We start from the raw sequence: 57,671 nt of genomic DNA, 5'->3' as shown, positions 1-57,671 counted from the left end.
ACGACTTCCATAAGTTTCTCGTCGTCGCAGACCTTATAGACGCCGAAACCTTCGCCCATATCGGAATTAACATCGATCTTCATGGTTCCCTCTCCTTGTTTTTCAGGATTATCGTTTTGCGAGCGTGCCGAGTGCGGCGGTAATCAGCGGCAGGGTCTTGCGGATATCCGCGAAATAGGCGTCGATCGCCTGTTCGACTTCCAGCGCTTCGCGCACCGTTGCCTGCACGAAGCGGATGCGGCTGCCGATGCGCGCCTGTCCGAGCCGCCACAGATCGCTGTCGATGATGCCGGCCATCTTGGGATAACCGCCGGCCGTGTTTGCGTCGCTCATCTGGATGATTGGCTCGCCGCTTGGCGGCACCTGGACCACGCCGGGAATGACGCCATAAGAACGCAGCTCCACCGGGGCGGAAAGTGTCATCGGTGTGCCGGCAAGCCGATAGCCGGTGCGGTCGCTCTGCGAGGTGATTTTCCAGGCTTCCGACCAGAAACGGTCTGCGCCTTCGCCGAAAAGATCGTGTTCGGCGGCCGGAATGGCTCTCAGCAGCAATTCGCCATTGTCGGACACCGGAAACATGTCCGGCATCGCATCGGCAAGCGGCATGACGCCAAGACCGTTTGAGGGCAGCGGCGGGGTCTCGGATGGCAGAACGGCAAGCCTGTCGCCGGTGGCGAGATGGCGTCCTTCATGGCCGCCGAAAGAGCCGCGAAGCGAGGTGCTGCGCGATCCCATGACGACCGGAACGTCGATGCCGCCCTGAAGGCAGAGATAGGCACGCGCACTTTTCAATGGGGTCGAAAGCTCGAGGATTTGACCCTTCTCGGCCCGCACACACCAGTAGGGTGGCAGGTCCGCACCATCAAGCCGTGCCGAGCAATCTGCGCCGGTCACGGCGAAGGTCAGTGCCTCTTCGAACTCGATGCGGAAAGGGAAGGTCTGGATTTCAATCGCGGCGGCGTCTTCGCCGTTGCCGACGAGGATATTGCCGACCCTGAGCGCGATGGGATCCATCGCGCCCGTGGCGGTGATGCCGATATTGCGGTAACCCGCGCGGCCAAGATCCTGGACGGTGTTCAGCGGTCCGCAGGCAAGAATATGGATCATAGTTCGATCCTTTCAGGAAGGAAACGAACCCGGTCGCCGGGCGCAAGCACCGCCGGCTGCTCGGCCGTGGCGTCGAACATGGTGATTTCGGTGAAACCCAGCGAATTCCAGCCATTAGGCCCGGTCAGGACCGAGATGCCAGACTGCATACCGCCGATCGTCACCATGCCTTTCAGCATGCGCAGCGACGGGACTTTCTTGCGTGGCATGAAAATGCGTGGATCGAGACCGCCGAGATAACCAAAGCCCGGCGCGCTGCCGACGGCGAAAACCGTATAGGTCTGCTCGAAGTGCAGGCGCACGACTTCCTTGTCCGGCAGACCCGAATAATCGCAGATCGCGGCAAGGTCGATGGCGTGCTCGCCGCCATAGGTCGTCGGCACCTCGATGGTCTTGCCCAGAAGATCGAGTTCGGTGGTGCGTTGCCAGATGTCGAGAAGCTCGTCCTGCAAACGCCCGGCATCTTCAGGCGTACCACGCAGCACGATCAGGAGGTTGGTCATGCCGGGTATCAGTTCCAGCACATCGGGGCGGTCCTTCAGCGCGCGTGTCAGCGCCCAGATGCGCCGCTGTGCAGGCAGGTCCAGCTCGCCGGGCGCTTCGATCAGAAAGGTCTTGTTGCCGATCATCGAGATTTTCGGCAGGCCCAGATGGGCGGGGGAAAGGTGGGGCGTTTTCAGCGGGAGGTTGCTCATTGACGTCACCATCATGCTTCGGTCTTGAGAAGGGTGGAGCCATATCCGACAAGCGCACCGGCTTCTGCCACCACTTCGGTGACGGTGCCGGCTTTGTCGGCGATCACCGGAACGATCACGGGTCCGACTGTCACGAATGCAACGATTTCGCCCTTCACTACGGATTTTCCTGTCTGGATCGGGCTGTCGGGGCGCTGCGGATGCGCTGGGGTGAAGATGCCGGCAATCGGTGCGCGGGCAAGGATGTCTCCGGTCTTTGCCGGCGCCTTGGCCGTCTCGGCGGGGCGCGGTGCGGCAGGAGCCTGGCCCCCTGCCATGGCGACGATCTTCAGTGACCCATCCGGCGTCTCTATTTCGATGGCGGATACGTTGTTGCGCTCAAGGTAAGCGGCAAGATCGGCAATGATGCCAGGCTCGCTGTAGCGGGATATCGAAACAGACTGTCGCTTCATTTTGAACTCCGCGCTGCAAGCCAGTGTTCGAGGTAATGGATGTCAGTGCCGCCTTCGGAGAAGGCCGGGTCTTCCAATATTTCCCGATGCAGCGGCAGGTTGGTGGAGACGCCTTCTATGCGCATTTCGCCAAGCGCGCGGCGCATGCGCATGATCGCCTGCTCGCGCGTCGGCGCATGGACGATGAGCTTGGCGATCAGGGAATCGTAATGGGCGGAAACCCGATAGCCCGCTGTTACATGGGTATCGACCCGCACGCCGGGGCCGCCCGGCAAGTGGAGAGCCGTGATCAGACCGGGGCAGGGAATGAAACTGTAGGGATCTTCGGCATTGATACGGCACTCGATCGAGTGTCCCTCGCAGACGATGTCCTCCTGCGAAATTTCCAGCGGATAGCCGAGAGCGACGAGAAGCTGCTGGCGCACCAGATCCACGCCCGAGGTCATTTCCGTGACCGGATGTTCGACCTGCAGACGGGTGTTCATCTCGATAAAGTAGAATTCGCCGTTTTCATAAAGAAACTCGAAGGTGCCGACGCCGCGATAACCGATCTGGCGGCACGCTTCAACGCAGCGATTGCCGACAAAGGCCGCAACATCAGGCGGGATGCCGATGGCCGGACCTTCCTCGACGACTTTCTGGTGCCGGCGCTGCATCGAGCAATCGCGCAGGCCAACCCAGACGCCGCCGCCCTGACCATCGCAGAGAACCTGAATTTCGACATGGCGAGGATGTTCGAGGAATTTTTCGATATAGAGTTCCGGCGTTCCGAAGGCGCGGCTTGCCTCTTCGCGCGTAACGAGAACGGCGTCGTGAAGGGTGGAGGCATCATGAACGACGCGCATGCCACGTCCACCGCCGCCGCCGGCTGCCTTGACGATGACGGGATAGCCGATCTCAGTGGCGATTTTCGAAACCTCCGCCATGTCATCCGGCAGGGCGGAATCGGGGCCGGGAACGCAGGGCACGCCGGCCTCCATCATCGCCCGTTTTGCCGCGATCTTGTCGCCCATGGTGCGGATGGCGTCGGCACGTGGGCCGATGAAAACCGCACCCGCTTCCTCAACCGCTTCCGAAAACGATGCCCTTTCGGAGAGAAAACCATAACCGGGATGAACAGCGCCTGCGCCCGTCAGCTTCATGGCAAGCAGGATAGCCGGCACGTTGAGATAGCTCTGGCCGGGAGAAGCCGGGCCGATGCAGATGGCGGTATCGGCCGCCTTCAGATAATCCGCATCCTTGTCCGCTTCCGAATAGACCATGATGGTCTTCAGGCCGAGTTCACGGCAGGCGCGCTGCACGCGGAGTGCGATTTCGCCGCGATTGGCGATGAGGACGCTGTCGAATGCCCTTTGCCCGGCTCCTTCCTTTGGAAGTGTTGCATCCATCATTCGAACTCCAGCACTGGCTGTCCAAGTTCGACGTCTTCGCCGTCATTGGCGATGAATCTGGCGATCCTGCCGCTTCGTTCGGCTCTCACGGTGTTGAACACTTTCATCGCTTCGATGATGAAGAGTTCCTGCCCTTCCCTAACCTCGTCTCCGGCTTCAGCGAAGGGTGCCGAGCCCGGGCTCGGAGCGCGATGGAAAAGACCGAATGAGGGTGCCGCGACGATGCCGGAGGGCGCCGGTGCCGCTGTGGCGGATGCAGGTGCCTGTTCTTCGGCGCGGGGTGCCTCGGTGGATGCCGCTTCCGCCACCGGAACGGTGCGGGGCTGCGATGATGTCGCGTGCTGTGAAACGGCATTGTTTTCGCGAATGATCCGGACCGTGGTTCCCTCCTGGCTCACGGTCAATTCGGACACTCGCGAAGAGCCGACAAACTCGATCAGTTTCTTGATCTTTTCCAGATCCATATTGGTTTCCAACGTCTTTTTTGTCCCCACGGCGGCGGGCAAGCGGAGCGGAATCCGCACCCTGTCCATCAGCAACAGCTACCATGGAGGCGGGATTGATGGGGTCAGACGAAGTTTCTATGGACACGGGTTTGAGGTTTGATATCCCGCCGCCGCGTGGTGAAACGGTTCGAAGACGTCCGAAGGAACGAACCATGGATTCCCGCAAAGGCATTCTCCTCAAAATCTCCGCAGCGCTCGCTCTGGTGCTGATGGGCGCCTGCATCAGCGGTCTCAGGGGTGAAATACCCATCGGGCAGGTCGTTTTTTTCAGGTCGGCGGTGGCCATGCTACCGCTCTGTCTGTGGATGGCCGTGCAGGGAGGATTTCGGAAACAGGTGGCGACCAGCCACATTGGCGGGCATCTGGTGAGGAGTTTTTCCGGAACCGGCGGCATGGTCTTCAGCTATCTGGCGCTGGCTTACATTCCGCTCGCTGATGCGACGGCCATCAGCTATGCCACGCCGCTTTTTACCGTCATTCTGGCGGTCTTTCTTCTGAAGGAGGTCGTGAGGATTTATCGCTGGACGGCGGTGGTCTTCGGGCTGTGCGGCATCGTGCTTATCCTGTCGCCGCATTTTTCCTTCGATGTTTCGGATGTCGCCTCCGGGTCGGGTGTTGCCATGCTCGGTGGTCTGTTCGGTCTGGCAGCGGCTTTTTTCTCCGCCATATCGATGATCCAGATCCGGCATCTGACGCAGACGGAAAATACCGGTGCGATCATTTTCTATTTCACACTGCTCACAACGGTCATCGGTTTTGCCAGTATCGGCATGGGCTGGACAATGCCGACCGCGTGGCAATGGACCCTGCTGATCGGTACCGGTCTCATTGGTGGGATCGCGCAGATACTGGTGACGCTGAGCCTGCGTTATGCCGAGGCTTCGCTGCTGGCTCCGTTCGATTACACGACGATGATCTGGGCGCTATTGATTGGTTATGCCTTCATGGATCAGGTGCCCGCACTGACGACCATTCTCGGAGCCTCGATCGTGGTTGCCGCCGGCTTGTTCACGTTGTGGCGGGAAAGGCGGCTGCACAAAAAGCGCGTCACGGAACAGCTTACGCTGTCGGCTCCCTGACGGCCTGTTTCGTCAGCCGGTTTTCGCGCCACATGGCGAACAGCCCGGCGGCGATGACCGTCAAAGCGCCAATGATGGTCGCACCTGTCGGCACTTCGGCCATGAAGAGATAACCGAGGGCGATCGCCCAGATCATCGTCGTGTAATCGAACGGCGCCAGCAGGGAGGCCTGGGCATGGCGCAGGCTGAGCGTCATGGTGATCTGGCCGATGCCGCCGGCAAGCCCGCCGCCGGCGAGCAGCAGAAACTGGTTGAAATCCGGCATCTTCCATCCAAATCCAAGCGTGGCGAAGCCGGCGACGACACCCGTCAGCGTATAGATGAGCACGATGCGCGACGGCTTTTCGATGCTGTTCAGGTGGCGGACGGCGATGGAGGAAAAGGCCGCGCAAAGCGCGCCGGTCAGCGCCAGCGCCGTTCCGATCATCGCAATGCTGTCGATCTGCGCGGGGCCTGACACGGCGTCAAACACCAGGTTGGGCGAGAGCGTTATGAAGACGCCGATGAAGCCCGTCAGTACGGCGGACCAGCGATATATCCGCACTTTTTCGCGCAAAAGCAGCGCGGCCAGCATGATGGTGAAAAGCGGTGTCGTGTAGCTCAGCACCGTGACATTCACCAGCGGCAGATAGGCGAGCGCCAGAAAACCGAAGAACATGCCGCCCAATCCAGCCGAGCTGCCCGCAAGCAGGCGGCCGATATTTTTCGCGGCCGGCACGGTTATTCGCTCGGAGGAGGCGATGAACCAGAGACAGAGGGGAATGAGGGCAAAAAATCCCCGGCAGAAGACGACTTCGCCGACCGGAATCGCCCCCTCCAAACCCTTCACGCAGGCGGACATGACTGTGAATGCCAGCATGGCCGCCAGCTTGAGCAAAATACCGGTCTTAGGATCCATCCCGCTCCCCATCGCAGCAAAGACCGTGTCATGGGGAAGAGGCGGAGAAAAGCGATGGTCGCTGGCCATAAGAATCTTGTCTTACCCCATCATGCGCAGTCGGGTCCTTTGAAAACCGGTGGAACCACTTGACGGTGCTTTTGCTCTAGGCCCCGGCGGCGATTTGGTGTCATGATCGCATCTCGAACCGGTGGGAGGTTTAAGCCGACATGTTGGATTTGCGCAGGCTGCGATATCTGGTCGCGATTGCTGATTGCGGCTCCATGTCGGCGGCGGCGCGGCAATTGGGGATCGCCCAGCCGGCGCTCAGTCACCACATCACGGAACTGGAGCGGCTGGTGGGTTTCCCCGTGCTGCACAGGCTGGCGCGCGGCGTGAAGGCGACGGAGAAGGGTGAAATACTCCTTATTCATGCCCGGGAGATTACCGAGAAGGTCCGGCAGGCGGAGGCGGAAATCCGGGCCATGGCCTATCTGGATGAGCGGGTGATCCGGCTGAGCCTTATTCCTTCCTGGGCCACGGCCTTTGCACCGAACATCATCAGTGAGGTTGCCGCTTCTATGCCAAAGGTTTCGCTGCGGCTGATAGAGGCGCGCAATGACGAATCTCTGCGCCTCATTCGTCTCGGCAAGGTGGATATGGCTGTTGCGCTGGTCGGCGCGGAGGACAAGGCCGATGATCTTATCATCAAGGAGAGCCTTTTTGCGGTGTCTTCCCGACCCATCGGTCGGTCGATGCCGCTCGAGGCTGTGGCGGGGCTCAACCTTATCCTGCCGCCGAAGGACAACCCGCTGCGCGTATCGATCGACGAGGCCGCCGCCCGCGCCGGCATCACGCTGAACGTGACCATGGAGATCGACGGGCAGGATACAATCAAACGCGCCGTCAGCGCCGGTATTGGCGCGACGATTCTGTCATGGAATTCGGTGCAGCAGGAACAGGAGGCCGGTCAGCTTCAGGCCGCTCATATTACCGATCCCGTCATTTATCGCTCCATCCATTTGCTGAGGAACAGGGAGGTGGACGAGCGGACGTTCAGGCTGTTCCGAGACCTGTTGCGGGCCGTCGCAAGACGCGAGTCGGCATTCAACCCATAAACGATTTGTATGGGTAAGTTGAAAACTCGGTATTTGTATTGTTGATGGCTTCTTCCTAGCCTCCCCGGTGAAAGTATATCGGGGAGGAAAAGATATGCGTTTGAAGACATCTCTGTTCGGCATGTTGGCGGCTGCGGGAGTTCTGGCTGCCGGAGGGGCGGCGGCGGAATATCCGGAGCGGCCGGTGACGCTCGTCATCGGTTATCCGGCCGGCGGCGGCACCGATATACAGTCGCGGGCGCTGGTGCCCTATCTCGAAAAATATCTCGGCACATCGGTCGTGGTGGAAAACCGCGAAGGTGCTGGCGGGCTGATCGGCGCGACCTATATCGCCAATGCGAAACCTGACGGATACACGATCGGGGCGTTGAATTTCCCCTCCATGTATTCGCCGATCGTGCAGGGCAATGCCAGCTATAAGCAGGACGCCTTCACGCCGCTCGCCAACCAGATCGGCGGCGATCTGGCGTTGACGGTCAACAAGGTATCGCCGATCAAGACAGCCAAGGAATTCGTTGAAGCGGCCAAGGCGAACCCGGTCGTCGTTGGCGTGACGGGTATCGGTCATCCAAGCCAGATCACCGCCCTGCTGTTCGAGGAAGCGGCGGGCGTGAAGCTCAATTTCGTCCCCTTTAATGGGGGCGGACCGGCACGGCTCGCCATGCTCGGTAACCACGTCACACTCGGTTTCATGAACTTGAACGAGGTTTTTGCAGACAATCGTTCGGGTGCACTTCGTGTTCTGGCGACATCAGGCACTGAGCGTTCGCCGCTCTCGCCAGATGTGCCGACCTTCAAGGAAGCTGGTTACGACGTTCAGTTCAGCCTTCTTGCAGGTTTTGGTGCACCGAAAGGCCTGCCGGCGGATGTCGAGGCCAAGCTGGTCGATGCATTCCAGAAGGCGCTGAAGGACCCGGATTATCTTGCCGAGGCCAAAAAGCGCGAACTGACCATGCTGCCCCTGACCCAGGCGGAATTTGCCGAGGCACTCAAGAAGGGCAACGCCAATCTGGCCGAGCTCTGGAAAAGCAAGCCCTGGACGAAATAAGCGGCGCTTCTCTCACCACTAACCGAAATGACGCTTGGGCCTGTGCGTGGCCCGGGCATGACCCACTGTTGAAAGGAATCCGGCCAATGGCCCATGTCATCCGCAATTTCCAGCGCCCCTCAAGGGCTGATATTGAGGCGATCAGCAAATTCAGCCCCGCAACCATTCACGAGGCGCAGGGCAAGCTTGGCGCTCTCGATTATCGCATCAAGCCGATCAAGCCCGGCCTGAAAATCTGCGGCCCGGCAATCACGGCAAAATGCCATATCGGCGATAATCTGATGATTTTCGAAGCCATTAATCTCGCAAAGCCCGGCGACGTGCTGGTCATCGATGGCGGTGACAATCCAAATCAGGGCGGCTTTGGCGATGTGCTGGCCGCCGCCTGTATCGGCAAGGGCATTGTCGGCTTCGTGGTCAGCGCCGCGGTGCGTGACGGCAAGGGGCTGCGCGAAATCGGTTTTCCGGTTTTCTCGCTCGGGCTTTGCATGAAGGGCACGTCCAAGGACACGCTCGGCACCATCAACCATCCGGTCGTGGTGGGCGGTGAACTGATCAGCCCCGGCGATATCGTCTGCGGCGACGATGACGGCGTTGTCGTCGTGCGTGAGAAGGATATCGCGAAACTCGTCAAGGCCTGCCAGGAGCGCGACGACCACGAGAACCACATGATGGAACTGCACCGTCAGGGCAAGATGGATATCGAGGATCGTTACGACATGATGCGCTCGAAGGGGTGCGTCTGGGCGGATTGAGCCGGATATTCGATATTTGGATACGCCGTGTCGGGAGGCACGGCGTATTCCTCAATGAGGAGGGGAGAAAAACATGGCCGAACACAAAAATAGCTCGAAACTGACGGCGAATATTCTGTCCGGGGTCTTCTTTCTGGTGGCCGCCGCCGGGCTTTATTACGGCGCGCGGCCGCTGAGCATGGGCACCAATTTCCAGCCCGGGCCGGGCTACATGCCAACGGTCATCGCGGCATTGATGTTCGCGCTCGGTATCGCACTGCTCTTGCAGGATCTGTTGGGAAAGACACCGTCCGAAGCCTGGGCGGCTCCGAAGATGCGTCCGTTTCTGGCAGTGGCCGGCATTGCCGCTTTTGCGCTGCTGATCGAGCCATTGGGCTTCATCGCTGCCGCTTTTGTGCTGATCCTGCTCGCCTGCATCGCCTATGGCAGAATCCGGCCGGTTGAGGTGCTGCTGCTTTCCGCGGTGCTCATCCTCGCCTGCATCCTCATTTTCGTCGTCGGCCTCGGACAGAGGATACCCCTGCTGCCATGACCGATCTTCTTGCCAATATCGCCCTCGGTTTCGGTGTTGCTGTCACGCCGGTCAACCTTTTCTATTGTCTGCTGGGCGTCACGCTCGGCACGATGATCGGCATCCTGCCGGGCATCGGCCCTTCCGCGACCGTCGCGCTGCTTTTGCCCATCACCTATACGATGCCGGACACGGCGGCGTTGATCATGCTTGCGGGCATTTTCTATGGTGCACAATATGGCGGTTCGACTACGGCGATCCTCGTCAATCTGCCGGGCGAATCCTCATCCGTCGTCACCTGCATCGATGGTTATGCGATGGCCCGGCAGGGCAGGGCGGGGGTGGCGCTGGCCACTGCGGCGCTCGGGTCGTTTTTTGCCGGCACGGTGGCGACCATTCTGATCGTCGTGGTCGCAAAGCCACTCTCCGCCATTGCGCTTGCCTTCGGGCCGGCTGACTATTTCAGTCTGGTGATCTTCGGGCTTCTGTTTGCCGTGTTCCTGTCCAGCGGATCGCCGGTCAAGGCGGTCGGCATGGTCGCCTTCGGCATTGCGCTGAGCCTCGTCGGCATCGATCCGACATCGGGTGAGCAGCGTTTCACCTTTGGCATGGCGGAACTGTTCGACGGCATCGATTTCGTCGTGCTGGCCATCGGGCTGCTAGGTGTCAGCGAAATCCTTTTTAACCTGCAGCAGGGTGTGGAGCGTGATGCAGGAACGACAAAGACCGGATCGCTGATGCCGACCCGACAGGATTTCAAACAGGCATTTCCGGCCGTCCTGCGCGGCACGGCGCTCGGCTCCTTCCTCGGCGTATTGCCCGGCGGCGGTGCGATCATGAGTTCTTTCGCCAGCTACGCGCTGGAGCGCAAGATCGCAAAGGATCCATCCCGGTTCGGCAAGGGTGCGATCGAAGGGCTGGCGGGGCCGGAAAGCGCCAATAATGCCGGCGCGCAGACCTCTTTCATTCCGCTCCTGACGCTTGGCATTCCCGCCAACGGCCTGATGGCGCTGATGGTCGGGGCGATGATGATCCAGGGCATCACCCCGGGACCGGAGGTCATGCAGTCGCGGCCCGATCTCTTCTGGGGGCTGATCGCCAGCATGTGGGTGGGCAATCTGCTGCTCCTGGTACTGAACCTGCCGCTGATCGGCATCTGGGTTCGGCTTCTCGGCATTCCATACCGCTTCTTGTGCCCCGCCATTCTGATGTTTTGCGCCATCGGGGCCTATGGGCTTTCCTACAGCGTTGTGGACGTTCTGTTCTGCGCGGTCTTCGGCATCGTCGGCTTCTTTCTGCGCAAGATCGGCTGCGAGCCGGCGCCTCTGGTTTTGGGCTTCGTTCTCGGTCCGCTTCTGGAACAGAACATGCGCCTCGGGCTGCTGATTTCGCAGGGCAGTTTCTCAACATTCGTCACCCATCCGATCAGCGCCACGCTGCTCGCTTTGTCCGGCATGGTCGTCATCATGATGGCGATGCCGGCGATCATGCGCCGCCGCGAGGTGGTGTTTCAGGGTGATGACGACTGACAATCAATCGAGCCGGTGCCGCCGGCCAAGCAAAGGTGAAATAATGCATATTCTGATAATCGGCGCGGCCGGAATGATCGGCCGCAAATTGACGCAACGCCTTGCTTCCGACAGAACGCTTGATGGTGCGAAGATTACCGAAATGACGCTGACGGATGTTTTCGAACCGGCCGCGCCGAAAGGCTTCGGCGGTGCACTGACCATCGAGCGCAGTGATCTGTCGAATGCCGGCGTGGCCGAAAAGCTGGTCGCAAAACGGCCGGATGTGATCTTCAACCTCGCCGCCGTGGTTTCGGGCGAGGCGGAAGCAGATTTCGAGAAAGGTTATCGCATCAATCTCGATGGCGGGCGCTCGCTGTTCGAAGCCATTCGTCTGGAGCACGAAAAGGACGGATATCGGCCGCGCATGGTCTTCTGCTCATCGCTTGCCGTGTTCGGTTCGCCATTCCCCAAGGTGATCGGCGACGAGTTCCTGACGGCGCCATTGACCAGCTATGGCACGCAGAAGGCGATCGTGGAGCTGTTGCTTTCGGACTATAGTCGCCGCGGTTTCTTTGATGGCGTCAGCATCCGTCTCCCCACCATCTGCATCCGCCCCGGCAAACCGAATGCGGCCGCCTCCGGCTTCTTCTCCAATATCCTGCGCGAACCGCTGGTGGGTCAGGAAGCGGTGCTGCCAGTTGCCGATACCGTGCGTCACTGGTTCGCCAGCCCGCGCTCGGCGGTCGCCTTCCTGCTGCGCGCCGCGACGGTGGATCTCTCCGGGCTTGGCGTTCGCCGCAATCTCATCATGCCGGGGCTGTCGGCCACGGTTGCGGATGAAATCGAGGCGCTGCGCGCCTTTGCCGGGGAAAAGGCCGTGGCGCTTATCAAGCGCGTTCCCGACGAGCGGATCATCCGGATCGTCGACGGCTGGGCCGAGGATTACGATCCGCAACTCGCGCTGTCGCTCGGCTTCAGGGCGGAAGCCTCCTTCGCCGAAATCATTCAGGCGCATGTGGAAGATGAGCTGGAGGGGAAAGCAGCATGAGTGATGGAAAGATCGCGCTCGTCACGGGTGGAGGAACAGGGGTCGGCAAGGCGATTGCCAAAGCGCTCCTGGAAGATGGTTACAAGGTTGCGATAACGGGCCGGCGGCGGGAGGTTCTCGACACTGCCGCCGCCGAATGGAGCGAACATAAAGACTGTGTTCTGGCCGTCGCGGCTGATATTTCCGCTCCGGCCGATGTCGAGCGGCTGTTTGCGGAAATCATCGGGCGTTTCGGTCGCCTCGATCTTCTGGTCAATAATGCCGGCATGTCCGCACCGGCGGTGCATATCGAAGATGTGCCGTTCGAAACCTGGAATGCCGTGGTCGGGGCTAACCTCACAGGGGCTTTTCTCTGCACCCAGGCGGCGTTTCGCCAGATGAAGGCGCAGTCGTCGCAGGGTGGCCGCATCATCAATAATGGCTCGATTTCCGCCACCACGCCGCGGCCGCGGTCTGCGCCATATACCGCGACCAAACATGCGATCACCGGACTTACAAAATCGGCCGCGCTGGATGGCCGGCGGTTCAACATCGCCTGCGGACAGATCGATATCGGCAATGCCAGCACCGAAATGACGCGCGCCATGGCAACCGGCGTGCTGCAGGCGGATGGCAGCACCGCCATCGAACCGACCATCGATGCCGGCATCGTTGCCAAGGCCGTGGTGCATATGGCCTCGCTGCCGCTCGAGGCGAACGTGCTGACCATGACGGTGATGGCGAGCGGCATGCCTTTCGTCGGTCGCGGGTAAGGAGCGCGCATGAAGCCCGATCTTCTGCAAACCTATCCGCTTCAGCCGCAGATCGAAGCCGAACTGCAAAAGCGCTTCAGGGTCCATCGCTGGCACGAAATATCCGACAAGCAGGCGTTTCTCCAGGCGGAGGCGGCGTCGATAAAGGCTGTCGTCACCGGCGGCCATATCGGGGTTGCTCCTGAACTCGCTGCCGGTCTGCCCGCTCTCGAAATCGTTGCCATCAATGGCGTCGGCTTCGACAAGGTCGATCTCGACCAGGCCCGCGCGCGCGGTTTCAGGGTGACGAACACGCCTGACGTGCTGACCGAGGATGTGGCCGATCTTGCCGTCGGTCTCTCCGTCATGCTGCTGCGCCAGCTTGTGCGCGCCGATCATCATGTCCGCTCCGGGGAGTGGAAAAGAGGCGAAATGCCGCTGGGTAACAAGGCCTCGCGGCGGCGTTACGGCATTTACGGGCTTGGCCGCATAGGCCGCGCCATTGCGGTGCGGCTGGAAGCTTTCGATGCGGAGATTTCCTATTTCAGCCGGCAGAAACAGGACGTGGTCTATGAGTATCATTCGACGGCCATGTCGCTCGCGAGGGACTGCGACGTCCTGATTGTCGCGGCGGCGGCAACGCCGGAGACAAAACACGCGATCAACCGCGAGGTGCTGGAGGCGCTGGGACCGGACGGTGTTCTCGTCAACGTCGCCAGAGGGTCTCTGGTGGATGAAAAGGCGCTGGTTGATGTTCTTGTGGCAGGCGGGCTGAAGGGTGCAGCGCTCGATGTCTTCGAGAATGAACCGCATGTTCCCGAGGCGCTGATCGGCATGCGCAATGTCGTTCTCGCTCCGCATATCGGCGCTGCGACGCATGAGACGCGGCTTGAGATGGGCGCTCTGGTTCTCGCCAATCTGGATGCACATTTCGCGGGACGGGACCTGCCGACCGCAGTGGTCTAGAATGTGCTGGTGGCTGGCATCGGCAACGTACGCCCCATCGGCCGGGTTGCAGCATCGCCGAATGTGGCGCATTCGCCATCCATACAAGTTGCTTATTACTCCAAAAAAAATCGGTCTTAGGCAAGCGATGAAAGCTTCACTACTGTTTGCTCAACGATAGGGGACAAACATGCCATTCTCAGACTACAAGACCGCACTCGTAACCGGCGCATCTTCCGGAATTGGCGCCGCTGTCGTCGAGCGACTTTGCCGTGAAGGGCTGGAAGTGCATGCGGTTGCCAGAAGTGTGGACGCTCTCAACCAGCTGGCGAAGCGCACGGGCTGTTTCGCACATGCCATAGATGTGACAGACCGGGCGGCGCTCGCGAAGCTCACCAGTGAGGTGGCGTTCGATGTTCTCGTGAACAATGCCGGTGTCGACCGCCCGAAGAAATTTCTGGAAGCGGATGAGAGTGATATCGATCTCCTGATCGACGTCAACCTGCGCGCCGTGCTGCATCTCTGCCGCATGGTGGTGCCAGGCATGGTGGCGCGCGATCGCGGCCATGTCATCAACATCTCCTCCATTGCCGGCAATTATAATTTCGGTGGCAATTCCACCTATCACGCCAGCAAGGCAGGCGTGGCGATGCTGTCCAACCAGCTGCGCATCGATGCTTTCGGTAAACGCGTGCGGGTGACGGAAATCTGCCCTGGCCGCGTCGCAACCGACATCTTCAACCATGTTCATGGCGATGATCCGAGCATTCGCGAACGTTTCATCGATGGTTTCGAGCTGCCGCAGGCCTCCGATATCGCCGATGCGATCGCGTTTGCCATCGCTGCGCCCGTGGCCATGAATATTGGCCACATGGAAATTACCCCGACGCTTCAGGTCATGGGCGGTCTGCAGACGGCCAAGCCCCAAACGGTTGAAAATCGACCGACTGAAAATAAGGCTGCGGCGGGTGGAGCCGGAGGAAGAGTCGCGTGAGCGGTTTTGACCTCTGGGCAATTCTGAACAATGCGGACTACGTCTCGATGTTTTTGCATGGCATCCAGATGACGTTCATCATCTATGCCGGCTCATGGCTGCTTGCCATGTCGCTCGCCATCGTGCTGCTTGCCATCCGCCTGTCGCCTTTCCGCTTCGGTGATCCGCTGGTGGCGGCCTATGTGTCCTATCACCGCAACGTGCCGACGCTGGTGCAGCTGATGCTGTGGTATTTCGGCGTGTTCACGCTGCTGCCGAGCGGACTGGCCAGCTGGCTTTCGAGCCATAATGCCGAAGCGATCTTCGCCATTATCGGTCTCGGTCTTTGTCAGGCTGCATATTTCAGCGAGGATCTGCGCTCCGGCGTTCGTTCGATCAATCCCGGCCAGATGGAGGCCGCACGTGCGCTCGGGCATAGCTATGTCTCGGCCATGCGTTTCGTCATCATGCCGCAGGGCGTTCGCAATGCGCTGCCGCCGCTGATCAATCACAGCACGTCCCTCTTCAAGAACAGCAGTCTCGGCGTTCTGATCGGTGCACCGGAACTGACCCATGCCGTCAAGGAAGTCGAGAATCTGAGTTTCCGGACATTTGAGGTCTATCTGGTCGCCACCGTGCTTTATCTGTTCTTCTCGCTGCTGATCATGGGTCTTGGAGCCTATATCTCCATGCGCGCCGATCCTCTCCGGAGGGCACGGGCATGATTCACGACATGATCGCAATCATCCAGGATTACTGGCTGCTGCTCCTCATCGGCCAATATCCCAACGGGCCGCTCGGCGGGCTTGCCAACACGCTTATCCTGTCGGCGCTCAGCATCGCGCTCGCCTTTCCCGTCAGCATCCTGATGGCGCTGGCACGGCTGTCGAAATGGCGGCTCCTGCGCTGGCCGGTCACTGCCGTGGTCTATTTCACTCGCGGCGTGCCGCTGCTGATGCTCATTCTCTGGAGCTATTTTCTCGTTCCGCTCTGGACCGGCGCCGACGTGCCGAGCTTTGTCACCATGCTGACCACGCTCGTCATCTATCAGGGCGCTTTCATGAGCGAAGTCGTGCGCGCCGGCATCGTATCGCTGGGCACGGGGCAGATGGATGCGGCGCGGGCGCTCGGCCACGGTTATTTCAGCGCGATGCGTTACATCATCCTGCCGCAGGCGCTCTACAACATGATCCCGAGCCTGATCTCGACCTTCGTGTCCACCATCAAGGACACGACCCTCGGCTACGTCATCAATGTGCCTGACCTGACCTTTGCGGCGAACCAGGTGAACAACCAGCTCCTGACCCAGCCCTTCCAGGTCTTCCTCATTCTGGCGCTGGTCTATTACATCATCTGCTGGTCGCTCACCCAAGTCGCCAATCTTCTCGAGCGCCGCATCGCCCGCCGGCGCGCCGGCCCGCGCGGCAAGCTTGCCGTTGACACCGCACCGGCCCCCGCCAATATCGTTACGGAGCAGCTATGACCGCGCCAGTTTCCGCCACTCAGGACTACACCATCACGCTTTCGCAAGTCTGCAAAAGCTATGGCGATTATCAGGTGCTCAAGGATGTCAACGAAAACGTCACCCGTGGCGAGGTCGTGGTCATCTGTGGGCCGTCGGGTTCCGGCAAGTCCACCCTTATCCGCACGATCAACCGTCTGGAGGAGATCAGCAGCGGCTCGATCATGCTGGATGGCAGGAACATCCATGCCCAGATGCGCGCCAAGGAGCTGAATGGGCTGCGCAGCCGGGTGGGCTTCGTCTTCCAGAGCTTCAACCTCTTCCCGCATCTTTCGGTGGTGGAAAATGTCTCCATGTCGCCGATCCGGGTGAAGGGTGTTTCCCCGGCGGTTGCGCATGAAAAGGCGCTGAAGCTTCTCGATCGCGTCGGCCTTGCCGACAAGGCCGGTTCCTATCCCGCCCAGCTTTCCGGCGGCCAGCAGCAGCGCGTCGCCATTGCGCGGGCGCTCGCCATGGAGCCGCCGGTCATGCTGTTCGACGAGCCGACCTCAGCGCTCGATCCGGAAATGGTCGGTGAGGTGCTCGCCGTCATGAAGAGCCTCGCTGCCGAAGGCATGACCATGCTCTGCGTCACCCATGAAATGGGCTTTGCCCGTGAAGTGGCCGACCGCATCTGGTTCATCGATGCCGGGCGCATTCTCGAAACCGCGAAACCGGACGAGTTTTTCAAAAATCCGCAACATCCGCGTGCCCAGCGGTTTCTTGCCGATCTGAGACACTAGGACCCAACCTCTATAATAACAGGGAGAACTGAAATGAACTGGAAGTGCATTACTCTTACCGCCATATTGGCGACCTCGGCTGCGGTCATTCCGGCCAAGGCGGATCAACTCGATACGATCATTGCAAACAAGACGCTGCGTTGCGCGACATTCGCCGACGTCCCGCCTTTCGCCTCGCCGGACCCGAAGACGCGTGAAATGGCAGGCTTCGACGTCGATTTGTGCGGCGCTATCGCCAAGGAACTGGGCGTCAAGGCCGAGATCAAGCCGGTGTCGGTCGAAGCGCGCGTTCCAGAAGTCAAGCTCGGCCGCGTCGATCTCTCGGTGGCGAACCTTGCCTATACCCAGAGCCGCGCGGAACAGATCCAGTTCAGCGATCCCTATTATCTGGCTAAGGAAATGCTGATCGTTCCGGTCGACGACCCCGGCACCAAGAAGTCCGATTTCGTCGGCCAGCGCATCGCTTCCAGCAAGGGCTCGACGTCGGAACTCTCCGTCAAGCTCAACAAGTCCGAGCCGCTGACGTTCCAGGATACGGCGTCCGCCTATCTCGCCGTGCAGCAGGGCAAGGCGCGCGGCATCGTTGGCAACACCATGACGATGACCAAGTTCGTCAACGAATCCAAGACCAAGGGCAAGCAGATGCGCATGATCGAAGAGCCGATGCTCTTCCAGCCGATCGGCATTGGCATGGCCAAGGACAATCCGGCGCTGACGGCCAAGATCAACGAGATTCTCCGCAAGCTCGATGCGGATGGCGAGATCAACCGTATCTGGGACAAGTGGCTCGGCCCGAACACCGAATACAAGATGACGCGCACCGACAAGGTCGTGCCTCTGTCCGAACTGAAGTTCGATCCGATCCCCTGAGCCTCGGCTCAGCCTCGGCCATCATTCCATCCATTCAACACCATCATCGGTCGGCGAGACGTTCTCGCCGACGGTTTCAACGTGGGAGGTTTTCATGATCCACATTAAAGATATCGCGCAGCGTCCGGCCAAGGCGGATGTCGAAGCCCTAGCCAAATTCTCTCCCGCCACGATTCATGAGGCGCAGGGACGTCGCGGCGCATTGTCATCCCGGCTGAAGCCGGTCGATTATCGCATGAAGCTCTGCGGTCCGGCCTTCACGGTCAAATGTGCGCCGCGCGACAACATCATGCTGCAGCTTGCCATCAACTATGCCAAGCCGGGCGACATCATCGTCGTTTCCGCCGGCGAATATGAAGAAGCCGGTTCGTTCGGCGACGTTCTCGCCAATGCCTGCCTCGCAAAGGGTATTGGCGGCCTGGTGACCGATACCGGCGTGCGCGACACGCTGCAGCTGCGAGACCTCGGTTTCCCGGTCTTCTCGCTCAGCGTCTGCATCAAGGGCACGGTCAAGGAGACCATTGCCGCGGTCAATGATCAGGTGATCGTCGGCGGCGAGATCATCAATCCGGGCGATATTATCGTCGGTGATGCCGACGGGCTGGTGGTCGTCAGACGCGATGAAGCGCAGGAAGCGGCCAAGCTTTCGCAGGCGCGCGAAGATGCCGAAGCCGGTTACATCGAAGCCTACAAGCAGGGCAAGTCAGTGATTGAGGTCAGCAAGCTCGAGGCTGTGCTGAAAGCCAAGGGCCTTGTGGTCGATATCTGAGAAATCCGGGGAATGGCCTGGCGGCATTAGCCGCCATGCCGAACCCTCATGGGAGGAGAGACTATGAAAGCGGTTGTCATCCACGCGGCGAAGGATCTGCGGATCGAGGAACGGCCGGACGAACAGCCCGGCCCGGGACAGGTCGAGGTCGCCATCGAGGCGGGCGGCATCTGCGGCTCCGACCTGCATTATTACAATCACGGCGGTTTCGGCACCGTGCGCGTGCGTGAGCCGATGATCCTTGGCCATGAGGTGGCCGGTACCATCAAGGCTTTGGGAGAGGGGGTTTCCGGTCTGGCTGTTGGCGACCGTGTTGCCGTATCGCCGAGCCGGCCCTGCAACCATTGCGAATTCTGCCTGAAGGGTCAGCAGAACCAGTGCCTGAACATGCGCTTTTATGGCTCCGCCATGCCCATGCCGCATATTCAGGGTGCATTCCGCCAGCGCCTCGTCGCCGAAGCATACCAGTGCCACAAGGTGCGGGATGGCATCTCCATCCATGAAGCGGCCATGGCCGAACCCTTCGCGGTAACGCTGCATGGTGTCAACCGCGCTGGCGCATTGACCGACAAACGTGTTCTGGTCACCGGCTGTGGGCCGATCGGTGCGTTGGCGATCATTGCCGCCCGTGCTCATGGGGCTCGGGAAATCGTCGCGACCGACATCATGGATGCGGTTCTGCAAAAGGCGCTCGCCATCGGCGCCGACCGCGTCATCAATGTGGCGAGCGACCCGGATGCGCTCTCCGCCTATTCGGCAAACAAGGGTTATTTCGACGTTCAGTTCGAGGCGTCCGGAAATGAAAGAGCCGTCCGTTCGGGTCTCGAAGCGCTGAAACCCCGCTCTACCGTGGTTCAGCTTGGCCTCGGCGGCGATGTGTCCATTCCGCAGAATATGGTGGTTGCCAAGGAAATCGAGATGAAGGGCACGTTCCGGTTCCATGAGGAATTCGGACTTGCCGTCGATTTCATCAACCAGCGCCGTGTCGACCTGAAGCCCCTGCTGACCGGAACCTTTCCATTGGAAGAAGCGGTTGCGGCATTTGAGGCCGCGGGTGACAGAAGCAGGTCGATGAAGGTTCAACTCGCCTTTTAACGGGCGCCGTTCCCTGATTTCGAAACGGCCGCAGGAAGATTTCGATTGCGGCCGTTTACGCGCGGTTGAAAGATCATTCGGGCCGTGGCCGGACGAAGCGCTGTTCCAGCACCTCGCTTCCCCATTGGCTGCCCGGATGTTCCTCGACACATGCGAAACCATGGGCTTCGTAAAGGTATCGCGCGGCCAAAAGGCCGTTGAATGTCCAGAGGTGGGTTTCGGCAAACCCTCTTTCATCAACGAAGGCCAACGCAGTCTCCAGCAGCCTGCGTCCCACACCGCCACCGCGTACGCCGTCATCAACGATGAACCAGCGCAGATGCGCAATATCCGCTCCGAGATCTTCACCATCGATAGCGACGGAGCCGATGATCTCCTGTCCGCGCATTGCGACCCAGATCGCATTCTTCGGGCTTTCGAGCCGGTTGCAGAAAGCCGCGAGGCCTTCGGCCACGACGGATTCGAAACGCTGGCCGAAACCGGATGTCCGGGCGTAATAAAGCGCATGCATCTGCGTGATACGGGCAATGATACCCGGCCTGTACCCCTCCTGGATCTCTATGGAGGGAGCAACGGTATCGGTCCGGTCTCCCAGCGCATCGGCGTAAAGACGGAGCCCTTGGAGGATCGTGTGGGCATCCGCCGACGTAAGCTGCGTCAGGGCGTCAGAGACCTGCCGGTTCGCAAAGCCGTGAATGGCGCCCACCTTCTCCTGCCCTTTCCCCGTCAGACGCAACCGCTTGATACGGCTATCCTCCTCATCCGTTTCTTCGCGAACATCGCCGGAAAGCACGAGCTTGCGCAGCATGCGGCTGACACTCGATTTTTCAAGCCGCAGCAGCTTTCCCAGATCCCGCGCCGTGATGTTGGGGCATGTCTCGATCTCGATCAGTGCATGCACGGCGGAGGGCGGCAGATCGGTGCCGGCAAAATCTCCGCCCATGAAGCCGAGTTCGCGGACGAGCCGGCGCGAGGTGGAGCGGATATCGCTTACGGGGACAGGTTGCTGGTACACGGTTGATCCATTATGGTTGCATCATGCAACCATAATCACATTCTGCTTCGCTTGTCAAGATTGCTGCCAACGTAAAAGGCTGGCTTTCTCAGCAAAAGCGGGCAATCTGCTCTCCCGGTCGCCGACAATGGTGGCTAAACCGATATCATCGGCAAGATGGATGGTCGCTGAGACCGTACGGTGGAATTTCCTGGCCGCGTTCGCGGCAGTCGATTATCCGGCTATGGAGCAGGCATGCCCGACACGCCCCGATTTTTCCGCTATGCGGTTTTAGCCGCCATGTTTCCCGTGGCCGTCCTCGGCCTGGTGGCGACTCCGAACGAATATCGCGCCATCGGCATGGAGGCTGTCGATTGCGACGGCCCCATATCCGTTCTGATTGCCGCCGTGCCGGCGCTTGCGGTCTATGCAATTATCGGCTGGATGTTTCTCTCCGGAGCCAAACGCCATCGGTCGCTGATTTCAGCCTGTTTTTGTGGACTTGTGTGCCTGGCGCTCGTCTGGAATATCGGCATGGCGCTTCAGGAGCAGCGACGAAACGCGGCTGAAATGGCATGCGGTTTCAGTGGTCGATTGTGACCGCGCTCCGCTCAAGTCCTTCTGTAACCGTCCTGCCTGCTCAACGGAACCGAAGGTTTCGGCGTGTAAGCTGATCGACGGAGGTGCAGCCCATCAGCTTCATGCCGCGCTCGATTTCGATACGCATCAGCTCAAGCGCCCGTTCCACGCCCGGTTGCCCGGCGGCGGCAAGGGGGAAAAGGTAATAGCGGCCGAGCCCCACGGCTTTCGCGCCGAGAGACAGTGCTTTCAGAACATGGGTGCCGCGCTGCACGCCGCCATCCATCATCACGTCGATCCGGTCGCCGACCGCATCAACGATTTCGGCCAGTTGATCGAAGGCGCTGCGGGAGCCGTCGAGCTGGCGTCCGCCGTGATTGGAAAGCACGATGCCGCTGCAGCCGATTTCCACGGCGCGTCTGGCGTCATCCACCGACATGATGCCTTTAAGACAGAAAGGCCCGCTCCATTCGCGCACCATCTGCGCCACATCGTCCCAGTTCATCGAAGGGTCGAGCATGTCGGTGAAATAGCGGCTGATGGAAAGAGCGCCGCCGTCCATTTTAATGTGGTCGTCGAGCTGCGGCAGGCTGAAGCGCTCATGTGTCAGGTAATTGATGCCCCAGGCCGGCTTGATGGCGAATTGCGCGATGCCGGAAAGATTGAGCTTGAACGGAATGGCAAAGCCGGTACGCTTGTCGCGCTCGCGGTTGCCGCCCGTGATGCTGTCGACGGTCAGCATCATCGTCTCGACACCGGCGCTCTTGGCACGCGCCATCATATCGCGGTTGAGGCCTCGGTCCTTGTGGAAATAGAACTGATAGACCTGTGGGCCGCCGCTGATCCGGCGCGCTTCTTCCAGGCTCGTGGTGCCGAGCGAAGAGACGCCGAACATCGTGCCGTATTTCCCCGCCGCTGCCGCAACCGCCCGTTCCCCTTGATGATGGAAAAGGCGTTGCAGCGCCGTCGGGGAACAATAGACCGGCATGGACAGCTTCTGCCCCATGACGGTGACCGACATATCCACATCTGCCACGCCCCGCAGCACATCGGGAACGAGATCGCATTTTTCGAAGGCGGTCGTGTTTCGCCGATACGTCACCTCGTCATCGGCAGCACCGTCTATGTAATTGAAGATCGGTCCGGGAAGACGCTGTTTGGCCATGCGGCGAAAATCGTGGAAATTATAGCAGTCTTTGAGTTGCATCTGTTACCCGACCGGTCCGGTTTGAAAGCTTTCAAAAGAGTATCGGAAACCTATACCGGAGATTTAGGGCGGGCAATCGTGCCGTGGACGATTTCCGCAGGCTCAAAGCGATGGATGCCGCGAGGTCGGAACGGCAAGAGCTGTTCTGCAGCGAGAAGCTTCGCTGAAAGCCAGAGAACCGACATCCACATTTCCGTGCCCTGCAGCCCGGCCGGGTGCCCCTCTGCGAAGGCAAAACCCTTGCCTCTTTGCCAGCGCCCCTCATTTCGGCTCAGAATTTCGCGGGCTATCTCTTTTGCCTCATCTTGCCGGTGATCCGTCTGTTTCAGGCAAAGAAGAAGGGGATGGATCGTATCGAGCAGGTTGCAGGCATTAAAATTCTCGCCATGAAAACCGCCATAGGCATGATAATTGGCGATGACGGAGTCTATCACTGCTGCCGGATAGGGAACGGGCAGGCCGAACTGGGCATGGGAGCCGCGGGTAAGCCGGTAAAAGCCGTTGACTGGTTGCAGCAGGCCCTGTGTGGAGGTCGGCTCACCCCAAAGTCCGGTGGTTTTCTCCACGTTCATGGCCAGCCAGCCGAAGAGAACGGTGAGATTGTCGCCGGATGTGAAATAGCGCCTGTTGACATAAAGCGCGGTGGCGATGGCGTCTATGGTGGCGCCGCAATGCCATGCCCGGCTTTGCCACGGCAGTTTTTCCAGCAACAGGATGAGTTCGTCGGCGCGGAGACGCTCCACGAAAGCGATCGGCTGTTTCGGCGCAGCACCGAAACATTCAAGCGCATATCCGACAGCCAGAATATTATAGAGGACGGCAGGGTCCTTCTCGGGAGGCGTCGAGGGGCGGTGGTCACCGGCGAAAAACAGTCCGGTTTCCTGATCCTGCAGGGCCTGAAGGCTGGCCACGGTTTTTACGGCGTCGAAAGCGATACCTTCCTGTCCGAAGGCCGCCGCGATCTCTATGGCATCGCACAGATGCCTGATGCTTTCGACCTCATGTCCGGATGCATCGGCGGAACGATAGATGCCATCCGCGCCATAGGAGCGGATGGCGGCAAGCCAGTCGCCGGCAATCTCCTGGCCGAGTTTTTGCAGCAGGTGATCGGGCAGCTTCGGTGCGGCCGCTTTTCCTCCGCGGTATCGCAGAACCCGGGCGGGAACGCCGCCTGCAATTGCCATGGCGGGAATGTCTTTCGCCACCACCGCGCCTGCGGCGATAACAGCGCCGCGTCCTATCTTCACGCCATCAAGCACAACCGCATTGGCGCCGATCCAGACGTCGTCACCGATCTCTATCCCGAGCGAGGTCAGCGGTTGGCGATAGATCGGAGTTTCAATGTCGTCGAAACCATGGTTGAAGCCGACGATGCTGACATGTGAGGCGATACGCACGCCGTTGCCGATCGTCACCTTGCCGGAAAGACAGGCATAGGGATTGATCGAGACATTTTCACCCAGTTCGATATTGCCGCGCACGATTGCATAACCGGCGACCCACGACTGCGCACCCATCAATAACCTGTCCGTATGCACCTCGGCCTTGTCGGCAATGTAAACGCCCTGCCCGAAAACGGCGTTGGCGGAGCGCTCAAGGCCGCGCAGCCGCGCCTGATGGTCGGGGCTGTCGATATCCTCCTGCTTCCGCTCCCAGGTCAGGATGTTCAGCCGATCCGGCCTTTGGGAGACACCCGGTGTGTCGTCGGTCATCTCCGTCAGCCTGCGCGGTTTTCATCGAGAGCATGGGCGGGAACGCGCCGTCCTTTCCGCTTGAACATCTTTTCCAGCCCTGCGAGATCAGGAATATCGGGAAGGGCAGCCAATGCAGCCTCTGCCTCTTTGCCGACCGGCAGTGCCATGGCCATCGTGACCAGCAGCGTGTCGCCGGAGGCGATGGTGCCGCGCAATTGCGGAACAAGGGTTCTGGCGTGGATAAGGTTGGTATTGGCGATTGCCTGATGGCATAGGCCTTCGCGCCGAATACCGGCCGAAAGATCGGCGATGATGCTGGTGTCAGTCTGTCCGTAACAGACGGCGCGACCTTCGCTCGCCTCGGTGCGGTCGCTATTGAAATCGGCCCGCTCTATGGCAAATCCGCCTTCTGATGTTTGCAAGGGGCGTGGGGTGCGGATGCGGTGCAGCCTTATGTGCCAGGGGTTTTGCGGCACGAGCCAGGTCTCGATCTCGACATCCGCCCATGGCCGCCAGCGGGAATAGAGGCAGTCTTTGGCAATCAACGCCTCTTCCATCGTCTCGCGGGTGCGGAAGTGCACCCCATCGTCGGAAAGGCCGAGCATGCCGTCGAAACTCGCGGCGGCAAAATGCCGGTCATCCGCTTCGATATTGAAGGCATAACGGGTGGAATAGACGAATTTCGAGTATTTTTCCTGCGCGCCGCGCATCCTCTCGTGCTGTTGCCCGGAGGACAGGACCACGATGCTGCCCGGCGTATGAAAGGCCACCATGCCGGGCTCTGCTAGGGGAACCGGTTCGGCAAACTCCTGCGGTTCGGCCTCTTCCGCGGCCCAGAAGGGGTGATCGGCGGGCAGCGCCAGCGGCAGGAAAAATTTAAGCGCCCAATAGGGCGAACAGGGAGAATTATAGCTCTCGCTCATCAGAAGGTTCGGATAGGCGTATCCAACTGACAGAACGCCATCGCGATCGGCGATAGGCCGCTTCGACCACCAGCGGATATGGCGCATGTAGTAGCCCTTGATCTCCGGCCACGGCAGCGCTTCCAAACCTGAAAAGGCGAGAGCGCCCCAGAAACCGCCTGCAGCAAAACGATAGGTCTGGCTGCGCCCGAAGGCGAGCGAGGCTCCGTCCGGCCCGAACCAGTGGCGCATGTCGCGGGCGAAGATGTGCGAGCGTTCCAGCAACCGTGTTTTTCGCGCGTCGTCCCCTTTCGCCAGCACGGTATAGATCAGACCGTAAAAATGCATTGCGAAGGGAATATAATGATCGACCCGGCGCACCGGCCCGTCTCGATACCAGCCATTGCCGATATCGAAAGCCTCGAGCTCATCGAGATAGGTCTGGGTCTTAGCGCGGTCGAATTCCACACCCACCTTTTCCAGTCCGAGATCGATCAGGACGCGGAAGAATTTCCAGTTATTGTCGACGAATTCCCGCTCGCGGGCGGCCAGTAGATAGGCGGCGACAGCCTGTTTGTCCGTTTCGGCGAGTGGCTCCCAGATATGCTCGGGAACCATGGCGAGCGCAAATCCTATGGCCGCCAGTTCGACCAGCCGCTGATGACGGTCGGCGGTATCGCCCCAATATTCGGGGTGAGCCGGGTCGGTGCCATTGGCCAGTCCACGCCGATAGAGATCCCAGTGCGGAAAGTCATAACCACCGGCGGCAAGCGGGACGATGCCCCATAATGGCCGGGCAAAACCCTCCAGTTCTGCCGCAGGAAAATCGAAAATCGCCCCGGTTGCACCGAGCCGTACACGCGCGCCGCCGAGCGAAAAACAGGCAAGCAGCGGGTTGAAGAGATCGATCACCGCCTTTGCGAGATCGTCCCTGCTGCGAAGCGGGTTGTGAAAGAGTGGATTGGCTTTGGCGGTCTCGTGAGGCACGGTTACGAATGTCCGGAATTCATGATCAAAGGAAAGGGCCGCGGGCTTATCGCCCGCGGCCCCCGCGATAATTATTTGATGGCTTTGACGCCGTCATTCATGTCCTTGATGCCGTCATCGATGGAGATATTGTCGGTCATCAGCGCGTCATGCACGCGGTTCAGAACGACCTCGATCTTGGCCGCATTCGGATTGACCGCCATTTCCAGATAGGCCTTGCCCGCCTGCAGCGCGTCCTTGCTGTTCTGATCCTGCGGAAAGCCCGGCAGCGCTGCGATCTTCTGAGCCACATCGTCGGTTCTGAGCGCAGGGAAAGTGCCGGTGGAGGCGATGATCGCCGCACCCTCAGGTCCGGTGACGAAGTGGATGAAATCCAGCGCCGCTTCCTTGTGGCCGGAATTGGCATTCACCGACAATCCGGCAATCTGCGCGGCCGTCGCGCCTGCCGCGACCCCATCCGGATGGGGGAATTTCACGATGCCCCAATTGACGCTTTTCGACTCGCCCGATTTTACCTTGGCGATCTGGGTTCCGACGAACCATGTGCCCATGGGCAACATTCCGATCGTTCCGTTGAAGAACAGGGCGGAATAGTGGGTGTTGGATGTTTTCAGCGAGGCATAGGACGGTATCGCGCCGCTCTTTTGCAGGGCAAGTGCCCGCTCATACCAGGGTTTCAGGAATTCATAATTGCCGTCCACCAGCGTGTGTTTGCCATCCTGAATGCCCGGCAGCTGCACCGTCGAACGCCAGGTGTGCAGCAGCGCGCCATAGGTGCGGTTGGCGCCCATGCCGCTCTTCAGCTTGCCGGCGATTTCATCGAATTGCGCCCAGCTCATGTCATTGCTGGGGTAAGGCACGCCCGCCTTGTCGAAAATATCCTTGTTGTAATAGACCACCCAGAAATCCGAGCGGAACGGCAAAGCATAAATCTTGCCATCGATGGTCAGTTCCTCGATCAGGCCGCCATAGGGGGCCGTCTCGATCTTCTGGTCCTTGATGAAGCCGCTGAGATCGGTGATGTTGCCGGCGCGCACCAGATTGGCGTAGCCGGGCACATCCTTGATGGTGACGACATCAATATCCTTGGAGCCGCCGGTCAGCTGCGTGGATATCATCTGCGTATAGTCCTGCGAGCCGAGGTCCACCACCTCGAACGTCACATTCGGATGCTTCTGCTTGTAGGCCTCCATCAAGGGCTTGAAATAAGCGCCCTTATCCAGATCCCACAACGCCCATTTAAGCGTGACGGGTGCATCACCCGCAGCAAGCGCGGTTCCTCCCATGCCGATCGCAATGCCGAGACCGGCGGTTGCGAGAGCAAATGCACGTCTGGTTGTCGTAAACTCCATAGCCCGTTTCTCCTTCCCTGACTGATGTCGTTTTGATTTTGGTCTGCCTTAAGTGCCGCTCCCCGCCGGTTCGGGCATCCGCACACGCGTTTTCGCGGCGGCGTTTCTCGCCGCGAAACACAGGGCGAACATGCCGAGCGAAAAATTGATGGTTGCCGGCATGAACACGGACACCGGATAAAAAAGGATATGTGCGAGCCAGAGCGCTGCGACGAACCCGAGCGCCGCCAACATCGGCAACGGTTTCGTGAGTGCAAGAAATGCCGCCTGCCGCAGGGTTTCCGAAAGTGGCAGGTCCTGCTGCCTGGCCAGAACAACACTGGCATAGGCACTGAGGAGGATGAGGAATAGCGTTACCGCCAGGCTGATCGCAAAAGGCAGGCTGTAAGCGAGCTGAAGCCGGGCGGCCCCGGCATAACTGACAGTCGCATAAGTACCGGCGCTCACCAGCAATGCGCTTAACACCACAAGCGCGGTGCCGCGCAGGGCGAGTTTTCGCAGGGCTTCGAGAAAGTCACGTAGCAGATAGGTATTTTTATCGTCCGCGAAGGACACACAGATGCGGGCCATGGCGAACATCGCCGCCGGCATCGTCACCACCGGCAGACTGGCGATGATGAAGAGGATGTTGAGCTTCACCATCTCCCACCATTCGCGTTTGAGGATATCCAGGAAGAGCGCAAGGCCGGTCAGTGGCGGGGCGTTCTTGTCGATCCCGGCTCCTTCCTTCGTCCATAACCCTTCCAGCCATTGCATCGCGTTTCTCCCGGCCGCGTCAGTAAAGGATCGATCGTTCGGTGACAGGATCGAAAAGCTGCGCATTCGTCAGATCGGCCACCAGTTCGACGGGATCGCCGATCTTTGCCCTGAAACGTGGTGAGACGCGCGCAACAAGGTTTCTGCCGCCGGAGACGAGGTTGAGATGCACTTCCGATCCCATTGGCTCCGCCAGTTCCACGGCGGCCGCGAAGGGAGAAACATTGCCGGCATCGATATCCGCGGGGGCGAATTCGTGGAAATTTTCCGGTCGGATGCCGAGAATGATGTCCTTTTCCTCGTAAGGTCGCAGACGCCCGGCATCGATTTCGGCTGGCAGCGGCAGGGAAGTGCCGTCGAACAGGGCGGTGAAACGGTCCCCGTCACGGCGTAGCGTCACGGGGAGCATGTTCATCTGTGGTGCGCCGATGAAACCCGCGACGAACATGTTGATCGGCCGGTCGTAGAGGTTTTGCGGCGTATCCACCTGCTGGATATGGCCGTCCTTCATCACCACGATACGATCCGCCATGGTCATGGCTTCCACCTGATCATGGGTCACGTAAATGAAGGTGGCGTCCAGCCGCTTGTGCAGCTTGGAAATTTCCGACCGCATGGTGCCGCGCAGCTTGGCGTCCAGATTGGAAAGCGGTTCGTCGAGCAGGAAAACTTCCGGATTGCGCACCATCGCCCGGCCGAGAGCGACACGCTGGCGCTGGCCGCCGGACAGCGCCTTGGGCTTGCGGTTCAGCAGATGGGTGATGTCGAGAATTTTCGCCGCTTCCTTGACCTTGGTATCGATGAGATCGCGCGGCGCTTTCCTGAGTTCCAGGCCGAAGGCCATGTTCTTGTAGACGGTCATATGCGGATAAAGCGCATAATTCTGGAACACCATGGCGATATCGCGATCCTTGGATGGCACGTCATTCATCACGTCTTCGCCGATGCGCAACTCGCCGCCGGAAATTTCCTCCAGCCCGGCGATCATCCTGAGCGTGGTGGATTTTCCACATCCGGAAGGGCCGACCAGAATAATGAATTCCTTGTCGGCAATATCCAGATCGATATCGTGAACGACCTTGAGTGCGCCGAAGGTTTTGTTGAGTTTTTTCAGGGAAATGCTAGCCATCTGTTCCTCGCGCTCACCAATAGGAAGACCAGTTGCGCGAAAGCCGGATCAGCGCTTCCAGATAATAATAATCGCCCCATGAGACGCACTCATCGACGCCTTCGCCCCGGCAGGTATTATGGGGCGTCTTCTTGGAATAGGTGCCGTGCAGAAGCTGCCCGTTGGAGATCGCGGGATCGCGAACCGAATAGATATCGGCAAGGCTTTTCACCATGCGCCTCGCCAGATTGCGGTATTCTTCTGCCTTTTCCGGCGTCTCCAGCTCCGCCATTTCCAGGAGGCCGCAGGCGACGATGGCCGCTGCCGAACTGTCGCGCGGCTCTCCATCGCCATCGGCAAAGATCAGGTCCCAATAGGGCACGAGATCGTCGGGCAGGCGTTTGAGATAGAAAGCGAGAAGCCGCTCGAACGTGTCGCGATACGCGGGCAGCCGCTCGTAACGATAGGAGATGGCCATGCCGGCGATGCCCCAGGCCTGTCCACGGGCCCAGTAGCTCTCGTCGCTATAACCCTGCTTCGTGACGCCGCGCACCGGCGCGCCGGTTTCCGGGTCCATGTAAAATGTATGATAGGTGGAATCGTCAGGCCGGACGGAATGGGCAAGTGTGGTGCGGGCATGGGCGAGTGCGACGGTCCGGTAGTCTTCCCGGCCCGTTTCGCGGCTAGCCCAATAAAGCAGCGGCAGGTTCAAAAGGCAGTCGATGATGTAGCGATATTCGTTGGGGTTGTCCCTGCGGCCCCAGGCCTGAATGAATTGCCCGACGGGCTGGAACCGCTCCATCAGCTGATCGGCCGCCATAAGCGCCGCGCGCCTGCCGTCTTCGTCTCCCACCAGTTTCCATGCGGCGATGCAGGAGGGCGAATAGAGAAAACCCATATCGTGATGGTCGGTCTCGATGCGGTTTTCGATACGGTGCAGGAAGCTCTGCACCTGTATTTGCGCCGCATGCTGAAAGGTCCTGTCGCCGGTATGTTCGAAGGCGAGCCATATCTGGCCCGGCCAGAAACCGGCGGTCCATTGGTCGTTGGCGACTGCCGGGTAAAAATTCTTCACGCTCGAATGGTTCTGCGCCGCATAGGTGAATTGCGGCAGATTGCGCCTGACCTGCGCGATGGCGGCCGTCAGCGCAGCATCGATTTCCGCTATGGTGATCGGGGTTGGAAGGGACGTGGTCAAATCGAGCATGAAATCAACCCTTGAGGCCAGTGGAAGCGACGCCTTCGACGAAGAAGCGCTGCAATGCCAGGAAAACGACGAGAACCGGGATAAGCGCCACGACCGAGGCGGCCATGATCAACCCGTATTCGGCCGAATATTGCGAAATGAACATGCGAAGACCGATCTGAATGGTCTTCAGCTCGGTCTTGGTGAGATAGATCATCGGCCCGAGAAAATCGTTCCAGGTTGTGACGAAGGTGAAGATCGTCAATGTGGAAAGCGCCGGTTTGGAAAGCGGCAGCATGATCTTCGCCCAGATCTGGTACTCGTTCATGCCGTCGATGCGGGCCGCTTCGCATAGCTCGTTCGGGATCGACATGTAGAACTGCCGCATCAGGAAAACGCCGAAGGCGGTGAAGGCTTGCAGGAAAATCAGGGCGAGATGGGTGTTGTTGAGCCCGAATTCTCGCATCAGCAGGAATTGCGGCACCATATAGACCTGCCAGGGCATGGCGATGGTGGCGATATAGCCGAGAAACAGCGTGTTCTTGTAGGGAAAATGCAGCTTGGCGAAGGCATAGGCGGCAAAGCTCGATGTCAGCAATTGCAACAGCGTGACGATGATCGTCAGCTTCGACGTATTGTAGATGAACAGCGCCAGCGGGATCTTCGTCCAGATTTCCACGTAGTTCTCCCAGCGCGGCTGAGAGGGTATCCATTCGATCGGGAAGGCGAAGACATCACGGCTGAGCTTCAGCGATGCCGACAGCATCCATGCGAAGGGCAAAAGCATGACGATGGTGACGACGATGACCGTCAGATAGATGCCGATCGTCGCGGTGGGGATTTTGCGGCCCATGATGCGCATGGATCAATCCTCCCGCTGCCGTTTGAACTGGACGATGGTGACGACAAGGACCAGGAAAAACAGGACGAGGGCGATCATGCTGGAATAGCCGAGATCCCAGGAAATGAAGGCCTCATTGTAGATGTGGTAGACGAGAACGAGCGTCGAGGTGCCGGGGCCGCCCTGCGTGATCATGTAGACCTGATCGAAAACCTTGAAGGACTGGATCGTCAGCATGACGGTGACGAAGAAGGTCGTCGGCGCAAGTTGCGGCAGGGTGACGTGGATGAATTTCTGCCAGGCATTGGCGCCATCCAGCCCTGCGGCTTCATAAAGCTCCGAATTGATGCCCTGCAACCCGGCGAGATAGATGACCATGTAATAGCCCATGCTCTTCCACACGCCGAAGAGAATGACCGTGACCATGGCCCAATGCCGGTCGGCCGCCCATCCCGGCATGTCGGCGGGATCGAGGCCGAGCGTATAGAGCAGCATGTTGACCGGACCCATCTCCGGATTGAAAATCATGTTCCAGACGACGGCCACGGCGACCAGCGATGCGACATAGGGAAAGAACATCGCGGTACGAAAGAAATTGCGGCCGCGGATTTTCTGGTTGAGCAGGATCGCAAGCCCCAGCGCGCAGGCCAGCGTCGCCGGCACCGATGCGACCGTGTAGATGACCGTGTTCCAGAAGGCAGCGATGAAGGCCCTGTCTTCGAAAAGCCGCCAGAAGTTATCGAGGCCGGCGAAACGCATTGCATTGGAGCCATCCCAATGCATGAAGGCCAGCGCAAAGGCGAAGAGGATCGGCCCGAGCGTGAAAATCGCAAAGCCGATAAAATTGGGTGCAATGAAGGAATAGGCGACGAGCGCATTTTCGATCCTGCGCCGCCGTTTGGAGACGACCCGGACTTTCTTCTTCCCATACGGAACCGCCTGCTTGTCGGACATGGTCGCGGTTGCCACAGCCTACCTCCCATTGCTGCCGTTTCACCGCGTCATCGGTGTCGGCTGCTGCGTTTTCCATTACGGCCGGGGTCTTCACCCTGCCGCCTCCCGCGCTCTGGATAACACAATATCAATATTGGTCAAACAACTTTGCATAAAGTCAGACAAATTTTCTGGTTTTCTAGAAATACGTATGATAGGAGCCGCATATCGGATTGCGGAACGCGCGGGAGGTTTGAGGGCGTGTTTGTCGAAATGATGCGGCTCCTGCCCAAACGGCTCGCCGATTTCGGTGTGGAACTGACGGTGGAAAAAATACGGTCTTCAGCGCCGGATACGGTTTGCCGCAGCCTCGTCGAGGCGGCGGAAAAGGCGCTTGGCGAGCCGTGGTCCGTCATTTTGGCGGGCGATTACCGGGAATATAGCCGTACTGGCAATCGCGATCGTTTCGAGGCGCTTTATTTTTCCCGGCGACTGAAGCTGAACGCGCTGGTTCTGGGGGAATGCGCCGAAGGGCAGGGCCGTTTTCTCGATGCCATCATCGATGGTCTCTGGCTGATATGCGAAGAGAGCGGCTGGCAATTGCCCGCCCATAACTCCCATATTCGCGGCGGCCCACGAGATCCTCTGCCCGATCCGCAAAATCCGGTGATAGACCTGTTTGCTGCTGAAACGGGCGCCAACCTCGCTGTGTGCCTGCATTTGCTCGCACCGGAGCTGGAGCGGGCAAATACAAATCTCGTTTCGCGGGTCCGCGCCGGGATCGATCAGCGTATAACAAAACCCTATCTAGCCCGGCATTTCTGGTGGATGGGGAATGGCGACGAGCGAATGAACAACTGGACGGCCTGGATCACCCAGAATGTTCTTCTCTCGACCATGCTATCTCCCACTGACCAGCCGACGAGACGTTCGGTCGTCGAAAAGGCGCTCAAGAGTCTAGATGCCTTTCAGAAGGATTATGCAGAAGACGGCGCCTGCGAAGAGGGTGTTCTTTATTACGGTCATGCGGCACTTTGTATGTTCGGGGCGATGAGCATTCTCGAAACCTCCGCGCCCGGCTCCATGGCACCGCTCTTTCATGCGCCGAAGCTTCGCAACATGGCCGAATTCATCGTCAACATGCATGTGGCGGGGGACAAGTTTTTCAACTTCGCCGATGCGCCGGCGAAGATCGAGACATCCGGCGTGCGGGAATATCTTTTCGGCAAGGCCGTTTCTTCGCCGTCACTCCAGACTTTCGCTACCGCCTGCTGGAACCGCTCGCCGGACCGGCTTATGCACAAGGAGTGGAACCTCTGGTATCGTGTCCAGGCGGTTCTGGCCACACAGGAATTGTCTGCGCTCACTGCCGCCGACCCCGCAAAGACCGACATCGTCTATCCCGGCATCGGTCTGGCGATTGCCCGCGACGGAGTTTTCGATCTTGCCGTGAAGGCGGGCAATAATGGCGAGAGCCATAACCACAACGATGTCGGCAGCTTCACGCTTTATAAGAACGGCAGGCCGTTCATCATCGATGTCGGGGTGGAAACCTACACTGCAAAAACCTTCTCGCCGCAGCGCTATGACATCTGGACGATGCAGTCGGCCTTTCACAATCTGCCGACTTTCGGCGGCGTCATGCAGGTCGCCGGGGCAGAGTTTGCAGCTGCAGATTTTGTGACCAGGTTTTCTGAAGAAGAGGCGGAATTTTCTCTCGATATGGCCGGGGCTTATCCCAGCGTCGCGGGTGTTGAACACTATCGTCGCCGCGTCCGACTGCTGCGTGGCAGCCATGTGGAGGTCGTTGACGACTATCTGGGCGGCCGGGAGGCGGTTCTGTCGCTCATGGTCGCCGAAAAACCTGCCCTCATGCCGGGTGGCCTGGTCTTTGCGGGGCTGGGAGAGATAGCCTGCGAAGGCGCAGGAGAGCCTGTCATCGAAGCCATAACAATCAACGATGCCCGCCTTCGCCAGTCCTGGCCGCCGGAAATCTATCGCGTTCTCATTCCCATCAAAGCCGGACGTCTGTGCCTGACGATCAGTTAAGGAAGTGCCGATGAAGCTCACACTCAAGGTCGTCAATGCGGCGGGAGATGTTCTGGCGGAAGCCGGAGCGGAGGATGAAGCTTTGCTAGTCTATCGCGCAGAATATTGCGAGGGAGACAGGCTTGTCGTCGCGGTTTCGCAGCCAGGCCACATCTGGCTCGCGCTCGATGCCGGCATGCCGCCGACGCTGGTTTTCTTGCACGGGAACGAGTTCATCCTGCCTGTTCCTTCCGCTGCAAAGCGCAAATCCTATCCGCCGCAGGCCTTCAGCGGTAACCTTCACCGGATCGCTGCCCGCCGCACACTTGCCGGCGAGATTGGAGTTCGCAGGAATCTGGCCCTGAACCCGTTTGATGATCATGAAAACACCTCGCTGTTTCCGCATGTCTATGCGAGCACCGAAACGCGCGGGGAGGCGGCCTTTGCGGCCCGCAATGTCATTGATGGCGAAAAGGCAAGCGCTGGTCATGGTTTCTGGCCCTATACCAGCTGGGGCATCAACCGCGATCCCGAAGCCTCGTTGACGCTCGTATTCGGCCGCGCAGTCCTCATCGACCAGTTGACCTTTTATCTGAGGGCGGATTTCCCCCATGATGCCTGGTGGGAAAAAGCGAGCGTCACTTTTTCTGACGGTGAAAGCGCGAGCTTTTCCCTGCAAAAAACCGGGGCTGCCCAGAGTTTTCCGGTCGTGCCGCGCCGGGTGGAGTGGATCCGTCTGCACGATCTCAAGAAAGCGGACGATCCTTCGCCCTTTCCCGCACTGACGCAGATCGAGGTCTGGGGTGCGGATCTGCGGGAAGCGCCGTAGTTCCTGATCGCGCCCTTCAGAGCATAGAGCGACGACGCAGTTTACCGGAAATCCCTTAGCTGTGCGCGATGCCGCGCAGATCTCGCATCATGTCGCGGTAGCGGTGCTGGCTGCCCCGCAGATGCGCCTGCATCGCCAGCTTCGCGGCCTGTTCGTTTCGGTCGGATATGGCGATGACGATGGCTTCATGCTCCTTGTGGATCAATCGCCGGTAAGCTGTCTGGTCGTTCTCCGCGGTTTCGGAAACCACGCGCGATTGTGGAATCACGGCCTGGCCGTGCAGTTCGAGAAACTGTGTGAAGAGCGGATTGTTGGTGGCGGCCGCAATGGCCAGATGCAGCGCGAGATCGGCTTCGCGAATGGAGCGGTTTTCTTCGATACATTGCAGAAGCCGGGCGTGACAGTCGAAAATCGCCTCCTCCTGCGATGGCGAGCGGCGAAGGGCGGCGAGCCCCGCCGCTTCGATTTCGAGCGGCGTCCTGATTTCCAGCACTTCCAGATCGGAAGAGAGGCGGGCGCGGTCGATACCGGGCGTGGGTGACGCTTCCTTTTCACGCTTCAGCACGAAAATGCCTGCCCCCTGGCGAACTTCTACCAGCCCGTCGCAGCGTAGCGCCGTGACCGCCTCGCGCACGACGGTGCGGCTGACACCATGGGTTTCCGTCATCTCGATTTCGCTGGGCAAGCGGTCACCGGGTCCGTATTGCCCTGAGGCAATCGCGTTTCTCAGGCTGAGGCTAACTCTGCTGACCAGAGAACCGGAGGATTTGCTGCGCTGTTTTTGCTGTTCAGGCACGTCGGTCACCATGCATTAAAATCGAGGCAGGCGTGGAGCCTGTCAAATATGTATGATGAATTTCAATAAAACTCAATGATCATACCAATTTTACCCGCTTTCCTGCAGAAGTCGGGCAGGATGGCATTAAAATCTTCCCGACTCTGGCAGGAGATACTAGGCTGGGCCGGCAAACTGTTCCGTGGAAACGGCATGCAACGCCCTGCCGGTTCTGAAAAAGCTCTCGATATTGCCGATCGTGGTGTCCGCGATGTTCGTGAGGGCTTCCTGCGTGAAGAAGCCCTGATGGCCGGTCACCAGGACATTGGGGAAGGTCAGCAATCGGGCGAAAACGTCATCGCGCAGCACGTCATTGGAAAGGTCCTCGAAAAAGAGATCGGCTTCTTCTTCATAGACATCGATGCCGAGGCTGCCGATCGTGCCGTCTTTCAGACCCGCAATCGCGGCCTGCGTGTTGATGATGGCGCCGCGGCTGGTATTGACGAGCATCACGCCCTTTTTTAGCAGCGGCAGTGTCTCCCTGCGAATGAGGTGACGGGTCTCCGGTGTGAGTGGGCACATCAGCGCCAGAATGTCCGATGTCTGGAACAGTTCCTCGCGCGTGACATATTCCATGCCCAGCGCCTCGCAATCGGGATTTGGCCGGAGATCGTGGCCGACGAGACGGCAGCCGAAACCGGCCACAATGCGCGCGAAAATCGCCCCAATCTTCCCCGTACCCACAATGCCGACGGTCTTGCCGTGAAGATCGAAGCCAAGCAGCCCATCAAGGGCGAAGTTTCCTTCACGGACACGGTTATAGGCGCGGTGAATCTTGCGGTTGAGCGACAGGATGAGCGCCATGGTGTGTTCGGCAACCGCATAGGGCGAATAGGCCGGGACGCGCGCAACGGTCAGGCCGAGCTTTTCGGCAGTGGCGAGGTCGACCTGATTGAAACCGGCGCAACGTAGAGCAATGAGCCGAACACCCATTTCCGCCAGCTTCTCAAGCACCGGTCGCGACAGGTCGTCATTCACGAAGGCGCAGATCGCCGTCGCTCCCTCCGCCAGCGCCACGGTCTCGGGAGACAGGCGTGCTTCGCAATATTGCATCCGCATGCCAGGGCGGGCGGCGGCGTCAAGGAACTGCCTGTCATAGGGTTTGGCGCTGTAGACCACGATCCGCATCTGTTTCTCCAGTCTCCAAACGAAAGCTGCCGTTACAGGGCGGTGGGTCCGGCAGGCGGCTTAGCTGCGAAGGCCCGGCGCTTCCTGTCCCGTGCTTTCGACATATTCGGTATAGCCGCCGCCATATTGGTGGATACCATCAGGCGTCAGTTCTAGCACCCTGTTCGAGAGCGCAGCCAGGAAATGGCGATCGTGCGAAACGAAGAGCATCGTGCCTTCATAACCCGACAGGGCCTTGATCAGCATTTCCTTGGTGTCGAGATCAAGGTGGTTCGTCGGCTCGTCCAGCACGAGGAAGTTCGGCGGATCGAACAGCATGGCGGCCATGACGAGACGGGCTTTTTCACCGCCGGAAAGAACACGGCAGCGTTTTTCCACGTCGTCGCCGGAAAAGCCGAAACAGCCAGCAAGGGCGCGCAACGGCGCTTGACCCGCCTTCGGAAAACGCTCCTCCAGCCATTCGAGAATGGTGCTGTCGCCATCCAGCACATCCATGGCATGCTGGGCGAAATAGCCAAGCTTGACGCTGGCGCCGAGGGTGACATTGCCGGAATCCGGTTCCGCCGTGCCGGTCACCAGTTTCAGCAGCGTCGACTTTCCAGCGCCGTTGACGCCCATGATGCACCAGCGCTCCTTGCGCCGCACCATGAAGTCCAGCTCACCATAGATCGTGCGGCTGCCATAGGCCTTGTTGACCTTCTTCAGCGCCACGACATCCTCGCCGGAGCGAGGCGCCGGCGCGAATTCGAAAGCAACTGTCTGACGCCGTTTTGGCGGCTCGACGCGGTCGATCTTCTCGAGTTTCTTCACACGGCTCTGCACCTGCGAAGCGTGAGAAGCGCGGGCCTTGAAGCGTTCGATGAACTTGATTTCCTTGGCGAGCATGGCCTGCTGGCGTTCGAACTGCGCCTGCTGCTGCTTTTCGTTCTGCGCGCGCTGCTGTTCGTAAAAGCCGTAATCACCGGAATAGGTGGTGAGGTTGCCGGCATCGATTTCGATGATCTTGGTGACGATGCGGTTCATGAATTCGCGGTCATGCGAGGTCATCAGCAGCGCGCCGTCATAATTCTTCAGGAAGTCCTCGAGCCAGATCAGGCTTTCAAGATCGAGATGGTTCGAGGGTTCGTCGAGCAGCATCACATCCGGGCGCATCAGAAGAATGCGGGCAAGCGCCACGCGCATCTTCCAGCCGCCGGAAAGCTTGGAAACATCGCCGTCCATCATCTCCTGGCTGAAGCTCAGCCCGTCCAGCACCTCGCGGGCGCGGCCTTCCAGTGCGTAGCCGTCCAGCTCCTCATAACGCGCCTGCACTTCGCCGTAGCGTTCGATGATGGCGTCCATCTCGTCCATCCGGTCGGGATCGGACATGGCTGCTTCCAATTCGCGAAGTTCGGCTGCCACTTCACTGACCGGGCCTGCGCCTTCCATGACTTCGGCGACGGCAGAGCGGCCGGACATTTCACCGACATCCTGATCGAAATAACCGACCGTCATGCCCTTCTCGACAACGACCTGGCCCTCATCGGGCTGCTCTTCACCCGTTATCATCCGGAACAGCGTGGTCTTTCCGGCGCCGTTCGGACCGACAAGACCGATCTTCTCGCCGCGATTGAGCGCGGCGGAGGCCTCGATGTAGAGAATGCGGTGACTGTTCGACTTGCTGATATTTTCGATGCGGATCATGACAGGGCCTGTGAATGGGAGCGGCCCTCCTATGCCACGGGCCGCCGCCGCTGTCACCTGCCGTGCGTGTCTTGCCAGCCATGCAGTCTGGCAACATCAGCCCCGAAGCAATATCGCCCCGGGGATTTCCTTGTGCGCTTGTCAGTTGGTCAGCGTGGCCATGCTGCCGGCTGCCTTGCGGGCGATTTCACCAAATGCGGTGACGATCTGCTCCATGTTTTCAGGGGCGTAATAATTGTCGATGCTGGATGCGCAATATTGCAGCAGCGACTTACCCTTGTCCGGCGCCATGAAAGCGACGCTGAAAATCTTGATCCCATCTTTCTTGGCAGTCTCGCAGGTGGTGCGTACCGACTGGTCGATGCTCGAATTCCACGCGGCGCTGTTTCCCGTCATTTCACCGTCGGTCATGAGAACGATATAGCGCTCGAAGGATTCACTCCCCTTCGTTTTATGTGCTTTCGCTTCATCCGGGTTGGCTTTTTTAAGGGCGTTATATGCGGCGTTCAGGCTGCTGCGGGCGTCGGTGCCGCCGGACGGAAATTCCGGGATTTGTTTGTCGACATAGCTGGCAACGCTGCTGGTGCCCCAGCTGATGGTCTGCGCGGCATAGGTCTCATGTGTATAGACCGACGCACCCGTGCGAACGAGCTCGGAACCGCCGTTGGCGGTATAGGTCGGATCGGCCTTGTTCAACGTCGCGACCAGAAACCCGACGGCGGTTTTGAGCGACGTGGCCTTGTTGACATAGCAGGGCGATGTCTTGCCCAGATTGGGATATTTATTCCAGTTGTCAGCCGTATAGTTCTGGCATGACGTTTTTTTCGTATCGATGGTATCCGTCTTGAATGACATCGAACCGGAACGGTCAAGTGCCAGATACATGGAGATCGGTGCGCCCTTGTTGACGGTGCTCTTTGCGGTACCGGTTACCGAAAGATCGAGTGTTTTGGCGCCAATGAACCCCAGCAGTGGGTTGAGCTGTACCCGGTGGTTGATCGTCGTCTCGACGGTGTAGGTCTTGCCGCGGGCATTTTCCGTCGTCGTGATAGCGGTTGGAGAGTTCTGCTCCAGTTCCTTTTTCTCTTCCACGGTCAGGTTCTTTTCCATCTGGGCCGCAATGAAGTTCTTGGCGATTGCCCTGATCTGCTCGTCCGTCAGGTCGCCCATTTTCAAACGGGCCTCGGTCGCCGCCGCAAGGGCTGCAGAATCCGCGGTATTCTGCAGATCGGCTTTCACCTGCATCACATTCGCCAACTCCATGCCGGCGCCGGCAAAACCCAGCAGGACCGGCAGCAGAATGGCCGTCATCATGCCGAAATTGCCGCTCTTATCGGCAAGGAAACGGCGCTTCAATTTGTGAGGTGCGGAGGCGGTCATAGTGGTGCTCACCGATTAGAATATTCGATTGAGCGCAGGAAACCCGCAAACGATGTAGAATCCGCTAACGTGATCGGTTCAATTTTACGCAGCGTTCAATTTGGTGCAGTTTTCAAAGTATTTTCAAGAATTGTTTCGCGCGATGGCCGCAATAATACACATCGTATCATTACTGGACGGGGATGACGTCGACGGCCTGTTTTATCTGCTGGTTGCCATAGCTCTTCAAGACGCCGATGACCGGGGCGACATCGGAATAATCCCGGCCATAACCGACGACGATGTGGTCGCTTCCCGCGACGATATCATTGGTGGGATCGAGCTCCAGATAACCGGCTGCCTCGCCGCACCAGATGCGAACCCAGGCATGCATGGCATCGGCGCCTTCCAGCCGTTCCTTGCCCGGTGGGGGAATGGTACGCAGGAAGCCGCTGACATATCCGGCGGGAATGCCGAGGCTGCGCAGCGCCATGATCATGATATGCGAAAAATCCTGGCACACGCCGCGCTTCAGCTTGAAGGCTTCCGATGGCGTCGTATCCACCGTCGTCGCCTCGCCATCATAGGTGAAATCCCTGTGGATGCGTTTGCACAGAGAGCGCGCGATTTCGCGAATGGTCATTCCGGGTTTCAGCAGCTCCCGGGCATAGGCGGATATCGCCGCGTCCATTCCAATCCTCGGGCTCGCGCCAATGAAATGGTGCGGCGACTGGGAATCGAGCGACCAGACATCGGCAAGCTCCTGCGGCAGGCGGTAAAGTTCTGGAGAGAAATCCGCTGTCAGCGCCGGTGCCTCCACCATCACGCGGGCCTGCATGCGGATGTCGAGTTTTTCATGCGGCGCGCGCAGATGCACCGAGGTCGCCGATTGATGAAAGAAATCATCGAAGGCGACACGTTCTTCCGGCGTCGGCGAAACATCGATGGAACCGGCGACAAGCCGCTGCCGGCCGGGAATGGAGAGCGGCAGAACGCGGATGATGTGGCGCGCGCCGTGGGCCGGTGTGTCGTAGGTGTAACCCATATGCAGGGAAAGGTCGTAGAGCATAGGATTATCCGAGATAGGTTCGGGCAAGAACATCGGAGAGATGTTCCATATCGGTTTCGAGCTGACGATAGATCGCGCCGTTCATGTTTTCAGGCGTCATGACCGCCAGCCCGGAATGCAGGCGCATCGCCTCGCGGTAGAAGGGCGACATCTGGCCATTGACGAAGGCGTTCGGAAGCTGCTCCACCTCGGTGCGGATCTCGTTCAGCTGGAACAGGATCGAACGGGGATTGAGCGGGTCGAGCGCCAGAAGATCGGTCACGGTCAGGCCGGCCGTGCTGACATTGTAGCGGCGGCGATGGGTCATGACGCTGTCACCGATTTCGAGCAGCATGTCATAGGAACCGTCAGGCGCATCCGGGCCGGTCATATGGCCGAGAAGACGTGTCATATGCAGGCCACGTTCGAGATAACGGCCGATCGACAGGAAACGCCAGCCGGTAAAGCGATACATGTTTTCGTGCACGAGACCGGCAAAGCCCGCAAGTTTGCGCAAGAGGATCGTCATGGCATGGGTGGCATCATCGCCGGGGGCCACTTTCGCGTGGAAGCGGCGGGCAGTCTTGGCAAGATCGTTCAGCGCCAGCCATCCGTCAGGCGAAAAGCGGTCGCGGATATTGCTGGCGGAATAAAGCGCGCTGTTGATGTTGTTCAACAGGCTTTCCGGCACGGCATCGTTCATCTCCACGTCCAGCGCTTCGAGATAATGCGTCACATGGGCGAGCAGCGGCTGGCGTGGATCAGCGGATTCGGCATAACGTCCATGCCAGGCGCGCAGGATGCGCAGGGCGCCTTCCGAGCGTTCGATATAACGGCCAAGCCAGAAGAGATTGTCGGCCGCACGGCTTGGCAGGCTTCCGGGCATGTTGCGGGTGAAGCTCTCCTCTGCGGGCAGAAGCGTGGTGCGTTCCACCGGCTTGTCGCTGACGATCCAGACATCCGCCGCGCTTCCGCCAGATTGCATGGCGATTGCGGAAACGTCGTCGCCGCTTCCAATCCGTGCGAAGCCACCCGGCATGATCTGCCAGCCATCCTGGGTGCGGGCGGCAAAAACGCGAAGGCTCATCGGGCGCGGCACGAGCTTGTTCTCGATATAGGCCGGGGTGGTTGAAAGCTTTACCACTTCCTGCCCGACCAGCCTGTGGCCGTCGGAGGCAAGCCAGTCGCTGATCGATTCCTTTGCCGTTTCCCGCAGCGAAGAGCCGAGCACGGATTGGCCGTTATCGTCAAAGAAAGGCATCCGCGAATAGGCCGGGCCGATGACCATGCCTTCGATATTGCCGGCAACATGGCGGCGCTCGGCCTCCTGCCCGCACCACCAGGTGGCGATGGAGGGCAGCTTCAGTTCCTCGCCCAGAATGTGGCGGCAGATGCGCGGCATGAAGGCGAGCAGCGCCCGCGTTTCGAGAATGCCGCTGCCAAGTGCGTTGACGATGGTCAGCGCTTCATTGCGCAGCGCCTGCACCATGCCCGGCGTGCCGATATGGGATTGCTGGTTGAGTTCCAGCGGATCGGAATAGGAAGCATCCAGACGCCGCCAGAGAACGCCGACGGGTTTGAGCCCCGCCACGGTTCTGACCATGACGCGGCCGTTGACGACGGTGAGGTCCTCGCCCTCCAGCAGCATGAAGCCGAGATAACGGGCGATATAGGCGTGTTCGAAATAGGTCTCGTTGGCGGGGCCGGGCGTCAGCACCGCGATGCGGTCGTCAGGGTGTTTCCGGTGCGCCTGCAGCGTATCGCGGAAAGCGCCGAAAAACGACGCCAGACGGTGCACATGGGTTTCCGCATAGATGTCGGACAGCGCACGGGTAGTGGCCACCCGGTTTTCGAGCGCGAAACCAGCGCCGGAGGGCGCCTGCGTCCGGTCGGCCAGCACCCACCAGTTTCCATCGGGCCCGCGGCCGATTTCAAACGAGCAGAAATGCAGATAATGGCCGCTTGCCGGTTTTACGCCGACCATGGGCCGCAGATATTCCGGATTGGAAGCGATCAGTGCCGGCGGCACGTAACCTTCCTTCACCAACCGGTTTTCGCCGTAGAAATCGGCGACCATGGCTTCCAGAAGATCGGCGCGTTGTTTCAGCCCTTCGGAAAGGACGGCCCATTCCCTGTCGTCGATCAGCACGGGAATATGGGAGATCGGCCAGTTTCTTTCGCTGCTGCCCTTGCCGTAATCGCGGTAGAACACGCCGGCATCGCGCAGATAACGGTCTGTGCGGGCAAAACGCTCGTGCAGTTCCCGTTCAGACATGCGCGACAGGGCATCGAGCAGGTTTTTCCAGACCGGCCTCACCTTGCCGTTGGTATCGAGCATTTCGTCAGCGACGCCCGGCAAGGGGGAATATTCAAGCCCGCGCGGTTGCGCGCTCGTTTCCGTTTTGCGTTCCGTTGCCGGGGCTTTGGACAATTTACACTCCGTAAGGCCGACGCAGATCGAGCGTCAGCGGAAATTCTGGCGACACGGTTTCCGCCTGTAGCGGATATTGCCCTGCCGTATGCCCCCATGGTTCGAAACGGGCGAGGCGGCGTGCCTCGGCCTCATTGCCGTTGACGGGAAAGGTCTCGTAATTGCGCCCGCCCGGATGAGCAACATGGTAGATGCATCCGCCGATCGATCGCCTCGACCATGTATCATAAATGTCAAAGGTCAAGGGTGAATTGACGGGCAGAACGGGATGCAGGCCGGAGGCGGGCTGCCATGCCTTGAAGCGGACGCCGGCCACCGCAACGCTGCGGTTTTCCGTCGGCGTCAGCGGAACGGCGCGGCCGTTGCACGCCACGGTGTAGCGGGCGGGATTGGAGGTCTCCAGCCGCACCTGCAGGCGCTCGACAGAGCTGTCGACAAAACGCACGGTCCCGCCAATGGCGCCCTGTTCGCCCATCACATGCCAGGGTTCCAGCGCCTGGCGCAGTTCCAGCTTCGCGCCCTCATATTCCACCTCGCCGAAGAAGGGGAAACGGAACTCCTGCTGGGCGGTGAACCATTCCGGTTTCACGTCGAAGCCGTTTTCCCTGAGATCGGCGAGCACATCCAGAAAATCCGCCCAGATATGATGCGGCAGCATGAAACGATCGGCGAGCGCTGTGCCCCAGCGCACGAATTTGCCGGCGACCGGGTTTTTCCAGAAGCGGGCAATGAGGGCACGCACCAGCAATTGCTGGGCAAGCGACATGCGTGCGTTCGGCGGCATTTCAAAGCCGCGGAATTCCACAAGGCCGAGGCGGCCGGTCGGCCCGTCAGGCGAAAACAGCTTGTCGATGCAGATTTCGGCGCGGTGAGTATTGCCCGTCACGTCTGTCAGCAGGTTGCGGAAAAGGCGGTCGACCAGCCACGGCAGCGGCGGCACGCCCTCGCCGGGTGCGGGCACCTGCGCAATCGCGATTTCCAGCTCGTAGAGACTGTCATGGCGCGCCTCGTCGATGCGCGGCGCCTGGCTTGTAGGGCCGATGAACAGGCCGGAAAAGAGGTAGGAGAGCGACGGATGTCGCTGCCAGTGCAGGACGAGACTCTTCAGAAGGTCAGGACGGCGCAGGAAGGGGCTGTCATTGGGGTTCGCCCCACCCACGACCACATGGTTGCCACCGCCGGTGCCGGTGTGGCGGCCGTCGATCATGAACTTGTCGGCGCCGAGACGCGACTGACGCGCTTCTTCATAAACGGCGGTGGTGATATCGACACAGTCCTTCCAGCCCGCGGCGGGGTGGATGTTGACTTCGATGACACCGGGATCGGGCGCGACGCGGATGACATTGATACGCTCGTCATGGGGCGGCGCATAACCTTCGATATGGACGGGTAATCCAAGATTGGCTGCTGCCGCTTCCGCAGCGGCGATCAGTTCCAGATAATCCTCGATGCGCTCGACCGGTGGCATGAAGACGCAGAGCCGGCCATCGCGCGGCTCGACGGAGAGTGCGGTGCGCACCGCGCCGCCGATTTCGCCGAGCGTCTGCTCGATGCGCTCCTGCCCCGCCCCTTCACTCGCCTGGAAGGAAGCCTCAGGCATGGCGCGGCCAGATGGCGTCAGGACATCGGGAAGCGGACCTCTCGGGATCGAAGGGTCGGCCTCATGAATATAGGGATAGGCGGATGGCGGCACATGAGGCAGCGTGCCGAGCGGCAGGCGGTAACCCACCGGGCTGTCACCGGGAACGAGGAATATTTTACCGCGTCGCGTTTTCCATTTTTCGCTGATCCAGCGCTTGCCGGCGGCGCGTGCATTCCACGCCTGAACGGGAAGAATATAGCCGGTCGGTGTCGTCAGTCCACGCTCGAAGACGCGGGCAATGCGATTTCGCTCTTCCGGGTCTTTCAGTTTGGAATTGGACGGGTCGACATTGTCGGGAAGGCTGCCTTCCTTGATGATCCATTCGGCCGGATCCTCATAGGCCGGCAGCACCAGTTCCGGCTCGATGCCGAGGTGGTTGGCTATGCCGTCCAGCAATTTCTGCGCATCCTCCGCCCTGACGCCCGTATTGGCGCCCTCTTCGGCGATCAGCGCCGGGTTCTGCCAGATCGGCAGGCCGTCCTTTCGCCAATAGAGCGAGAAGGTCCAGCGGGGCAGGCTTTCGCCCGGATACCATTTTCCCTGTCCGTAATGCAAAAAGCCGCCCGGTGCGAAACGCTCACGCAGGCGGCGGATCAGGGCGTCGGCCTTTTCACGCTTCGTCGGCCCGACCGCGCCGGTGTTCCACTCGTCGGATTCGAAATCGTCGATGGAAACAAAGGTCGGCTCGCCGCCCATCGTCAGCCGGACATCATGGCTATTCAGAACCTCGTCGACCTCCTGGCCGAGCGCATTGAGTTCCTCCCAGCTTTCATCCGAAAAAGGTTTGGTGATGCGCGGCGTTTCGGCAACCCGGCGGACCTGCATATCGAAGGCGAATTCCGTGTTGGCATGGCCGAAATAGCCGCCGGAAATCGGTGCGGCATTGCGATAATGTGGCGTTGCCGCCAGCGGAATATGGCTTTCGCCGGTCAGAAGACCTGAGGTGGGGTCGAGGCCGATCCAGCCTGCGCCGGGCATATAGACTTCCGCCCAGGCGTGAAGATCGGTGAAATCCACCTCGGTGCCGGATGGGCCGTCCAGCGCCTTGAGGTCTGGTGTCAGCTGGATGAGGTATCCCGACACGAAGCGGGAGGCGAGGCCAAGGTGCCTCAGAACCTGCACGAGCAGCCAGCTGGTATCGCGGCACGACCCCTTGCCGGAGGCAAGCGTTTCTTCCGGCGTCTGGACGCCGGGTTCCATGCGGATGACGTAGCCGATCTCCTGTTGCAGGCGGGCATTGAGGCCAACGACCATGTCCACAGTCGGTTGCCCCGGTGTGCGGTCGACGGTGGCCATGAAGGCGGCGAGCAGTGGGCCGGTCGGTTCCGGCTTCATGTAGATGGAGAGATCGTCACGCAATTCCTGCGGATAATCGAAGGGCCACTTTGTCGCTTCTTCCTCCACGAAGAAATCAAACGGATTGTAAACCGTCATATCGGCGACAAGATCGACCTCGATCTTAAACTCCGTGGCCGGTTCGGGAAAAACGAAACGGGCGAGGTAATTGCCGTAGGGGTCCTGCTGAAGGTTCACGAAGTGATTGGAGGGTGAAACCTTGAGCGAATGGCTGATGACGCGGGTTCTGGAGTGCGAGGCGGGCTTTAGTCTTATGATCTGTGGTCCAAGGCGAACCGGGTTGTCGTATTTATAATGCGTCAGATGATAAATGCTCGCTTTGATCGCCATTAATCTGCCTTGCCCGGTTTTTCCGGTTTATGCGGTTTGTCCGCCCCTCTGAAATTATTCGGATTTTGTGCAATGCAGGAAAAGAAAGCAAGGATCATTTCCGGGGGCAATCGCATTGTTGGTTGAGACCACGATGTTTGCCCGAACGAAGAATTGCCCGGGCTTTTCAATCACCGTCGCGGAGATTTCGCCGGGATTGTGGACAAGGTTAAACAGCATGTTATTGCTTGGCATCGCAAGGCGCAGAATCGCGACCCGCTTTCTTTGCCGACTGACGTTTCGGAATGGAATGAATGGCAACAACCGTGACCGACGATCAGCGCAAGAGCGCGGCTAATCTTTCGGGTTTCGATCTCGATTTTCCCGCCCAGCTGCGGATGATGGGGCGTGCCTTCTGGACATCGCCGGTGCGCACCCGGCTGATATTGCTGTCGATCGCGCTGCTCACGGTGATATTGCTCACCGCCTATGGGCAGATCAGGCTCAATGAATGGAATGCGCCGTTTTACAATGCCCTGGAACGGCGCGATCTTGATGCATTCATTCATCAGCTCGAGGTCTTCGCCATCATCGCGGGACTGCTGCTGCTGCTCAACGTCATCCAGACCTGGCTGAACCAGATGACGGCGCTGAACATGCGCGAAGGTCTTGCCAAGGATATGGTGGATCAATGGCTGAAACCGGGTCGCGCCGCCCGTCTTGCCGGTTTCGGCACGATCGCCATCAACCCCGACCAGCGTCTGCATGACGATGTCCGCAACCTTGCGGAAAGCAGTACGGCGCTTTCCATCGGTCTTGTGAATGCGACGATCCTGCTCGTCAGCTTTATCGGCGTCCTCTGGTCGCTCTCGGCCGGTTTTACCATCACTATCAGCGGCGATACCTATGCTATCCCCGGCTATATGGTCTGGGCGGCGATCTTTTATGCCGGTTCCGCCTCGCTTCTCAGCAATCTCGTCGGTTATCGGCTGGTCGGGCTGAATGCCGAACGTTATTCCAAAGAAGCGGAACTGCGTTTTTCATTGATGCGGGCGAGCGAAAATCTTGCCGCCATTGCCCTTGCGCGCGGTGAGAAGAACGAAAGGCGTCGGATCGGTATCGATATTGACGCGGTGCTCGGCGTCATCCGGGGCCTTGCCATGGCGCTGACGCATCTCACATGGGTCTCGGCAGGGTATGGCTGGCTGGCGGTGGTGGCGCCGATCCTGATCGCGGCGCCGGTTTATTTTTCCGGCAACCTCACCTTCGGTGGGCTGATGATGGCCGTCGGCGCCTTCAACCAGGTCAATACGGCGCTGCGCTGGTATATCGACAATTTCGGCCCTATCGCCAGCTGGAAGGCGACATTGCAGCGCGTTTCCGTCTTCCGGAATGCCCTTATCCAGATGGACAGCGTTGAACAGCACGGCCTGACGATTGATCTGCAACGCAGCGCGGAGAATGAGAGGGTCCGCCTGCAGTCGGTCACGATCTGCCGTGATGCGGGCGGACAGGATATGGAGCGTGGGTTCAGGTTGCGCGAGGCCGAGATCGAGGTCGGGCCGGGCGGACGGCTGATGATAAACGGCGAGCAGGGCGTGAACAGGCGGCTGCTGTTTGCGGCAATGGCGGGGCTCTGGCCCTGGGGGCAGGGCAGGATCGAGATGCCCGAACAATCCGACACGCTTTTCATCGCCCAGCACGGCTATCTGCCGTCGGGTTCACTGCGCGAAATCCTCGCCTATCCGCGCGCGCCGCACCGGTTTACGGATGCGGATTATCTCGCGGTGCTCACCGCATGCGGGCTTGGAGAAATGGCCTCGCGTCTCGATGAGAATATCCGTTGGGACAAGAAACTCGATTCGGATGAGCAGGCCAGCATCCGTGTTGCCAATGCCCTGCTTTTGAAGCCGAAATTCCTCGTGATCGACGATTTGCTGGAAGGGCTGGAAAAACAGACGCAGGATACGCTGGCGGAGGTTTTGAACGGGATCGACGGCGCGGCGATCATCTATATCGGCCGGTCGGAAACATTCCTGTCGATCCTCACGCCTCAAGTGGCCCATCTCGACCACACCTTTCCGAAGGAAAATACTTCCAGGCCCCGATAGTGCTCCGCAGTAAATCGTCGGGCCCTGAGCCTGATGGGAGCGGATCAGAGCCGCAAATGCCAGCTGTCTGAAGCGAGCCGTTGCTGTTTGACGAGGCTTATCGCGGATTCCGGCTCCACCTGCGAGCGCAGGGCAAGTGTGCCTGTCGCCAGGCTGATGGCGACGACGCTTGCGACCGCCAGGACAATACGGTCGTAGCGCTGCTGTATTGTGTTGTTTCCACTCCAGTCATAGGCCATTCGCACGCCCTCGCGTTTTTTGGAATCGTGCCCCATCATGGTTAACCGAAGCTTACGATGGCCCTGTGATTCCTTGCTGTTTTGGAAGGGCTGCCGCGAAAAATCGGCTATTGGCGGATAGGGCGCGGTTGTTTAAGTCCGGCAGCGGGAGGTTTGTGAAAGGATTTTGAGACATGGACCAGCAACCGCCCGCCGACATGGAACTCACGCTCAGAACGCTTGCAATGCCCGCCGACGCCAACCCGGCCGGTGATATTTTCGGCGGCTGGGTCATGTCGCAGATGGACCTTGCCGCTTTCGTTCGCGCCAATGATGTGGCCGGCGGCCGCACCGTCACCGTGGCAGTCAATGAGATCGTCTTCAAGAAGCCGGTCAAGATCGGCGATACATTGTGCGTCTATACCAGGATCGAAAAGATCGGCCGCACCTCCGTCACGCTCAAGATCGAAGCCTGGACCCGCAGGCATTATCAGGATTCACGCGAAAAGGTGACGGAGGCCGTCTTCATCATGGTCGCGGTGGATGACAATGGTGAGCCGCGCCCCGTCCGCAAAGAGGCTTGAAGGTCGCCGTCTTTTCAAAGCAACGACAAAGCGCCTGCCAAAGGAATAAAGAGCACAGGCGCTTTGGCCTTCCGCGCCATTCGATATCTCTCCGCTCAATACTTTCGAAATATCGAATTTATTTATCAATTTTTGCGATCAAGATATGGAATAGGACGGGGATCAGGCTTTGACCATTCCAGGTGTTGTTATTGTCGGCGGCGCTCACGGCACGCTAGCCCTTGCGCGCAGCCTCGGCGTCCTGAATGTGCCCGTCTATTATCTCACCCACGATTCCCCCTTGCCGGGCTGGTCGCGCTTCGTGCGGGAAACAATTCGCTGGGCTGGCCCGCATGATGCCGGGGCGATCGTGTTCCTGCGTCAAATGGCCGAGAAGCACGGTTTGAAGGGCTGTCTGCTGGTGCCGTCCGGCGATGGTGAGGTCCAGCTCATTTCGCAGCACCGTGAGGAGCTTTCCGCTCTTTACAAAATCGTTCTGCCGGATTGGGCGGCTCTGCAATGGCTGTGTGAAAAACCGCTGCTTTACAAGCGTGCGGCGGAGCTTGGTGTCAGCATTCCCCGGACCTATGCATTGACATCGGACGCCGATATCGATGCGATGGATGTGATGTTTCCCGTCATTCTCAAGCCCAACATGGGGGGCGGTGATACCACGATTGCCCGGGCGAAGGTGATCCGGGCGGATGATCGCCAGGCGCTGAAGACTGCTTTCGCCGATGCGAGTGGAGAGATCGGCGCTGGCAATGTCGTTGTGCAGGAACTCATTCCCGGCGGCGGAGAAAGTCAGTTTTCCTACGCGGCACTGTGGCTCAATGGAGAGCCGGTGGCCGAATTCACGGCCCGGCGCGCCCGGCAATACCCCGTCGATTTCGGTTATACCAGCACCCGTGTCGAGGTTGTCGATAACGGGCAAGCGATCGATGCGGCCCGAAAAATGCTGAAATCCGCGGGCCATAGCGGGCTTGTCGAGGTCGAGTTCAAGCTCGACGGCCGGGATGGCGAGTTGAAACTTCTCGATGTCAATCCGCGCCCATGGTCGTGGTTCGGCCTCTGTTCGGCCGCAGGCGTCGATCTTGGTGCTTTGCTGTGGCGGGTCGCGAATGACGAACAGACTGGCCAGCCCGTCAGCGCGCGGCAGGGCGTTTCCTGGTCTTATCTTGTCCGTGATACCGTTGCGGCTTTCACTCTGGCCCGGAGGGGTGAGACGAGGATTGGAGACTATTTCGCCTCTTTGGGCAAAATCCGCAGCTGGGCCTCTTTTGCGCTGAACGATCCCTTGCCGGGCCTGATCGATCTGCCATTGACGGTCTTGCGGGTCATAAAAAAACGCATCCTTCCCGGTCTGGCGTCAGGGCAATCGAAAACGGGATTTTTACCGCCGCTCAAACGCCTCGGAAAATATGGGGCCATAAGGGCGGGGCTGGAAGTGAGTTCTTTCCCGCCTGTCCGGTCGGCGTTTCCGTCCTTGGCGGGGCGTGGTGTGATTTTTACACTTCACCATGTGCGCCCGGGCAGGGCTGTTTCGGCCTTTGCACCGAACGTTCAATTGTCAGTTACGCCGCAATTTCTGGAAGAGGCGATACAGGCCGCGCTCGAATGTGGCCTCGTTCCGGTCCATCTGCACGATCTGCCGGCTCTGCTTGCCGATAACCACGAAGGTCGGTCGTTCTGCGCCTTCACGCTTGATGATGGCTATCGCAACAATGCCGATCATGCAGCGCCGATCTTCCGCAAATATGCCGTGCCTTACACGATTTTCATCACGCCGGGTTTTGTCGAGCGAACACGCAGCCTTTGGTGGGAAACCGCCGCTGCCCTGACGCAGAAGGCCGCGTCTTTCGAATTCGATTTCGGGGCGGGGCCGGTGCAGGTGGCATGCGCCAACCCTTCGCAGAAAGCGGAGGCATTCACGCGGCTTGAAGATTTCGTCCAGAACTTTTCGGAAGACGAGGCGGTGGAAAGAATCGACCGTGCCGCGAGGCAACATGGCGTCGATCCCATCGCGATCGTGGACGAACTCGTCATGGATACGGATGAGCTCAGGACGCTGTCGGAAGATCCTCTGGTTCATTTTGGTGCCCATACCATGACGCATGTGAATATGCGCAAGGTCGATGCGGCGCGCCTGGCTTATGAGATCGCAGAATCGGCACGCCGGGTGGAAGCCTATGTCGGCCATCGGCCACGGTCCTTTTCCTATCCCTATGGCTGGGTAAGGGCGGTGGGAGAACGCGAAGCGAAAGCCGTTCACGACGCAGGATTTTCTGCGGCCGTGACCACGCAGGCCGGCGTTATTGGTCCCCACAGCCTCGAAAAGCCGACGCAGTTGCCGCGGGTATCGCTGAACGGACGCTTTCAGAAAAAACGTTTTGTCAAAGCGCTCATCTCGGGCCTGCCCTTCCGGTTCATCTAGCAACCTCGGCGGTTTGTCATCTTTGCCCCGTCCAGCCATGTGTGGCTGCGGTCCCCTGCCACTATTTCCGAATTCTGCCGTCGCTCTGCGGGCCTCTTCGCAGCCGTTTGGTCAATTCGAAATAGCGTGTTACAATTTTTGTTATTCACATCCCATTATCTATTGATTATAAATCAATTTATCGACGTAAAACATTACAACTTTTATGAAGGCTTCGTTCGTGCTGCTGATTTTTGCCGATGATCTGACCGGAGCGCTCGACGCCGCCGCCCCCTTTGCCGGGCGCGGGCTGGCGACCGAGGTTGCGATCGGGCTTGACGGTGTGCGTGCAGCGCTCGCGGATGCGCCTGCCGTCCTCAGCGTCAATCTCGGCTGTCGCGATGGCGAGGCAGATGAAGCCCGCCGCCGCACGCAGGAACTGTTGGCGCTGGTTCCGGCCGGTACAATTTTGTTCAAGAAGATCGATTCCCGCCTGAAGGGGCATATTGCAGCGGAAATGGATGCGATTTCCTATCGCCACGCGCTTGTCGCGCCCGCCATTCCGGACTTTGACCGTGTCGTTGTTGACGGAGCCGTTTCCGGCTTTGGCGTCGAAATTGCCATCCCTGTTCATGACAGACTGGGCGGACACGCCGGCCGCTGCACGGTACCCGATACGCGATCGAAGGGCGATATCAGGGAAGCTCTCGCCGCCGCGCAGGCGGAGGGGGCAGATCTTCTGGTCGGCGCGCGTGGGCTTGCCGAGGCGCTGGCTGAGGCGATGACGGGCCAGACTGTCCCTGAGGCGGCGGCCGTTCCAGCCGGCAAGGGGCTTTTTGTCATCGGGTCCCGCGATCCGATCACGGTGGAGCAGATTGACGTACTTGGGAGTGTTGGGCCTGTCTCGATCGTTGAGGCGCCGAATGGTATCGTGCCCAGTCATGCGGATGGGGGTGCCGGCCTGACGCTGGTTCAAGCAACGCAGGGTGCGGAAAATCTGTCGCCGCTTGCGGTTTCAGACCGGCTGGCGGAAGGCGTCGTGCCGCATTTTACCGCCAGGGCGGCAGGACTGCTGTTATCTGGTGGAGCCACGGCCGAAGCCGTGCTGCGGGCCATGGGCATTTCGCGCTTGCGTCTTGCCGGCGAATGCCTGCCGGGTCTCGGCGTCGGCTGGTCCGGAGACCAATGCATCATTGCGAAGTCCGGCGGTTTTGGGCAAGCTGACACGCTGAAACGGATCGCGAAAATGATGCTTGGCGACAATGACGCTGGAGAGAGCTGACCAGATGGGGCTGATGAAAGAAACGGCGCGCAAGGCACTTCCGGACATTATTTTCGAGAGAATGCACCGGGCGATCAAATCCGGCGCCTACAAGCCGGATGAGCGGCTGCCGACCGAACACGAACTCGCCATGGAATTCGAAGTATCGCGGCCGGTGGTGCGTGAAGCACTCCGGCGGCTGCGCGAGCAGGGTTTCATCTATTCCCGCAGAGGCTCCGGCAGCTATGTCAGGGCCTTTGGTCTGCGTGAACCGCTCGGCTTCGGGCAGCTCGAAAACGTTGCTGATCTTCTCAACTGTTACGAATTCAGGCTGACGCTGGAGCCGGCGGCGGCCGCAGCAGCGGCATTGCGGCACGATGGCGAAAGGCTTGCGGCGATCAGGAAGGCGCTCGAACTGATGCGGGACGCGACCAATCGCCAGTCTCACCGCGAGGATGCCGATTATCAGTTCCACCTTGCCATCGCGCGGGCGGCGCGAAACAGTTATTTCTCCACCGCGATGGAAGCGCTGAAAGACCATATTGCAGTGGGAATGAAGTTCCACGGCATGTCGGTGAAGCGGGAGGCATCCGGTCTGACGCGTGTTTTTGCCGAGCATGAGGCAATCGCTAAGGCGATCGCCGATGGGGATGCAGAGGCGGCACGCCAGCTTATGCTCCAGCACCTGACCGGATCGCGCGACCGCCTGTTTGAGTCTTCGCATACGGATTAAGCGGAAGGCCGATGCGCGTGTCCGCGTACCGGATTTTTGCTCAGAAGGCGTGGCGGTAAATCCCGAGCACGTCTTCGACGCTCATATCGACGGGGTTATTGTCCATCAGCCGGCGGATGGCGTGCGCATCCTCAGCGTAGCGGGGAAGATCGGCTTCAGTCGCGCCGTGCCGTGCGAGCGACATTTCGATGCCGAGCCCGGCACAGAAATCCGTCGCCGCCTTGCGCAGATCATCAGGCGAAAGGTGTTCGCGGAGCCCGAGCGCTCCCGCTACTTCTGCGGTTTTCGCCGAAACCGCAGGCTGGTTGAAGGCCAGAACATGCGGGAAGACGATGGCGTTCGCCAGCCCGTGCGGCAGGTTGAGAAGCGTGCCGAGCGGATAGGCAATGGCGTGACCGGCCGCCGTATTGACCGGGCCGAGACAGATGCCGCCATAATAGGAAGCGAGCATCATGCCTTCTCGCGCTTCGGTATCCGCGCCATCGCGGACGGCGCGCGCCAGATATTTGCCCACCAGCGCAAAGCCCATGCGGGCGAAACCGTCGATCATCGGATGGGCCTTGCGGTTGGTGAAGGCTTCAACACAATGGGCCATGGCATCCACCCCCGTGGCCGCTGTAACCGCTGAAGGCACGGAATAGGTGAGTTCCGGATCGAGTACGGCGAAATCCGCAATCAGATAAGGGCTTTCGACCGCGATCTTGTTGCCTTTGACGGGATCTGTGATGAGCGAACGGATGCCAGCCTCCGAACCGGTGCCGGCGGTGGTGGCGATCTGCACCAACCGCGTGTCGCGCCCGACAACCCTGTTCGGCCCCGCCACATCCTCAAGCGTCTGACCGGAATTCCAGAGCGCCGCGACCAGTTTTGCCACATCCATCACCGAACCGCCGCCGAGGCCGATGACCAGATCCGGTTTGGCGGCGCGGGCCGCGGCAAGGGCGGCATCGAGCGTTGTGGTGTCCGGCTCGCCGGGAATGGCATCGAATATGGTGAAAGGACCTTGCAATTGCAGCCGGTCGGCAAATTTCGCCGTCAGCGGTGTGGCGATAATAAGGGTCGAGGTGGTCTTTCCCGCCCAGGCGCCGACCTGTGAAATGGTGCCTGCGCCAACGGCGAGCCGGCGTGGCTGGTGGATGAGAATGGGAGCTGTAGACATGGTACTCATCCCTTCGGTTCCTTGCCCGCCACGAGCTTGCGCGCATAGGCAATGGCCGCATTCATGTTGCCGTGATTGGCGATGCCTTTGCCGGCGATATCGAAAGCCGTGCCGTGATCGACGGAGGTGCGGTCTATCGGCAGATCGACGGAAACGTTGACGGCGGTATCGAAAGCAACAAGCTTGATCGGGATATGGCCCTGATCGTGATATTGGGCGACGACAAGATCGAAAGCGCCGGAATAAGCCCGGTGGAATACGGTGTCGGCGGAAATAGGCCCCTGCACCTCGATGCCTTCGGCACGGGCGGCGGCGACCGCCGGTGCGATCTGGTCGTCATCCTCAGTGCCGAACAGCCCGTTTTCACCACAATGCGGATTGATGCCGGCAACCGCGATGCGCGGCCGCTCGTAACCGATGCGTTTCAGATGCGCGTTTCCGGCGCGGATGGTCGCCAGTACCCGCTCCGTCGTTGCCCGGCGAATGGCCTCCTGCAGGGAGACATGGGTCGAGACGTGAATGACTTTCAGCCGTTCCGAGGCGAGGAGCATATAGGCCGCCGAGGAACCGGTCAGGCTGCGCAACATGCCGGTGTGCCCATCATAATGGTGGCCGGCGAGATTCAAGGCTTCCTTGTTGATCGGCGCGGTGACGATGCAGCCGATTGCGCCCGCTTCGGCATCGCGAACCGCCTTTTCGATGAAACGGAAAGCGGCGCCTCCAGCCACCGGCGACAATGTACCCCAGGGCAGTGGCGCGCCTTCCACGGGCAGGTCGACGACATGCTGAGAGAGATCGATATCAACGCCAAGCGCATCCCGCGCCGCTTCCAACGTGGCGAGATTTCCGTAAATCCGCGTCGCCGCGCGATCCGGCGCGGACATGTCCGCCAGCGCCCGCACCGTGATTTCTGGGCCGACGCCGCAGGGGTCGCCCATGGTGATGCCAATGATATTGCTCATCTTTGTCTCCCGTCGTTCTCGTCAGCCCAGCCGGGCGCTAGCCGGACATATTTGATTGCGCGGCGATGATAGGTGTAGCTCGCATGCAGCGTACCGTCCGGCGCTTCCAGAAGCCATGGATAGGACATTTCCTGATTGCGGCCATCCGTCGAATCGTTCGACAGGCAGGTGCCCGGTCCGTCTTCGATCAGAATCCGGGTGGCAAAACTGCGCCCGTCATCATTGGAGAGGCAGATCGAAACCGGCGCGCGCGGCACGCCCCAGACCGGCACACAGCCACCGCTTGGATCGGCATCCGGCCTGTCGTCTTCCTCTCCCAATTCGTCATAAAGCGAGGCGCGGCGATCGCTCGACTGCGCGGCGTTGACGGGGTTGCAGATCATTGCCAGCCTGCCATCGCCGAGCCTGATCACGGCAATGGAGGAATTATTGTTTGGCACGTCGGTCGGCTGCGGCTTTGACCATGAGCGGCCGCCATCGGCGCTTTCCGTGCGGTAAACGAAATCGGCCTGACGACGGCGGAAGAAGGCGGCGTAGTGGCCATTCGTCACCGCGACCGGGCTCATATGCACGCAGCCGGTCGATTTCTGTAATTCCTGCAATTGCCAAGTCGCGCCATTGTCTGTGGATATGCCGAGCGCCGCCGTATCGTGGCTGCCGTTCCATTTCTGGCCGGGACGCTGGACGCAGCGGAAGATTGGCAGCAGCCATGCGCCGTCATCGCGAATACGCAGCGGCGCGCGGATGAAGCAGCCCTGCGGGAGATCGAGAAACCGTCCTTCCTCGGAGGCAAGCTTTTCCGGTGCTGTCGGGTCGCGTGTGACCCGCGCCATGCGAATGCGGCACTCATCCTGGTTGCCGGAGGGCTGGGCTGTGTGAAACAGCCAGAGAACGCCATCCGGCGCGGTGAAAAGAACCGGGTTCTGTTCGGAATGGGCGGGGTCATGGCTCAGGCGCTGCGGTGGCCCCCAATGGGTTGAGCCAGGTGTCAGCACGGATGCGAAGATCGAAATATCCGATTTTCCCTCCAATGTGCCGCCAAACCAGGCGCAGAGCAGGGTGCCGTCATCCAGAAGGTGCAGGAAGCTCGCATGGTTCTGGATCATGGGTGATGGCAGGAATGCTTCCTGCCGGTTTTCCGACGCGGTATGCATGGCTCCGGTCATGGCGTGAGCAATGTCATCAGGGGTCATCGTGGTCTCCTCTTGTCCTGATGAAAATGGCATATTCAAAAAGTTGTCAAGTTTATTTGATAAAAAAAGACGGGCAGTTGGTTTTGGTTTAAGAAATTAACTAGATGTTTTTAAACGATAAAATCAAGAGATTTGACCTGAATAAA

General features: G+C 59.7%; 52 protein-coding genes and 1 pseudogene (2 of these 53 cut by a window edge). 24 read left to right on the top strand and 29 right to left on the bottom strand.

The genetic code is table 11. The features are described 5' to 3' along the window. The 6 genes and pseudogenes from V6S97_RS16095 to accB form a co-directional block, all read right to left on the bottom strand. Positions 1–83 (bottom strand): annotated as a pseudogene (locus V6S97_RS16095) (5-oxoprolinase subunit PxpA); it reaches 686 nt to the left of the window's first position. A 25-nt stretch (positions 84–108) separates the two neighbouring features. Continuing rightward, entirely contained in the window at positions 109–1,107 is a 999-nt protein-coding gene (locus tag V6S97_RS16090) for a biotin-dependent carboxyltransferase family protein (protein WP_112346887.1), read from the bottom strand. Beyond that, a complete protein-coding gene (pxpB, locus tag V6S97_RS16085) occupies positions 1,104–1,817 on the bottom strand; it encodes a 5-oxoprolinase subunit PxpB (protein WP_112357194.1) in 714 nt (237 codons plus the stop codon). Before pxpB ends, V6S97_RS16090 begins: the two co-directional genes overlap by 4 nt. Beyond that, a complete protein-coding gene (locus tag V6S97_RS16080; RefSeq protein WP_112357193.1) occupies positions 1,814–2,254 on the bottom strand; it encodes a biotin/lipoyl-containing protein in 441 nt (146 codons plus the stop codon). The genes pxpB and V6S97_RS16080 overlap by 4 nt, the downstream gene beginning before the upstream one ends. Beyond that, complete coding sequence (gene accC / locus V6S97_RS16075; protein WP_111834237.1) at positions 2,251–3,645, bottom strand: acetyl-CoA carboxylase biotin carboxylase subunit; 1,395 nt, start codon at positions 3,643–3,645, stop codon at positions 2,251–2,253. Before accC ends, V6S97_RS16080 begins: the two co-directional genes overlap by 4 nt. After that, the gene (accB, locus tag V6S97_RS16070) at positions 3,642–4,109 is read right to left on the bottom strand and encodes an acetyl-CoA carboxylase biotin carboxyl carrier protein (RefSeq protein WP_003505959.1); all 468 of its coding nucleotides are present in this window, start codon (positions 4,107–4,109) and stop codon (positions 3,642–3,644) included. The genes accC and accB overlap by 4 nt, the downstream gene beginning before the upstream one ends. A 194-nt stretch (positions 4,110–4,303) precedes the next feature. On the opposite strand from accB, the gene V6S97_RS16065 reads away from it, so the two are divergent. Then, positions 4,304–5,230, top strand: coding sequence for a DMT family transporter (locus V6S97_RS16065; RefSeq protein WP_080864689.1), 927 nt, complete (start codon positions 4,304–4,306; stop codon positions 5,228–5,230). Here the strand turns inward: V6S97_RS16065 and V6S97_RS16060 are convergent. Further along, the gene (locus V6S97_RS16060) at positions 5,211–6,128 is read right to left on the bottom strand and encodes a DMT family transporter (protein WP_020810705.1); all 918 of its coding nucleotides are present in this window, start codon (positions 6,126–6,128) and stop codon (positions 5,211–5,213) included. The two genes, V6S97_RS16065 and V6S97_RS16060, sit on opposite strands and share 20 nt — an antisense overlap. A gap of 209 nt (positions 6,129–6,337) precedes the next feature. Here V6S97_RS16060 and V6S97_RS16055 point away from each other — a divergent pair, with 209 nt between their 5' ends. The 15 genes from V6S97_RS16055 to V6S97_RS15985 all read left to right on the top strand — a co-directional run bounded on the left by V6S97_RS16055 (position 6,338) and on the right by V6S97_RS15985 (position 19,725). Beyond that, positions 6,338–7,225: a LysR family transcriptional regulator gene (locus V6S97_RS16055; protein ID WP_020810704.1), complete on the top strand. Its 888-nt coding sequence runs from the start codon at positions 6,338–6,340 to the stop codon at positions 7,223–7,225. Positions 7,226–7,319: 94 nt separating this feature from the next. Then, complete coding sequence (locus tag V6S97_RS16050; protein ID WP_003505969.1) at positions 7,320–8,273, top strand: tripartite tricarboxylate transporter substrate binding protein; 954 nt, start codon at positions 7,320–7,322, stop codon at positions 8,271–8,273. 86 nt (positions 8,274–8,359) lie between these two features. After that, complete coding sequence (locus V6S97_RS16045; RefSeq protein WP_003505971.1) at positions 8,360–9,028, top strand: 4-carboxy-4-hydroxy-2-oxoadipate aldolase/oxaloacetate decarboxylase; 669 nt, start codon at positions 8,360–8,362, stop codon at positions 9,026–9,028. Positions 9,029–9,101: 73 nt separating this feature from the next. Then, the gene (locus V6S97_RS16040) at positions 9,102–9,560 is read left to right on the top strand and encodes a tripartite tricarboxylate transporter TctB family protein (RefSeq protein ID WP_080864691.1); all 459 of its coding nucleotides are present in this window, start codon (positions 9,102–9,104) and stop codon (positions 9,558–9,560) included. Continuing rightward, entirely contained in the window at positions 9,557–11,068 is a 1,512-nt protein-coding gene (locus V6S97_RS16035; RefSeq protein WP_020810701.1) for a tripartite tricarboxylate transporter permease, read from the top strand. Before V6S97_RS16040 ends, V6S97_RS16035 begins: the two co-directional genes overlap by 4 nt. A gap of 43 nt (positions 11,069–11,111) precedes the next feature. Further along, the gene (gene denD, locus V6S97_RS16030) at positions 11,112–12,098 is read left to right on the top strand and encodes a D-erythronate dehydrogenase (protein ID WP_334427466.1); all 987 of its coding nucleotides are present in this window, start codon (positions 11,112–11,114) and stop codon (positions 12,096–12,098) included. Beyond that, positions 12,095–12,850, top strand: coding sequence for an SDR family oxidoreductase (locus V6S97_RS16025; RefSeq protein ID WP_080867010.1), 756 nt, complete (start codon positions 12,095–12,097; stop codon positions 12,848–12,850). Before denD ends, V6S97_RS16025 begins: the two co-directional genes overlap by 4 nt. A gap of 9 nt (positions 12,851–12,859) precedes the next feature. Next, positions 12,860–13,795: a 2-hydroxyacid dehydrogenase gene (locus tag V6S97_RS16020; RefSeq protein ID WP_080867009.1), complete on the top strand. Its 936-nt coding sequence runs from the start codon at positions 12,860–12,862 to the stop codon at positions 13,793–13,795. A 169-nt stretch (positions 13,796–13,964) separates the two neighbouring features. After that, a complete protein-coding gene (locus tag V6S97_RS16015; protein WP_003505984.1) occupies positions 13,965–14,768 on the top strand; it encodes an SDR family oxidoreductase in 804 nt (267 codons plus the stop codon). Then, a complete protein-coding gene (locus V6S97_RS16010) occupies positions 14,765–15,472 on the top strand; it encodes an amino acid ABC transporter permease (protein WP_003505985.1) in 708 nt (235 codons plus the stop codon). The genes V6S97_RS16015 and V6S97_RS16010 overlap by 4 nt, the downstream gene beginning before the upstream one ends. Next, the gene (locus tag V6S97_RS16005; RefSeq protein ID WP_003505987.1) at positions 15,469–16,230 is read left to right on the top strand and encodes an amino acid ABC transporter permease; all 762 of its coding nucleotides are present in this window, start codon (positions 15,469–15,471) and stop codon (positions 16,228–16,230) included. The genes V6S97_RS16010 and V6S97_RS16005 overlap by 4 nt, the downstream gene beginning before the upstream one ends. Continuing rightward, positions 16,227–16,991: an amino acid ABC transporter ATP-binding protein gene (locus V6S97_RS16000; RefSeq protein ID WP_060723086.1), complete on the top strand. Its 765-nt coding sequence runs from the start codon at positions 16,227–16,229 to the stop codon at positions 16,989–16,991. The genes V6S97_RS16005 and V6S97_RS16000 overlap by 4 nt, the downstream gene beginning before the upstream one ends. Before the next feature lie 33 nt (positions 16,992–17,024). After that, complete coding sequence (locus V6S97_RS15995; RefSeq protein WP_026363393.1) at positions 17,025–17,861, top strand: ABC transporter substrate-binding protein; 837 nt, start codon at positions 17,025–17,027, stop codon at positions 17,859–17,861. 94 nt (positions 17,862–17,955) lie between these two features. Next, positions 17,956–18,630, top strand: coding sequence for a 4-carboxy-4-hydroxy-2-oxoadipate aldolase/oxaloacetate decarboxylase (locus V6S97_RS15990; RefSeq protein WP_003505993.1), 675 nt, complete (start codon positions 17,956–17,958; stop codon positions 18,628–18,630). Positions 18,631–18,693: 63 nt separating this feature from the next. Next, complete coding sequence (locus V6S97_RS15985) at positions 18,694–19,725, top strand: L-idonate 5-dehydrogenase (RefSeq protein WP_003505995.1); 1,032 nt, start codon at positions 18,694–18,696, stop codon at positions 19,723–19,725. A gap of 73 nt (positions 19,726–19,798) precedes the next feature. Here the strand turns inward: V6S97_RS15985 and V6S97_RS15980 are convergent, their stop codons facing one another. After that, complete coding sequence (locus tag V6S97_RS15980; RefSeq protein ID WP_003505997.1) at positions 19,799–20,740, bottom strand: bifunctional helix-turn-helix transcriptional regulator/GNAT family N-acetyltransferase; 942 nt, start codon at positions 20,738–20,740, stop codon at positions 19,799–19,801. 234 nt (positions 20,741–20,974) lie between these two features. Here V6S97_RS15980 and V6S97_RS15975 point away from each other — a divergent pair, with 234 nt between their 5' ends. Next, positions 20,975–21,319, top strand: coding sequence for a hypothetical protein (locus V6S97_RS15975; protein WP_003505998.1), 345 nt, complete (start codon positions 20,975–20,977; stop codon positions 21,317–21,319). Between the two features lie 40 nt (positions 21,320–21,359). On the opposite strand, the gene V6S97_RS15970 is transcribed toward V6S97_RS15975, so the two are convergent. The 9 genes from V6S97_RS15970 to V6S97_RS15930 form a co-directional block, all read right to left on the bottom strand. After that, the gene (locus V6S97_RS15970) at positions 21,360–22,505 is read right to left on the bottom strand and encodes an alpha-hydroxy acid oxidase (RefSeq protein ID WP_334427455.1); all 1,146 of its coding nucleotides are present in this window, start codon (positions 22,503–22,505) and stop codon (positions 21,360–21,362) included. Between the two features lie 50 nt (positions 22,506–22,555). Next, the gene (locus V6S97_RS15965) at positions 22,556–24,217 is read right to left on the bottom strand and encodes an acyltransferase (protein ID WP_334427453.1); all 1,662 of its coding nucleotides are present in this window, start codon (positions 24,215–24,217) and stop codon (positions 22,556–22,558) included. Between the two features lie 5 nt (positions 24,218–24,222). Next, a complete protein-coding gene (locus V6S97_RS15960) occupies positions 24,223–26,088 on the bottom strand; it encodes a DUF2264 domain-containing protein (protein WP_334427451.1) in 1,866 nt (621 codons plus the stop codon). A 71-nt stretch (positions 26,089–26,159) separates the two neighbouring features. Further along, positions 26,160–27,440, bottom strand: a complete 1,281-nt coding sequence (locus V6S97_RS15955) for an ABC transporter substrate-binding protein (RefSeq protein WP_087746145.1) — start codon at positions 27,438–27,440, stop codon at positions 26,160–26,162. Positions 27,441–27,488: 48 nt separating this feature from the next. Beyond that, positions 27,489–28,196, bottom strand: a complete 708-nt coding sequence (locus V6S97_RS15950) for a DUF624 domain-containing protein (protein WP_065695008.1) — start codon at positions 28,194–28,196, stop codon at positions 27,489–27,491. A 19-nt stretch (positions 28,197–28,215) separates the two neighbouring features. Next, entirely contained in the window at positions 28,216–29,325 is a 1,110-nt protein-coding gene (locus tag V6S97_RS15945; RefSeq protein WP_112357185.1) for an ABC transporter ATP-binding protein, read from the bottom strand. Positions 29,326–29,338: 13 nt separating this feature from the next. Further along, complete coding sequence (locus V6S97_RS15940) at positions 29,339–30,511, bottom strand: glycoside hydrolase family 88 protein (protein ID WP_112357184.1); 1,173 nt, start codon at positions 30,509–30,511, stop codon at positions 29,339–29,341. A gap of 4 nt (positions 30,512–30,515) precedes the next feature. Then, a complete protein-coding gene (locus V6S97_RS15935) occupies positions 30,516–31,352 on the bottom strand; it encodes a carbohydrate ABC transporter permease (RefSeq protein WP_003506013.1) in 837 nt (278 codons plus the stop codon). Between the two features lie 3 nt (positions 31,353–31,355). Next, positions 31,356–32,285, bottom strand: coding sequence for a carbohydrate ABC transporter permease (locus V6S97_RS15930; RefSeq protein WP_112357198.1), 930 nt, complete (start codon positions 32,283–32,285; stop codon positions 31,356–31,358). A gap of 240 nt (positions 32,286–32,525) precedes the next feature. Here V6S97_RS15930 and V6S97_RS15925 point away from each other — a divergent pair, with 240 nt between their 5' ends. Both V6S97_RS15925 and V6S97_RS15920 read left to right on the top strand, forming a co-directional pair. Then, positions 32,526–34,313, top strand: a complete 1,788-nt coding sequence (locus tag V6S97_RS15925) for a heparinase II/III domain-containing protein (RefSeq protein ID WP_112357183.1) — start codon at positions 32,526–32,528, stop codon at positions 34,311–34,313. A 10-nt stretch (positions 34,314–34,323) separates the two neighbouring features. Then, a complete protein-coding gene (locus tag V6S97_RS15920) occupies positions 34,324–35,121 on the top strand; it encodes a hypothetical protein (RefSeq protein ID WP_060723098.1) in 798 nt (265 codons plus the stop codon). Positions 35,122–35,176: 55 nt separating this feature from the next. Here the strand turns inward: V6S97_RS15920 and V6S97_RS15915 are convergent, their stop codons facing one another. The 7 genes from V6S97_RS15915 to V6S97_RS15885 all read right to left on the bottom strand — a co-directional run bounded on the left by V6S97_RS15915 (position 35,177) and on the right by V6S97_RS15885 (position 46,933). Beyond that, positions 35,177–35,929 carry a FadR/GntR family transcriptional regulator gene (locus V6S97_RS15915; protein ID WP_111792399.1) on the bottom strand — a complete coding sequence of 251 codons (753 nt, stop codon included), beginning with the start codon at positions 35,927–35,929 and terminating at the stop codon, positions 35,177–35,179. A 144-nt stretch (positions 35,930–36,073) separates the two neighbouring features. Next, entirely contained in the window at positions 36,074–37,084 is a 1,011-nt protein-coding gene (locus tag V6S97_RS15910; protein WP_060723100.1) for a 2-hydroxyacid dehydrogenase, read from the bottom strand. Between the two features lie 60 nt (positions 37,085–37,144). Continuing rightward, complete coding sequence (locus V6S97_RS15905; protein ID WP_003506023.1) at positions 37,145–38,767, bottom strand: ABC-F family ATP-binding cassette domain-containing protein; 1,623 nt, start codon at positions 38,765–38,767, stop codon at positions 37,145–37,147. Positions 38,768–38,908: 141 nt separating this feature from the next. Then, a complete protein-coding gene (locus tag V6S97_RS15900) occupies positions 38,909–40,147 on the bottom strand; it encodes a vWA domain-containing protein (RefSeq protein ID WP_003506025.1) in 1,239 nt (412 codons plus the stop codon). A 169-nt stretch (positions 40,148–40,316) separates the two neighbouring features. Next, positions 40,317–41,195 carry a transglutaminase family protein gene (locus V6S97_RS15895; protein ID WP_060723102.1) on the bottom strand — a complete coding sequence of 293 codons (879 nt, stop codon included), beginning with the start codon at positions 41,193–41,195 and terminating at the stop codon, positions 40,317–40,319. A 4-nt stretch (positions 41,196–41,199) separates the two neighbouring features. Further along, positions 41,200–43,605, bottom strand: coding sequence for a circularly permuted type 2 ATP-grasp protein (locus V6S97_RS15890; protein WP_065695011.1), 2,406 nt, complete (start codon positions 43,603–43,605; stop codon positions 41,200–41,202). Between the two features lies 1 nt (position 43,606). Next, positions 43,607–46,933: a transglutaminase family protein gene (locus tag V6S97_RS15885; RefSeq protein WP_003506029.1), complete on the bottom strand. Its 3,327-nt coding sequence runs from the start codon at positions 46,931–46,933 to the stop codon at positions 43,607–43,609. 293 nt (positions 46,934–47,226) lie between these two features. Between V6S97_RS15885 and V6S97_RS15880 the strand changes: the two genes are divergently transcribed. Beyond that, positions 47,227–49,023, top strand: coding sequence for an ABC transporter ATP-binding protein/permease (locus V6S97_RS15880; protein ID WP_334427440.1), 1,797 nt, complete (start codon positions 47,227–47,229; stop codon positions 49,021–49,023). 44 nt (positions 49,024–49,067) lie between these two features. Here V6S97_RS15880 and V6S97_RS15875 read toward each other — a convergent pair whose 3' ends face one another. Beyond that, a complete protein-coding gene (locus V6S97_RS15875) occupies positions 49,068–49,301 on the bottom strand; it encodes a hypothetical protein (RefSeq protein WP_080570294.1) in 234 nt (77 codons plus the stop codon). 134 nt (positions 49,302–49,435) lie between these two features. On the opposite strand from V6S97_RS15875, the gene V6S97_RS15870 reads away from it, so the two are divergent. The 4 genes from V6S97_RS15870 (at position 49,436) to V6S97_RS15855 (ending at position 54,211) form a co-directional block, all read left to right on the top strand. Continuing rightward, positions 49,436–49,825 carry an acyl-CoA thioesterase gene (locus V6S97_RS15870; RefSeq protein WP_003506036.1) on the top strand — a complete coding sequence of 130 codons (390 nt, stop codon included), beginning with the start codon at positions 49,436–49,438 and terminating at the stop codon, positions 49,823–49,825. Between the two features lie 169 nt (positions 49,826–49,994). Further along, complete coding sequence (locus tag V6S97_RS15865; protein WP_003506038.1) at positions 49,995–52,238, top strand: polysaccharide deacetylase family protein; 2,244 nt, start codon at positions 49,995–49,997, stop codon at positions 52,236–52,238. Positions 52,239–52,458: 220 nt separating this feature from the next. Continuing rightward, entirely contained in the window at positions 52,459–53,499 is a 1,041-nt protein-coding gene (locus V6S97_RS15860; RefSeq protein ID WP_111792411.1) for a four-carbon acid sugar kinase family protein, read from the top strand. A 4-nt stretch (positions 53,500–53,503) separates the two neighbouring features. Beyond that, complete coding sequence (locus V6S97_RS15855) at positions 53,504–54,211, top strand: FadR/GntR family transcriptional regulator (protein ID WP_003506041.1); 708 nt, start codon at positions 53,504–53,506, stop codon at positions 54,209–54,211. Between the two features lie 40 nt (positions 54,212–54,251). On the opposite strand, the gene V6S97_RS15850 is transcribed toward V6S97_RS15855, so the two are convergent. The 4 genes from V6S97_RS15850 to V6S97_RS15835 form a co-directional block, all read right to left on the bottom strand. Beyond that, entirely contained in the window at positions 54,252–55,379 is a 1,128-nt protein-coding gene (locus V6S97_RS15850) for an iron-containing alcohol dehydrogenase (protein WP_060723106.1), read from the bottom strand. Beyond that, positions 55,376–56,332 carry a 4-hydroxythreonine-4-phosphate dehydrogenase PdxA gene (gene pdxA, locus V6S97_RS15845; RefSeq protein ID WP_003506045.1) on the bottom strand — a complete coding sequence of 319 codons (957 nt, stop codon included), beginning with the start codon at positions 56,330–56,332 and terminating at the stop codon, positions 55,376–55,378. The genes V6S97_RS15850 and pdxA overlap by 4 nt, the downstream gene beginning before the upstream one ends. After that, entirely contained in the window at positions 56,329–57,525 is a 1,197-nt protein-coding gene (locus V6S97_RS15840) for a sialidase family protein (protein WP_060723108.1), read from the bottom strand. Before V6S97_RS15840 ends, pdxA begins: the two co-directional genes overlap by 4 nt. Before the next feature lie 123 nt (positions 57,526–57,648). After that, on the bottom strand, positions 57,649–57,671 hold the final stretch of the coding sequence (locus V6S97_RS15835) for a hypothetical protein (protein WP_174014772.1). Its footprint extends 142 nt past the window's final position; the window shows 23 of its 165 coding nt (coding positions 143–165); its start codon lies off the right edge, out of view; it ends in the stop codon at positions 57,649–57,651.

The organism is Agrobacterium sp. CCNWLW155, assembly GCF_036888815.1.
Classification (GTDB): Bacteria; Pseudomonadota; Alphaproteobacteria; order Rhizobiales; family Rhizobiaceae; genus Agrobacterium; species Agrobacterium radiobacter.
This window is presented reverse-complemented; position numbering and strand designations above follow the sequence as displayed.

Excerpts from the sequence above, each read along its gene's own strand:
- V6S97_RS16090 (WP_112346887.1), bottom strand. The coding sequence starts at position 1,107 with ATGATCCATATTCTTGCCTGCGGACCGCTGAACACCGTCCAGGATCTT.
- pxpB (WP_112357194.1), bottom strand. The coding sequence starts at position 1,817 with ATGATGGTGACGTCAATGAGCAACCTCCCGCTGAAAACGCCCCACCTT.
- V6S97_RS16080 (WP_112357193.1), bottom strand. The coding sequence starts at position 2,254 with ATGAAGCGACAGTCTGTTTCGATATCCCGCTACAGCGAGCCTGGCATC.
- accC (WP_111834237.1), bottom strand. The coding sequence starts at position 3,645 with ATGATGGATGCAACACTTCCAAAGGAAGGAGCCGGGCAAAGGGCATTC.
- accB (WP_003505959.1), bottom strand. The coding sequence starts at position 4,109 with ATGGATCTGGAAAAGATCAAGAAACTGATCGAGTTTGTCGGCTCTTCG.
- V6S97_RS16065 (WP_080864689.1), top strand. The coding sequence starts at position 4,304 with ATGGATTCCCGCAAAGGCATTCTCCTCAAAATCTCCGCAGCGCTCGCT.
- V6S97_RS16060 (WP_020810705.1), bottom strand. The coding sequence starts at position 6,128 with ATGGATCCTAAGACCGGTATTTTGCTCAAGCTGGCGGCCATGCTGGCA.
- V6S97_RS16055 (WP_020810704.1), top strand. The coding sequence starts at position 6,338 with ATGTTGGATTTGCGCAGGCTGCGATATCTGGTCGCGATTGCTGATTGC.
- V6S97_RS16050 (WP_003505969.1), top strand. The coding sequence starts at position 7,320 with ATGCGTTTGAAGACATCTCTGTTCGGCATGTTGGCGGCTGCGGGAGTT.
- V6S97_RS16045 (WP_003505971.1), top strand. The coding sequence starts at position 8,360 with ATGGCCCATGTCATCCGCAATTTCCAGCGCCCCTCAAGGGCTGATATT.
- V6S97_RS16040 (WP_080864691.1), top strand. The coding sequence starts at position 9,102 with ATGGCCGAACACAAAAATAGCTCGAAACTGACGGCGAATATTCTGTCC.
- V6S97_RS16035 (WP_020810701.1), top strand. The coding sequence starts at position 9,557 with ATGACCGATCTTCTTGCCAATATCGCCCTCGGTTTCGGTGTTGCTGTC.
- denD (WP_334427466.1), top strand. The coding sequence starts at position 11,112 with ATGCATATTCTGATAATCGGCGCGGCCGGAATGATCGGCCGCAAATTG.
- V6S97_RS16025 (WP_080867010.1), top strand. The coding sequence starts at position 12,095 with ATGAGTGATGGAAAGATCGCGCTCGTCACGGGTGGAGGAACAGGGGTC.
- V6S97_RS16020 (WP_080867009.1), top strand. The coding sequence starts at position 12,860 with ATGAAGCCCGATCTTCTGCAAACCTATCCGCTTCAGCCGCAGATCGAA.
- V6S97_RS16015 (WP_003505984.1), top strand. The coding sequence starts at position 13,965 with ATGCCATTCTCAGACTACAAGACCGCACTCGTAACCGGCGCATCTTCC.
- V6S97_RS16005 (WP_003505987.1), top strand. The coding sequence starts at position 15,469 with ATGATTCACGACATGATCGCAATCATCCAGGATTACTGGCTGCTGCTC.
- V6S97_RS16000 (WP_060723086.1), top strand. The coding sequence starts at position 16,227 with ATGACCGCGCCAGTTTCCGCCACTCAGGACTACACCATCACGCTTTCG.
- V6S97_RS15995 (WP_026363393.1), top strand. The coding sequence starts at position 17,025 with ATGAACTGGAAGTGCATTACTCTTACCGCCATATTGGCGACCTCGGCT.
- V6S97_RS15990 (WP_003505993.1), top strand. The coding sequence starts at position 17,956 with ATGATCCACATTAAAGATATCGCGCAGCGTCCGGCCAAGGCGGATGTC.
- V6S97_RS15985 (WP_003505995.1), top strand. The coding sequence starts at position 18,694 with ATGAAAGCGGTTGTCATCCACGCGGCGAAGGATCTGCGGATCGAGGAA.
- V6S97_RS15975 (WP_003505998.1), top strand. The coding sequence starts at position 20,975 with ATGCCCGACACGCCCCGATTTTTCCGCTATGCGGTTTTAGCCGCCATG.
- V6S97_RS15970 (WP_334427455.1), bottom strand. The coding sequence starts at position 22,505 with ATGCAACTCAAAGACTGCTATAATTTCCACGATTTTCGCCGCATGGCC.
- V6S97_RS15965 (WP_334427453.1), bottom strand. The coding sequence starts at position 24,217 with ATGACCGACGACACACCGGGTGTCTCCCAAAGGCCGGATCGGCTGAAC.
- V6S97_RS15955 (WP_087746145.1), bottom strand. The coding sequence starts at position 27,440 with ATGGAGTTTACGACAACCAGACGTGCATTTGCTCTCGCAACCGCCGGT.
- V6S97_RS15950 (WP_065695008.1), bottom strand. The coding sequence starts at position 28,196 with ATGCAATGGCTGGAAGGGTTATGGACGAAGGAAGGAGCCGGGATCGAC.
- V6S97_RS15945 (WP_112357185.1), bottom strand. The coding sequence starts at position 29,325 with ATGGCTAGCATTTCCCTGAAAAAACTCAACAAAACCTTCGGCGCACTC.
- V6S97_RS15940 (WP_112357184.1), bottom strand. The coding sequence starts at position 30,511 with ATGCTCGATTTGACCACGTCCCTTCCAACCCCGATCACCATAGCGGAA.
- V6S97_RS15935 (WP_003506013.1), bottom strand. The coding sequence starts at position 31,352 with ATGCGCATCATGGGCCGCAAAATCCCCACCGCGACGATCGGCATCTAT.
- V6S97_RS15930 (WP_112357198.1), bottom strand. The coding sequence starts at position 32,285 with ATGTCCGACAAGCAGGCGGTTCCGTATGGGAAGAAGAAAGTCCGGGTC.
- V6S97_RS15920 (WP_060723098.1), top strand. The coding sequence starts at position 34,324 with ATGAAGCTCACACTCAAGGTCGTCAATGCGGCGGGAGATGTTCTGGCG.
- V6S97_RS15915 (WP_111792399.1), bottom strand. The coding sequence starts at position 35,929 with ATGGTGACCGACGTGCCTGAACAGCAAAAACAGCGCAGCAAATCCTCC.
- V6S97_RS15910 (WP_060723100.1), bottom strand. The coding sequence starts at position 37,084 with ATGCGGATCGTGGTCTACAGCGCCAAACCCTATGACAGGCAGTTCCTT.
- V6S97_RS15905 (WP_003506023.1), bottom strand. The coding sequence starts at position 38,767 with ATGATCCGCATCGAAAATATCAGCAAGTCGAACAGTCACCGCATTCTC.
- V6S97_RS15900 (WP_003506025.1), bottom strand. The coding sequence starts at position 40,147 with ATGACCGCCTCCGCACCTCACAAATTGAAGCGCCGTTTCCTTGCCGAT.
- V6S97_RS15895 (WP_060723102.1), bottom strand. The coding sequence starts at position 41,195 with ATGCTCTACGACCTTTCCCTGCATATGGGTTACACCTACGACACACCG.
- V6S97_RS15885 (WP_003506029.1), bottom strand. The coding sequence starts at position 46,933 with ATGGCGATCAAAGCGAGCATTTATCATCTGACGCATTATAAATACGAC.
- V6S97_RS15880 (WP_334427440.1), top strand. The coding sequence starts at position 47,227 with ATGGCAACAACCGTGACCGACGATCAGCGCAAGAGCGCGGCTAATCTT.
- V6S97_RS15875 (WP_080570294.1), bottom strand. The coding sequence starts at position 49,301 with ATGATGGGGCACGATTCCAAAAAACGCGAGGGCGTGCGAATGGCCTAT.
- V6S97_RS15870 (WP_003506036.1), top strand. The coding sequence starts at position 49,436 with ATGGACCAGCAACCGCCCGCCGACATGGAACTCACGCTCAGAACGCTT.
- V6S97_RS15855 (WP_003506041.1), top strand. The coding sequence starts at position 53,504 with ATGGGGCTGATGAAAGAAACGGCGCGCAAGGCACTTCCGGACATTATT.
- V6S97_RS15850 (WP_060723106.1), bottom strand. The coding sequence starts at position 55,379 with ATGAGTACCATGTCTACAGCTCCCATTCTCATCCACCAGCCACGCCGG.
- pdxA (WP_003506045.1), bottom strand. The coding sequence starts at position 56,332 with ATGAGCAATATCATTGGCATCACCATGGGCGACCCCTGCGGCGTCGGC.
- V6S97_RS15840 (WP_060723108.1), bottom strand. The coding sequence starts at position 57,525 with ATGACCCCTGATGACATTGCTCACGCCATGACCGGAGCCATGCATACC.